Raw genomic sequence first — 41,365 nt, 5'->3', positions numbered from 1 at the left:
CCGGGGGTGCAGCGGCACGGGCTCGGCGAGTCCGTGCCGCTGCGGTTCGCGGGTTGGTCGTACCGGGAGGACGGTGGGTGGCGATGACTCCGTTGAACGTCGACGCGAGCAGCTCGGCACCGGTCACGTGCATCCACTTTGGATTCGATTTCGGTGGCGTATCTGAAAGCTCATACGTGATGACAACGCCGGCGGGCGTTGGCTGGCGGGATGACGTCGGACGGCGGATGGGATCGCGAGGCTGTGCTTCGGGCTGCGGCGTTGATGGCTGGGGCCTGGGTGCCGCGGGGTGAGGCTTACGAGGACGAGCTGGAGTGCGCGCACGAGGGCGTTGATGATCACTTGGAGTGATCTTCACCCTTATGGACTCATTGTGAAACGTTAGGCTGCGGGGCAGACTTCCTGGCCACAAGAGAATTCGCGTGTTGTCGGGGGGCATGCGCGGATGGCCTGGGGGCTCACTTGTCACGCGCAGTAGTCGCGGCGCTTGCCGCTGTTCTGGTGTCCACGGTGTTAACGGTGCCGCCTTCTGGTGCGGCGCCCTATCGGCCTCCGGTGCCGCAGAAGGAACGTGTTGTTGCGGGCCAGAAAGCTGGTCTGGGCAAGAGCGTTGACCTTCGGACCGGGCAAGCTTTCAAGGGCAGTGCGCCGGTGTGGCCCAAGGCGACCGACCCTGCCGTTTCGGTGGCTGGCGGGAGTTCGGCGAAGGTCGACGTGTTCGACCGGGAACGGGCGCGCAAGGCCGGAGTGGACGGGTTGCTCTTCCGGGTTTCCGGTGGGGCGGCGAAGGTCGAGGTGAACTACTCGTCGTTCCGGTTCGCGTACGGCGGGGACTGGGCTTCGCGGTTGCGGCTCGTGCAGCTGCCGGAGTGTGCCCTGACCACGCCGGGGAAGCCGGAGTGCGCGGTCAAGCCGGTGCCGTCGCGCAACGACGTGGCCAAGAGGACGGTGACCGCCACTGAGGCGTCGCCGTCCGGTGGCGCGTTGATGGCGTTGGCTGCGGGGACGTCGAGCGGGTCGGGTAGTTACAAGGCCACGAGCCTTTCACCGTCGGCCACCTGGTCGGCCGGTTCGAACACCGGTGCTTTCACGTGGAACTACCCGTTGCGCGTGCCGCCGTCGCTGGGTGGGCCGGCGCCGTCGTTGGCGTTGTCGTACTCGTCGGCGAGCGTGGACGGGCGGATGGCGGCGTCGAACAACCAGCCGTCGTGGATCGGTGAGGGGTTCGACTTCGGCGCGAACTTCATCGAGCGCAAGTACATCGGCTGTTCCGAGGACATGGCCGATGGTGCGCGCAACACCGTCAAAACCGGCGATTTGTGTTGGCGCAACGAGAACGCGTCGTTGTCGATGGCCGGGCACGCGGGCGAGCTGATCAAGGAGAGCGGGAACCGCTGGCGGTTGCGCAACGACGACGGCACCCGCGTCGAGCTGCACACCGGTATCGACAACGGTGCGCGCAACGGTGAGCACTGGGTCGTCACGACGTCTGGTGGCACGCAGCACTGGTTCGGTCGCAGCAGGCAGTCCGTGCAGAACGTGCCGGTGGCGGGCAACCACGCGGGCGAGCCGTGTGCGGCGACGCTGTTCAAGGACTCGTTCTGCGCGCAGGCGTATCGGTGGACCCTTGAGTACGTCGTGGACTTGCACGGCAACACGATGACGTACAGCTACGACAAGGAAACGAACAAGTACGCGCGCAACAACTCGACGAGTGACTTGGCGGAGTACGACCGCGCGTTGGTGTTGAAGCAGATCGACTACGGCACGCGCACGGACCGCTCTGAGACCGCGCCGATGCAGGTGGTCTTCGAGTCGGCGGACCGTTGTCTGGCTGACTGCGGCACGAAGGACGCCGCGCACTGGCCGGACGTGCCGTGGGACCAGGAGTGCACGACCAGCCCGTGTCTCAACGGTTCCCCGACGTTCTGGGAGACCAAGCGGCTCGCCTCGGTGACCACGAAGGTGGGCGGCAGCGCGGTCGAGAAGTGGACGCTGGGGCACTCGTTCCCCGATCCCGGTGACGGCACGCGGGCGGGCCTGTGGCTGGACAAGATCTCGCACTCCGGGCTCGTCGGTCAGCAGATCAACGTGCCGGACGTCAGGTTCGCCGGCATCCAGCTCAGCAACCGCGTCGACACGCACTCCGACCAGCTCGCCGCGATGAAGTGGTGGCGCCTCAAGACGATCCACACCGACACCGGTGGCCGAATCGACGTCACCTACTCCGACCCCGACTGCGTGGCCGGGTCGCGGATGCCGAACCAGAACGCCTTGCAGGACAACAACCTGCGCTGCTACCCGGTGCGCTGGACCCCGCAGGGCAACATCGAGCCGATCTGGGACTACTTCCACAAGTACGTCGTGAACCACGTGACCGAGACCGACACCACGGGTGGCTCGGTCCGGGTGGTCACGGCGTACGAGTACGTGGGCGATCCGGCCTGGCACTACAGCGACGACGACGGCTTCATCAAGGCCGACAACAAGACCTGGTCGGTGTGGCGCGGCTACGGCGCGGTCAAGGCGCGCAAGGGCGATCCCGGCGAGCAGACGCTGACCGAGACCCGGTTCTTCCGCGGCATGCACGGCGACAAGCTGCCGTCCGGTACGAGAAACGTACAGCTGCCCGCGATCGCGGTCGGCGACGTTCCCGCGGTGAACGACGAGGACGCCTTCGCCGGCATGGTCCGTGAACAGATCACGTACAACGGCGCCGCCGAGGTGTCCGCGTCGGTCACCGTGCCGTGGCAGTCGGAAGCCAAGGCGAGCCGCACGATCAACGGCGTCACGGTCCACGCTCGTTACGCCTCGACCAAGAGCAAGCACTCACGCGTCGCGCTCGACGCCGGACGTGGCTACCGGACGACCAGCTCCGTCAACGAGTTCGACCAGACCTACGGCATGGCCACGCAGTCCGAGGACCGCGGCGACGACGCGGTCACCGGTGACGAGAAGTGCTCGTTGGTCGACTACGCGCGCAACACGTCGGCGTGGCTGATCGGCGCGGTGTCGCGCAAGCGCGACTTCCTGGTCGACTGCGCCAAAGCGAACGCGGGCACCGGTCTGCAGGACGCGGACATCGCCGGTGACAGCAGGACGTACTTCGACGGCCAGGCTCACGGTGTCGCGCCGACCAAGGGCGAGATCACCAAGGCCGAGACCCTCAAGTCGTACGTCAACGGCACCGCGGCTCACCTGACCGACACGGCCACGGAGTACGACAGCTACGGCCGTCTCACGAAGACCACCACTCCCAAGGGAACCTCGACCACCACGTACACCCCGGCGGCGGGCGGACCGGTCACCGAGGTCGCCGTGACCAACGGGCTGGGCTGGGTCACGAAGACCGTTCAGCAGCCCGCGTGGGGCTCGGCGCTGATCATCGTGGACCCCAACGACCGCAAGACCCACCTCACCTACGACGGCCTCGGCCGCACCACCGCGGTGTGGCTCAACAAACTCGACACGACCGGGCCGGCCGACAAGAAGTTCTCCTACCTGGACCGGGACAACGGGCCCGTCGTCGTCACGTCGAGCACGCGGAACTCCAGCGGTGGGTACGTGACCTCGTACGAGCTGTTCGACGGGTTGCTCCGGTCGCGTCAGACTCAGGTGCCGGACGCGGTGGCCGGATCGACGAAGTCGGTTGTCACGGACACCTACTACGACTCGGCAGGTCGCGCCGTCCGCGCGAACAACGCCTACCTCGCCAACGTCACGCCGGGCACCGAGCGGTTCGTGCCGACGGACACCATCCCGTCGGGGGTGGTGACGACCTTCGACGGCGCGGGCCGCGAGACGGTGAGTGCGCTCAAGAAGAACCTGCCGGTCGCCAGCCCCGGTGGCGAGGAGCTGACCCGCACCACCACGTACTACGCGGGTGACCGGACCGACGTGACACCGCCCGCTGGTGGCGTGGTCACTTCGACGCTGGTCGACGTCCAGGGCCGCAAGTCGGAACTGCGGCAGTACCGCTCGGGTTTCGCGGCGGGCAGCGCATCGGGCTTCGACGCGACGAAGTACAGCTACGACCGCAAGGACCAGCTGGCCGAGGTCGCGCACCCGTCCGGGAAGAAGTGGGAGTACTCCTACGACATCCGGGGCCGGAAGGTCCGCGTGGTCGACCCGGACAAGGGCACCACGACCACGGTGTTCGGTGACGCCGACGAGATCCTGTCCACAACGGACGGTCGGGGCCAGGTGCTGGCGTACACCTACGACGCGTTGCAGCGCAAGACGAGCATGCGCGACGACTCGGTCACCGGCGCGGTTCGCGCGGAGTGGTTCTACGACACGCTCGCCAACGGCACCGTGGTACGAGGTCACCTGGTCAAGTCGGTGCGGCACGGCGAGCTCGGCGACTACGTCAAGGAACACACCGGCATCAGGTGGGACTACCAGCCCGACCAGACGGACTTCACGATCCCGGCGGGGGAGACCGGACTCGGCGGTACCTACAGCTACGTCAACACCTACCACGACGACGGATCGCTCTACTCGACCCGCATGCCGGCGGCTGGTGATCTCTTGAAGGAGACGCTCGAGTTCGGCTACGACGCGCTGAACCAGCTGAACACCCAGAAGAGCGGGTACGGCACGAAGGCGCAGACCGATCTCGTTCAGAGCACTGGCTACACGTCGTTCGGCGAACTCGCCACGTATCGGCTGCAGAACGGCACCAGCGGCACGGTCGACGTCACCCGCAACTACGACCAGTTCACCCGGCGGCTGAGCCAGATCTGGACGACGAAGCAGACCGGGCCGACGGACGTGGCCAACGTGTCGTACGACTACGACGCGGCCGGCAACATCACCCGCGTCGCGGACTCTGTCAGCTCGGACACGCAGTGCTTCCAGTCCGACTACCTCCGCCGCGTGACGGAGGCGTGGACGCCCGGTACGGGTGACTGCGCAGCAGAACGGACGGTCGTCGGGCTCGGTGGACCGTCGAAGTACTGGCAGTCCTTCACCTACAACGCCGCCGGCGACCGCACGAAGCTGGTGGAGCAGGCGACCAGTGCGGGCGAGCGGACGACGAACTACGCGCTGACGCCGGGCAAGCACAGCGTGGCGAGCACCTCCGTCACCGACACCGGGGGCACCAGGGCCGGGGCGTACACCTACGACCTGGCGGGCAACATGCTCACCCGGCCAGGGCCGTCCGGTACGCAGACGATGACGTGGGACCGCGAAGGGCGCGTTGCCACGACGGTCGACGGTTCCGGTGACTCGTCGTACGTCTACGACGCCGAGGGCGGCCGGCTGATCCGCCGCGATCCCGGTGGCAAGACGCTTTACCTGCCAGGGCAGGAAATCCGGTACACGACCTCGTCCGGCGCGAAGAACTGCACCCGCTACTACACGCACGCCGGCCAGACCGTCGCGATGCGCACGTCGACCGGCATCACGTGGATGTCGTCCGACCAGAACGGCACGGCGCAGAACACGATCAACGCGCTGAGCCAGACCGTCAGCACTCGCCGCACGTTGCCGTTCGGCGAAGTGCGTGGCGGCACGGGGACGTGGCCTGCCCGGCTGGACAAGGGATTCGTCGGCGGGACGCTCGACAACACCGGGCTGACGCACATCGGTGCTCGCGAGTACGACCCGACCCTGGGCCGGTTCATCTCGGTCGACCCGGTGATGGACCTGGCGGATCCGCGGCAGTGGAACTCCTACGTCTACTCCAACAACAGCCCGATCACGTTCAGCGACCCGACCGGCCTGTTCTGCGACATGTGCGACTACTGGGCCGACAAGGGCGGCTACCACTCGGACGCGGGGAGTTCGGTCGGGTGCCACTACTCGACCAACGGCCTGTGCGGTCCGGACGGTTCCGGTGTCTCCCAAAGGGAGGTGCAGCGGCAACAGCAGCGCGAGTACGAGGTGCGGACCGGCACCGGTGACCCCAACAAGCAACCCGTCATCCACGGCCATCGACTGCCCACGGCAGAGGAGATGAAGAAGGGGCCGATCTTCGGGGCGCCGGTGATGATGGCGCCGTGGGAGACGTACGACCAGGCGGTCGCTAACTGGGCCACGTACCTGTGTCGCAGCAGCAATCCCGGACCTGGTTTCTGCGAGTGGTCCTATCAGGTGGGCAACCGGCCCGCGACAGCGTGGGACGCGCTCTTCACTGTCATCGGCGCGGTCTCGCTCGCTGCCCCGGTCGGCCGTGGAGCCACCGCCGGTGCCAGTTCCGTAGGCCGTGAAGTCGGTTCCATCGCCGTCGGCAAGGAGCTCGCTCTTGCCGCCAAGGGCAGCAGCACGATTGGCCAACCAGCGGCGAAAGCGGCGACCAAGGACATCACGATCCTCGGCCTTGAGGAACCGGTCGCGGCCTTCAGGGGGAAACCCGGATTCAACGTGCTCGACCTTCCGATGAAGGGACCAGGCAAGTATCGCTGGAGCAGGAACGAGCGGTGGCTCGACGAGGCCGTGGCCGCCGGCGGCGAGATCCGGCTCGTCAGCGACCCGTTCAGGACGTATTACGAGGGAGGGAACACATTCGTGAAGGAGGTAGAGTTTTTGCGGAATCGTGGCTTCGGTTTTGAGCAAGGGGTCGCTGACGGGAAGAAGATCTGGGTGGCGGTGAGGTAGTGGGAAGCAAGCGACCGGCGTCCGTCGCTCGGGCGTTCGAAGACGAGGTCAGGCAACGCTTCGGGTTCCTCGTCGACCAAGAAGGCTTCCTGGGGCCGGAGGTGAGGCCTGGTGGCTTCGCGTACCACGCGCCGAACTGCACCGTCAGCGTGCTTCTCGACGAGCGGCATCGGCAGGCGTTGACCTATGTCGGTGGTGAAGTCGACGGTTACACCGCCAGCGCCCGGCTGTCCTGCCTGTACGCGACGGCTGGTCTCGGTCCCGCTCAGCACGTGGTCTGGTCGGCCGGGACGACGCACGCGTTGGTGAAGGCGTTGGATTCACAGGTCGCGGCACTGCGAAAACTGCTGCCAGTGCTGAAGGGTGAGCAGCGAACGAAGTTGCTGGACGAGTGTCACGGTAGCTGAATTCAGGGGTGATGCTCCTTCGGGCCGGGAAAGTCTGTGAAACAACAGGCTTCTCGGCCCGAAGCGTTTTGGTCTGGACCACAGTGGACTCCCTTTCGCGCAGTTGATCAACTCCGAACGGCGGAGTGAGAGCGCGAGGAACCGGGATACGGTCGTCAAACTTTCAACGACCTTGGTGGGAGTGCCTCGTAGTGCGCAAATCCCTGTTGGTGCTCTTGCTGGCGCTCGTCTGCGGCTGTTCGTCGGCCGAGAGCCCGGCTCCTCCTTCGCGTTCGCGGGTGCCGCCGCGGCCGCCAACGCTGATCACGGACGTGCAGGAGAACGTGCCGGTGTTCGTGCGGGCGGTGATCGACGCTCGTACGGTCGAGCTGGACAGTGGGGAACGGGTGCGGATCTCGTTGCTCGCCGCGCCTGCCGACTGCTGGGCTGCGGCCGCGGTTGCGTTCGCGCGCAAGACGTTGCTGATGGGTGCGGTGAGGGTCACGACCGTCATTCCCGGCGAGGTGAATCTGTGGCTCGAGGACGGCACGGACTACGCATTGCTTGCGGTGCGAGAGGGTGTGCTGCGGGCGCAGGGTGCGGCTGGGCGGCTGGCGGAGGCGGAAGCCCTTGCGGCGCGTGAGAACCGCGGGCTGTGGGGGCTGCCGTGCAACGGCATGGATGCCGTGCCGAACCGGGTGACCCCTACGACGACCAAGCGGCTCGTGCCGCCGAAGCCGACCACTACGACCACGCCACCACCACCACCACCACCGACCACGACGGCTCCTCCGACGCCGCCGTGCAAGGTGTCCTATCGGATCAGCGGGCAGTGGCCGGGTGGGTTTCAAGCGAACGTGACGATCAGGAACACAGGCAAGGCGGCGGTCAACGGATGGACGTTGCGGTGGTCCTTTGGCGACGGTCAGACCGTTCGGCAGATGTGGAACGCCTCTTCTTCGCAACGGGGCGCGGCCGTGAGTGCGACCAACGTCCACTACACGGCCACGATCGCGCCCAATGGTGAGGTGTCGATCGGGTTCCTCGGGTCGTACGGGCGGGCGAACTCGGCGCCGGCGGCGTTCACGCTCAACGGTGCGGCCTGTACGACGGGCTGAACTCATGGCAGGATAAATTAGTAATTAACTACTGATTGATCATGTCAGGACGAAACCGTGCAGGTCAACAGGGCTGTGCACGTCGAGGTGGACCATTCTCTCGGCGGGCGTTGGGCCTCGCTGCGCACCGCCGGCCGCGAGTGGCTGTGGCATCGCGCTGATCCGGCTCGTGCGTGCGTGACGCCGGGCGATCCGTTCGTGGATGCGGGCGGGCTGGAGGAGTGCGTACCGACCGTGCGCGGGATGCCGGATCACGGCGACGCGTGGAGCAGGCCGTGGCACAAGACCGGTGTGGACTGTCCTGACTTCGAACTCCGCCGCAGCTTCAGCCAACGTGACGGCGCCGTGGTCGTGGACTACGAGCTGACGGCTGAGGCGGGCTATCGGTTCGTGTGGGCGGCACACGCGTTGCTCGACGTCAGCCCAGCGGCCTGTCTTCAAGCTCCAGCGGGCACACCAGTGTTGATCACGGATCCGGAGCCGGAGCTCCAGGCGTGGCCGGCGGGGCTCGACAGGCTCGGGCCGGACGACGGCACTGCCGTCGGCGCGGTGCTCGAACGCGGCCAGATCCGGGTGGTGGACGGAGATCACTGGCTCGACCTGAGCGTCGAATGCGTCGAACAGCCGGTGTCCATCGCGTTGTGGCGCAACCTCAAGGGTTGGCCGGAGGGCGAGCCGTACCGCAGCGTCGGTGTCGAACCCATGCTCGGCCGCACCTTCGACCGCGACGACACGACGCGTCCGGTCGCCGTTGTGCCCGCGGGAGGAACGGTCCGATGGCGGCTGACGATCGCGGGAGGAACGGCATGACCGACGTGCTGACGCTGGGCGAGACGATGGGGGCGTTCCGCGCGGCCGGCCCGTTCCGGCTCGGGGGCGCGGCGGAGCTCACCGTCGCGGGCGCCGAGTCCAACGTCGCCATCGGCCTGGCGCGGCTCGGGCACGCGGTGCGGTGGGCCGGGGTCACGGGTGTGGACGAGATCGGTGCGCTGATCCGTCGCACGTTGCTCGCCGAACAGGTGGACCTGACGACCCGAGCCGTTGAAGCCGCGACCGGGCTGATCCTCTTCGAGCCTCGCACCGCCGACATCACCCGCGTTCTCTACTACCGCGCCGGGTCCGCCGGATCGCAACTGTCCATTGAGGACGTGCGCAGGGCGTTCGACGCCGGCACGCCCAGGATCGTGCACGTCACCGGCATCACCTGTGCGTTGAGCGAGACCGCGCTCGCCGCCGTCACCGAGGCGATCCACCTGGGCAGGGAGGCGGGCAGCACGGTCAGCTTCGACGTGAACTTCCGCGCCAAGCTGTGGTCGGCGCAGCAGGCGGGCGAAGTCATCCGGCCGTTGCTCAAGCAGGTCGACGTGCTGATCGCGTCCGACGACGAGCTGCCGATCACGGGTGACCACAAGGTGCCCGAAGTCGTCGTCAAGCACGGTGACAAGGGAGCCACGGTGGGCGGGGTTTCCGTGCCGGCGCACGAAGTCACGGCGGTCGACACCACGGGCGCGGGGGACGCGTTCGTCGCGGGCTATCTCTCCGGCCTGCTCGACGGGCTCACCCCGGCCGATCGGTTGCGGCGCGGGAACGCCGTGGCCGCGTTCGCCGTCGCGACGCCCGGTGACTGGCAGGGCCTGCCCACCCGGACCGACCTCGACCTGCTGGACCTGGACTCAGGGAGCACCGTGCGATGACGTTGACGCAGTGGAACTTCGAGCAGCTGGAGCTCGGTGAGGGCGCGCGCTGGATCGACGGCAGGCTGGTCGTGGTCGACCTGCTGGCGGGCCGGGTGCTCGCGACGAGAGGGGACGTTCCCGCGCCGTTCCAGGAGATCGCGAAGCTTCCTGTGCCCGTCGGTGCCGTCGCGCCGATCAAGGACAGCGACGACCTGATGGCCGCGAAGGGAACCGGCGCGGGACTGCTCGACGGCCCTCAGGCCGAGACCTTCGCGGGCGAGGACATGCGCGTGAACGACGCGGTGGCGGACCCGGCCGGGCGGTTCTGGGTCACGACGATGGCCTACAACACCGAGCCCGGCACCGGCGCGTTGCACCGCGTCGGGTCCCCGTCTCCTGTCCTCAAAGGACTGACGATCCCGAACGGCCCGGCGTTCTCCCCGGACGGCAGGCTGATGTACCTCGCGGACAGCGCCCGCGGGATCGTGCACCGGTTCGACGTGCAGGACGGTGAGATCGGTGCGCGCCGGGTGTTCCTGCACACCCCGCACAGCATCCCGGACGGCATGACCACCGACGTCGCGGGCAACGTGTGGATCGCGTTCTGGGGCTCGTCGGTCGTGCGCCGGTACCGCCCGGACGGCCGGCTCGACCAGGAGGTCCGCCTGCCCGCCAGGCAACCGACCAGCGTCTGCCTGGGCGGCCCGGACATGGCCAGGTTGTTCATCACCACCGCCAAGTACGGCCTGCGTCGTCCGACTCTGCACGACGGCGCGTTGTTCGCCACCGACGTCAACATCCCCGGCCGGCCGGCGAACGCGTTCGTGCCTGCTGACAGCTGATCTGCCCACAGCAGAGAAACAAGCGAACGGTGCCACGCAGTCGGCATCGTCAGTGGCATGACCAACAACGAGAAGATGTTCAGCCCTGGGCTGCGCGATCGGTTCTTCGGTCAGCGGGTGCTGATTCTCGACGGCGCGCTCGACGACGACAACGGAACCGTGCTCGCCACCCAGATGCTGTCGCTGGCGAGCGAGGACCCGCGGCAGGACATCGCGCTGTGGATCCACTCACCGGGCGGCTCGGTGCCGTCGATGCTGGCGATCCGCGACGTGATGCGGCTGATCCCGTGCGACGTGGCGACGCTGGCGCTGGGTCTTGCGTGCAGCGCGGGCCAGTTCCTGCTTTCCGCCGGTACCAAGGGAAAGCGGTTCGCCCTGCCGCACGCGCGCATCCTGATGCACCAGGGGAGTGCGGGCATCGGCGGCTCGGCGGTCGAGGTGGAGGTGCAGGCGGACGACCTGCGGCACACCAGGGACACCGTGCTCGGCCTGATCGCCGAGGACACCGGACAGCCGTTCGACCGGATCTTCACCGACTCGCTGCACGACCGGTGGTTCACCACCGAGCAGGCGCGTGAGTACGGGTTCATCGACCACATCGTCAGCGATCTCGGCCAGGTCGTCCCTGTCCGCACACACCAGTTGGGCCTGCACTCGGGAGCCGTCGCATGAGCACCTACACGATCCCCAACGTCATCACCCGCGACGCCCGCGGCGAGCGCGTCATGGACGTCTACTCGCACCTGCTGTCCGAGCGGATCGTCTACCTCGGCACCGGGATCGACTCCGGTGTCGCCAACGCGTTGATCGCGCAGTTGCTGCACCTGGAGGCGGACAACCCGGAGCTGGAGATCAACCTCTACATCAACTGCGAGGGCGGCGACCCGTCCGCGATGCTCGCCCTGTACGACACCATGCGCTACATCAGGGCGCCGGTCGCGACGACGTGCGTGGGCCAGGCGGTCGCGGCCGGTGCGGTGCTGCTGGCGGCCGGGGCGGAGGGACGCAGGGCCTTGCTGCCCCACGCCAGGGTCGTGCTGCACCAGCCCGCGGCGCAGGGGCGCGGCACGATCCCGGACCTGATCCTCGCGGCGGACGAGGTGGTCCGGGTGCGCACCCAGCTGGAGGAGATCCTGGCCAGGCACACCGGCCGGAGCGTGTCGGAACTGCGGCACGACACGGACCGGGACCGCGTGTTCGACGCGTCGGGCGCCGTCGCATACGGCCTCGCTGACATGGTGCTCGAAGAACGCTAAGCAACCATCGACATGACCATGGCCACCGGGCCCGAGGGGCGTCCGGTCGGACGTGACGTGTGGAAGTGGCTCGTCTGGAAGAGACGGACCTGGCCGGCGACACCGATCAAGAGGTCGGCCAGGTCGACACCCAAAGCGCCGGCGACCGCCGCGATCATCTCGCTCGACGGCTCCTTGCGGCCGCGTTCGATCTCGGACAGGTACTGCACCGAGATGCCGGCCCGGTCGGCGACGTCGACCAGCCGGTCGCCGCGCGCCTCTCTGGTCTCGCGCAGCTTCCGGCCCAGGGCCTCACGCCACAACGGTTCGGGAGCGCGCTTGAAGTCCAGGATCTCCGCCATGTCGTCATGGTGACAGCACCGCGACCACCGCAAAGGGCCGTTCTGCTGTCAGCAGAAAGACCGCCCTAAAACCACCCAAAGGTGGCCGAAAGAGCTCTGAGCAGGCTGTTCCCCGCAACGCAACAACCACCAAGGGGAGAAACAGCATGAGGATGCTCATCGGTCTCAGCGCCGCCGCTCTGGCCGCGGTCGCCATGCCCGCCGTCGCGCACGCCGCACCGCACACCACGGTGTACGTGCAGGACAAGGTGCTGATCATCGAGGCCGAGGCGGGCAAGACGAACAACATCGTCGTCGGCATGGAGTCGGCGAGCCACCGGCTCACCGTCACCGACTCCGGCGACCTGCTCGCCGTCGGCGCCGGCTGTTCGCTCAGCGGCGACATCGTGCGCTGCAACTACGAGTCCGGCGCCACGAAGCTGATCACGTCCGTCCGGGTCACCACCGGCGACCTGAACGACCGCGTCAACGTCACGTACGACAACACCAACGCCGACGCGATGCCCGCCAACATCTACGGCGAGGCCGGCAACGACGTGATCGAGACCCGCGCTCGGGGCACGATCAGCGGTGGCGAGGGCAACGACCTGCTGCGCCCCAAGCGCGGTGGCGCGTTCGTGTACGGCGGCGCAGGCGCGGACCGGGTCGACTACAACAGCGGCAGCGCGCTGCACCCGAACTCGGGTGTCTCGGTGACCATCGGCTCCGGCACCGACGACGGCTACGACACGTTGGCGCTCAAGGACTACGTCGCGAGCGACATCGAGAACCTGACCGGCACCAACTACGTCGACCACCTGGTCGGCAGCGCGGCGGTCAACAACATCCTGGCGCTGGGCGCGAACGACTTCATCTGGGGCCTGGCCGGCAACGACACGCTCAACGGCGGCCTCGGCGTGGACACCTGCCTCGACGCCACCGACGGCGACACGCTCGTCAGCTGCCCCTGACCTTAAGGTCGCTTTAAGCGGGCTCGGCATCCTTCGGGCATGAACGCGAAGGTGATGAGCACGGCTCTGTTCGTGCTGAGCTTGACCACTCCGGCCGTGGCGAACGCGGCGCCCGACGAGGTCGCGCAGGTGTCCAACACCAGCGCGGCCTCGTCGGCGGACAAGATCGTCACGGTCAGCTGCCCGAGCGGCACGAAGGTCGTCGGCGCCGGTGGTTCGGTGACCGGTGAGCGGACGACGATCACGCGGGTGCGGCCCAGCGAGGACCTGTCGTCCGTCGAGGTCGCCGCGGTCGAGCACGGTGCGGGGACCGTGCAGCCGTGGACGGTGAAGGTGCGGGCGAACTGCGCGCCCGGCGACTTCACCCTGGTTTCCAAGGGCGGCACCAGGAACGCCGAGGCGAGCTGCTCCGGCACCGAGAAGGTGCTCGGCGTCGGCGGGGAAACCGACGGCGTGCACCTCACGAGGATGTCGCCCAAGAGCAACCTCAAGGGCGGTGTGGTCGAGGCGTCCGGCAACGCGGGCGTCACGGCGTACGCGATCTGCGGAACGCGACCGGGGCTGGTTCTGCGCGGCGGCAGCCCCTCGGTCGTGATGACCAAGACCGCGACGAAGACCGTTGCCTGTCAAGGTGATGAGCAGGTCGTCAGTGCCGGTGGTGCGGTCGCCGGCGCGGCCATCGACGACGTGCTGCCGGTCGGCTCCGGCGCGTCCGTCACCGGTGAGGCGACGGACGCGCAGGGGCAGGCCATCCGCTGGTCGATCACGCCCTACGTCGTGTGCTCGCAGTGAAAGGTCGCGGGTCGACCTCGATCTCGCGCATTCGCGTGACGTAGGTCTGGTAACACCGCCGAGCCTCGCCGTGACTACCTCCGGCGGCGAGGACGCGCACCAGCATCAGGTGCGCCGGCTCGTCGTACGGGTCGCGTTCCAGTACGCGCAGGCAATACCTGCTGGCCAGCGCGAACTCCCCACCGGACTCGGCCCGTGCGGCGAGCACCGCCACCACCTGCAGGTAGATCAACCGGGCTTCTTCACGAAGCCGCGCCGCCCAGTCCTCGTACGGGTCCTCCTCCAGGAAGTCACCGTGGTAGGCCGACTCGGCGGCCGCGAGCAGCGACTGGGCCTCGGAGGAATTCCGTTGTGCCGCAGCGAGTCCGGCTCGTGCGTCGGCGAGGAACGCGACCACGTCGACGGGCAGCACGTCCGGGTCCATCCGGATCGCGTCGCCCTCGGCCACGATTCCCGTGCCCGCTCTGAGCACGCTGCGGGCCGTCGACAACGCCACCGCCAGCCGGTTGGCGACCTTCTCCGGCTCCTCGTCCGGCCACAGCAGGTTTCCCAGCGCCTCACGGGTGATCGGCCGCCCGCGTCGGGCGATGAGGATCTTCACGAGGTCCCTGGCCTTGCGCGACTGCCACGCCGCGGGCGGCAGCGGTTCACCGTCGCGCAGCACCCGGAACCCGCCCAGCGTCTGGATGAACAGCTCCGGCCGGCTCTCCTTCCGGCACGTCTCGGCCACCGCCGCGGCCGCCTCGGCGAGCACCCGCGCGCCGAGACCCGCGGCCTGCTGCCGTGCCTCGACGGCGAGTTGTTCGCCTGCGGCACCACCGATCAGCGATGCCTGGGCGGTCCGCACCCGGACCTCACCGAGCGGGTTGCCGATCTCGCGCCACAACGACAGGGCCTGGTCGAGCAGCACGGGGTCGCGTTCCAGCACTCCGCGCAGTCGCAACGCCCGCGCGAACCCCGCCCGGTCGCCACGCCGGGTCGCGATCTCCGCGGCCTCCTGGCACAGGTCCTTGTCGTGGTCGAGCCACCCCAGCACGAGCAGCGCCGCCACGCTCTCACCCAGGTCCAACGCCTTGCGTGCGTGCTCACGTGCCAGGTCCGGGTCGTCGTCGGAGAACAGCTCGGCCAGTCCGACGTGCGCCAGGATCATGTGCGGCACGGTGTTCTTTGCCGACGCGAGCCGCAACGCCTCGTGCAGCGCGAATCCCGCCAACGCCCGGTCGCCGCGCTTCCGGTGCACCTCGCCCAGGTAGACCAACGGCGCCGCGGCGAGCCAGCTGCCCGCCTGCTCGAAAACCTGCTGTGCGGCGTGGAAATCCGCCGCCGCCTCGTCCAACCGGCCCAGCCCGAACAACGCCTCGCCCCGGTTGTGCAGACCGATCGCCCGGTACGTGGCGAATCCCGTGACGTCCGCGAGCGGCAGCATCTCCTCGATCTCCTGCAACGCCGCCCGGTGCTCGCCCGCCTCGACGTGGTGTGAGGCCCGGTTCGACCGGATGCGGATCACCCCGAGCACGTCGCCGGCCTTCTGCGCGTGGTCGAGCGCGATGTCGTAATGCTCGGTCAGTTCATCGCGCTTTCCTTGTGCCGCAGCAACCATCGCCAGCACCGTGTGCGCAGTGGCGATCGCGCAGGCGCTCGTCGTCTCCAGTGCCTCGGTCGCCTTGGCTGCTGCTTCGTCGATGTCACCCAGCGCCCAATGCGCACTTGCCGCCGTGCTCAACAGCATCGACTCGGCAGTCGGATCGGAACCGTCCGGCACGTAGTCGTCGCAGATCTTCAACGCGTCCTGCGGTCCGCCCCGCAGATGCTGGATCCACGCCATTCGCCAGGCGAGCTCCGCGGTGAGACCAGCAGACGTGGCCTGAGTGAAGCGGTCCGCCGCCTGCCGCCACTCACCCCGCAGCTGGTGCGCCACACCTTCGAGCTGCCACACCTCAGCCGTGCGTTCGTCTTCCGGTACCTTCTGCGTGGCGTTCAGCACGGCATCCGCGCCGCTGGTCCGCAACACGTCCGGCAGCAACGCCGTGATGCCGCTCCAATCCTCCAGCGCGGCAAGGGAATCGACCGCACGGACGTACTCACCGCGCTCCGCGAACCACCGCGCGGCCGCCGCGTGCACGCTCTCGTCCCGTTGCAGGAACTCCCGCGCCAACGGCACCAACGCGAACCAACCCGGTTCCGCTCGGACGTGCTCGACGAACAGCCCGCGCCTGGCCAGGTCCGGCAGGACGGTGCCGGCCTCCGCGTGCCCGAGCTCCACGAGCAGATCGGCCGTGAACCGGTCGAACGCGGCAGCCGACTTGAGCAGCCGGCGGGTCTGTTCCGGTTCTCTGCCAACGACTTCGTCCACCAGGTCGGCGAGCTCCTCGACCGTCCCGGTCTCGGCCACCAGCCGCACCGCGATCGGCCACCCACCCGTGACGTCGTGCACGTCGTGACCCGCGACCACAGCGGTCTCCTCGGCCGTGAACGCCAGCTGGCCCGCGTTGATCTCCGTCAGCTCCCCGTCGACCTTGAAACGCCGCAACTTCACCGGCGCGGGCGTGCGTCCCGACAGGACGAGTCGCGCGGACGCCGGAAGCTGGAGGCAGAGCGCCTCCAGCAGCAGCGCGGCCGGATCTCCTTGTCTCAGCACATGTATGTCGTCCAGCACGATCAGCGCGTCTTCCGGCCACGCGTCCGCCAGCAACCCGGCGATGGCATGAGCCCGCCCGGCTTCGTCCTCACCGGACACCGCCGGCACGCTGGTCCAGTTGGCCGCCAACGCGTTGGCCATCGGCTGCAACAACCGATGGCCTTCCTGGCAGGTGTGCCACACGACCGGACGGTCGATGTGCGCTTGCGTCAACAGAGTTGTTTTGCCGTAACCGGCAGGTGCGACGAGCGTCGTGAGCCTCGTCGTGCAGAGCAGCCCCTCCAACCGGGGCCGCCGGATCACCGTTGTCCTCCCACGCCCCATGATCGTGCTTGGGGAGTCCGCGTTACACCGCCCTGTTCAGCTCAACGCGCCGATCACCGGACACGGTTCCTGCGGGCCATTTGCCGCCAGGTCGAGCAACGCCAGCCGCACGCGTTCGAGATCGCGCACGCGTTCCTCGATCTCGGCGACCTTGTCGGCGATCACCCCGTCCACCTCGCCCACGTCGAGTGGAGCGGCGGACAGCACGAAGATCTGCTCGACCTCGGCGAGCGTGAACCCGAGCAGCTGCGCCCGCCGGATGAACCGCAGCCGTTTCAACGCTTCCTCGTCGTACTCGCGGTAGCCGCCGTACGTCCGGGCGGTCGGCACCACCAGGCCCCGGCGCTCGTAGAACCGGACGGTGCTGATGCCCACTCCGGCGGAGCGGGCCAGTTCGGAGATGCGCACCACGGCAGGTTATCCGCGGTCCACGAGCAGCGCCCGCAGCTGCGCGACGCCCCAGAACAGCTCCAGCACCAGGAACCCCGCCAGCACAGGCGTCGCTCCCTGCCACAACGCCCAGGCGAACCAGACGCTGAACAACGCCCGCCCGACCGTGTCGACCGCGATGAGCAACGGTTCGGGCCGCCGCCAACGGACAACGGACCACATCACCACCACCGTGCCGAACAGCGTCGCCACCATCAGCGACGGCGTGCCCGAGACGGGCGCGCCGATCAGGTTGAACATCCAGGACGCCGTCCAGGGCGTGACGAACGCGATGCTGGCCACCAGGTCGTACATCGCGCCCGCCTTGCCCCAGCGGACCACTGCCGAAGTCGAGATCATGACGGTCACCCTGAACCCTGCACCAAGGTGCAGAGTCAAGTCAGACCGAGACCTTCCTCCGTCGAACCCGCATCACCACGGCCACCGCCAGCACCACGAACAGCACGCTGTACGCGATGGCCGCGAACGGACTGGTGACCAGAGCCGCCAGCGAACCCTCGCTGATCTGCAACGTCCGTCGCACCTGTTCCTCAGCCATGGGCCCGAGAATCAGCCCGACCACCAAAGGCGCGACCGGATAGCCGTGACGCCGCATGAAGAACCCGGCCACACCGATCACCAGCAGCACGATCAGGTCGTCCACCACGAAGTTCACCGCATAGGTGCCCAGCGCCGCGAACAGCAAGATCCCCGCGTACAGATACGGCCGCGGGATCTGCAGCACCTTCACCCAGATCTTGACCAACGGCAGGTTCAGCACCAACAGCATGACGTTGCCGATGTAGAGCGAAGCGATCAACGCCCACACCATCGCCGAGTTGTTGGTGAACAACAACGGCCCGGGCTGAATACCATAGCTCTGGAACGCAGCTACGATCACCGCAGCAGTAGCCGTGGTAGGCAGACCCAACGTCAGCAACGGCACCAGAACACCAGCAGCAGCAGCGTTGTTGGCCGCCTCCGGCCCAGCAACACCCTCGATCGCGCCCTTGCCGAACTCCTCCGGCCGCTTCGAAAGCTTCTTCTCCGCCGCGTAAGACAAGAACGTCGACACGTCCGCACCACCGGCCGGCACGGTCCCGATCGGGAACCCGATGAACGTCCCGCGCAGCCAAGGCTTCCACGACCGCGACCAGAACTCGCGGGTGAACCACTTCCCACCCACCGGCACGACCTCGACCGGCCCGTGCCGCAACCGAGAAGCGACGTACAACGCCTCGCCGACCGCGAACACGCCGACCGCCACCACAACAACGTCGATGCCGTCGGCCAGCGTCGGCACTCCGAGCGTGAACCGCTGCTGCCCGGACAACGTGTCCGTTCCGACCAGCCCGATGAACAACCCGAGTCCCAACGACGCGAGCCCGCGCACAGGTGATGAGCCGAGCAGCGTCGCCACGGTCATGAACGCCACGACCATCAACGCCACGTAGTCGGCCGGACCGAGCGTCACGGCGATGTCCGCGATGGTGGGAGCCAGCAAGGTCAGCAACACCGTCGCGATGGTCCCGGCCACGAACGACCCGATCGCCGCCGTCGCCAACGCCGCCGCGCCCCGCCCGGCGCGGGCCATCCTGTTGCCTTCCAAGGCGGTCACGACCGATGCGGACTCACCCGGTGTGTTCAACAGGATCGAGGTCGTCGACCCGCCGTACATCCCGCCGTAGTAGATGCCCGCGAAGATGATCAGAGCCGCGGTCGGGTCCAGCGAGTAGGTCAGCGGCAGCAGCAACGCCACCGTCATCGCCGGGCCGATGCCCGGCAGCACGCCGACGGCCGTGCCGAGTGTGACGCCCAGCAGTGCGTACAGCAGGTACTCGGGCTGCGCGGCGGTCGCGAAGCCCTCCAGCAGTCCGGTGAGGCTACCCATCGAGGAACGGCACCCCTTCGAACACACCGGCCGGCAGCGACAGCCCCAGCCCGGACGCGAACACGACCTGCACCACCAGCGCCAGCACCACCGCGATCGGCAGCGCGCGCCACCACACCGCGCCCAAAGTCCACGCGGCGCCGAAGAACAGCAGGGCCGCCGCGATCGGCCACCCGGCCACGTCGATCAACGCCAGGTGCGCCACCAGAACGGCCATCAGCTTGCCCACGGTGACCCAGTCGGTGCGGACCTCCGTGTCGACGTCCTCAGCCTCCTCGGCTTTGCCGAGCTTGCCGCGGAACGTCAGAACAATCGCCATCACGCCCGTCACCACGAGCAGAACCCCGACGGCGTAAGGGAAAGCGCGCGGTCCGACCGCGTTGCCGCCGGGAGCGGCGATCGTGGTCGCGTCGATGAGGGTGAAGACCCCGATCGCCGTGACCAGACCGCCGAACCCGTACTCCTCGACCTGACCTGAGACTCTTTCCGGGATCACTTGACCAGCCCGATGTCCTGCAGCGCCGGCTTCACGCGGCCGATCTCCTTGGACAGGAACGTGGAGAACTCGGCGCCGGTGAGGAACGTGTCCGTCCAGCCCTTCTTCGTGAGCTCGTCCTTCCAGCCCTGGCTGGCGTGCATGTCCGTGACCAGCTTGGTCAGCCGTGCCTTGGCCTCCGCCGAGATCGAGCCGGGCGCCACCACGCCGCGCCAGTTGATCAGCTCGACGCCGAGGTCCTTGAACGTCGGCGCGTTCAGGTCCGCGTGCGGGTTGGGCCCGGACGTGCCGAGTGCGCGCAGCTTGCCGGCCTTGATCTGCTCCTTGTACTCGCCGACGCCCGAGATGCCCGCGTCGACCTTCTTGCCCAGCAACGCCGCCAGTGACTCACCGCCACCGGAGTACGGCACGTAGTTGAGCTTCGACGGGTCGATGTTCTTCGCCTTGAGCAGCAGCCCGGCGAGGATGTGGTCGGTGCCGCCGGCGGAACCGCCCGTGATCGAGACGCCCTTGCCCTTCTCGGCCACGGCGTTCAGCAGGTCCTCGATCGTCTTGTGCGGGGAGTCCGCCGGGACCACGACGACCTCGTCCTCCGCGGTCAGCCGCGCGATCGGCGTGGTGTCCTCAAGCCGCGTCTTGGCCGCGTTGGTCTCCACCGCGCCGACCATGACCAGGCCGGTGACCATCAGGTACGACTCGGAACGCTCGGTGCTGAGCTTCTGCAGCCCGACCGTGCCACCCGCGCCGCCCACGTTGCTGACCTGCACGGATGACGCCAGCTTCGCCCCGGACACCGCGGTCTGCATCGCCCTGGCCGTCTGGTCCCAGCCGCCGCCGGGGTCGGCCGGGGCCATGATCTCCAGCTTCCCGATGGAGTCACCGCCCGCGCTCTTGGTTCCTTGACCGCATCCCGCGAGCACCAGTCCGACCGCGGCCACGGCCACCGCGCGTCTCCAGCCTGCACTCATGAGCACTCCTCGCCTCATTGCGAACGTTGGGCGGGGACGCTAGGTACGAGTTGGTAACGAACCGGTGCAACGGTCGTAAAAGACGTATTGGTCGTTTTGTTCGTGACCTGGTTCACACGGAATAGGTGAGAATGCCTCCCATGTTCCGCCGGTCCGTCTCGCTGGGCGTCTCGCTCCTGGTGTTGCAGGTGGTCATCGTGCTGATGACGACCTGTGCCGCCGGGCTGCTCGCGGCCAAGCTGCAGAGCGACCGCATCCGGGAGGCGTACAAGGACCGGATGCTGTCCGTCGCGGAGAGCGTGGCCAGGTTGCCGACGGTGGTCCAGGCGTTCGACTCGCCGGACCCGTCCGCGACCATCCAGCCGCTGGCGGAGCTGCTGCGCAAGGCGTCGCAGGTGACGTACGTCGTGGTCACCGACCGCAACGGCGTCCGCTACGCCCACCCCGACCCTCGCCGCATCGGCGAGCGAGTGTCGACCGACCCGACCGCCGCGTTGTCCGGCGAGGTGTTCGTCGGCACCGAGACCGGCACGCTCGGCACGTCGTTGCGGGCCAAGGTGCCGGTGCGGGCGGCCGACGGGCGGATCATCGGCATGGCGTCGGTCGGCATCCTGGAGTCGCAGCTGTCCGCCGACCTGGCGGAGGACCTGCCCGAGTTGATCGGCTGGCTGGCCGCCGCCGCGCTGGTCGGGGTGCTCGGCGCCGCACTGATCACGCAACTGGTGCGCCGCCGCACGTTCCGGCTCGAACCGGCCGAGATCGCGCAGCTGCTGGAGACGCGCGACGCGATGCTGCACGGCATCCGTGAGGGCGTTGTGGCCGTTGACGATCGGCAACGGCTGGTGTTGGTCAACGACGAGGCTCTCAGGTTGCTCGGGCTGGCGGAGAACCCAACCGGACAACCCGCGGCGGACGTGCTCGACGAGGGACTGCTGGACCTGGCGCGTGCCGTGGACGACGTCGCGGACCGGCTCGTGCTTGCGGGAGAACGGGTTCTGGTCGCGAACCGGATGACAGCCAAGACCCACGACCGGGCTGTCGGCGTCGTGCTGACGTTGCGCGACCGCACCGAGCTGCACGACGCGTTGCGCGAGCTGGACGGCCAACGCACGGTCACCGAGGTGTTGCGCGCGCAGGCCCACGAGTTCTCCAACCACCTGCACGTCATCGGCGGCCTGCTCGAACTGGACCGGCGCACCGACGCCGTCGCCTACATCGAACGGGTCGGCGGCGCGGGTTCGATCACCGCGGACATCATCGACGGTGCCAACGCGGATCCGGCGCTGGCGGCGTTGTTGCTGGCCAAGTCCTCGACCGCGCACGAACGAGGCGTCGCGCTGCGGCTGGACCCGGAGAGCGCGGTGGACATCCGCGCGGGCGACGACGCGTTGACCGTGCTGGGCAATCTCGTCGACAACGCGGTCGATGCCGTGGACACCGGTGGCACCGTGCGCGTGCTGGTTCGTTCGTCCGCGCAAGGGGTGCGGATGGTCGTGGACGACGACGGACCGGGAGTTGTTGAGTCACAACGCGGCCGGATCTTCGATCTGGGCGTGAGCACGAAGGACGCCGACCGGGGGATCGGACTCGCACTGGTGTCGAGGGTGGTCACGCGGCGCAGCGGCCGGGTGGCGATCACCGACTCGGAACTGGGCGGCGCGTCGTTCGACGTGTGGCTGCCGGAAACGGGAAACCGATGAGCATCAGGACGCTCGTGGTCGACGACGACTTCGCCGTGGCCGCGATCCACCGGGGCTTTCTCGACGCGATGCCCGAGTTCGAGGTCGTCGGCGAGGCGCACCGCGGCGGCGAGGCGTTGCGGGCCGTGGAGGCGCTGCGGCCGGACCTGGTGCTGCTGGACATCCACCTGCCCGACATGTCCGGGCTGGAGGTGCTGGCCAGGCTGCGTGCGCGTACCGGTCCGCCGGTCGACGTCATCGCGGTCACGGCCGCGCGTGAACGGGAGACCGTGCGGCAGGCGATGTCCCGCGGCGTGGACAACTACCTGGTGAAACCGTTCACGCGCACGGCATTCATCGATCGGATGCGGCAGTACCTGGCGCAGCGCACCGAGGTGCAGCGGCTCGGGCAGGTGCTGGACCAGGACGAGGTCGACCAGCTGATGCACCACCGGCCGCGGGCGTTGCTGCCCAAGGGACTCTCGGCGGTGACGCTGCGGCTGGTGACCGATGCGTTGAAGGACAGCGAAAGCGACCTCTCGGCGCAGGAAGTCGGGGAACGGGCGGGCATGTCCAGGGTCAGCGCACGGCGTTATCTGGAGCACCTGGTGACCATCGGGAAGGCAGAGGTGCAGCCGCGGTACGGCATGGCGAACCGGCCGGCGCACGGGTACCGCCTGACCTGATTGGTCTATACCTCCTATTGACCGGGATCTTTCCCGGTTCCAGACTTGGTCGCACAGGCCGCCTCCCTGCAAGGAGGTTCGGCATGCGCAGATTCTCCGGAAAGATCCTCCCCCTCCTGGCGGCACTGGTGACGGTCACCGGTCTGGCCGTCGTCGCGCTGGTCAACCCGGCACCCTCACAGGCCGCCGGTCACGAGGACTGCCGCCCGGACGGCCTCTACCGGACGCCCGGCGTCGACACCCCGTACTGCACGGTCTACGACACCGCCGGCCGTGAACTGATGGGCTCGCACTCCCGGCGCGTGATCGGGTACTTCACCAGCTGGCGCACCGGGAAGAACGGCGCGCCCGCGTACCTCGCGAGCAACATCCCGTGGAACAAGGTCACCCATCTCAACTACGCGTTCGCGCACATCGGCACGGACAACCGGATCTCGGTCGGGCCCGCGGGTGCCAACAACGCGTCGACCGGCATGGAGTGGCCGGGCGTTCCCGGTGCGGAGATGGATCCCTCGTTGTCCTACAAGGGCCACTTCAACCTGCTGACCAAGTACAAGAAGCAGAACCCGAACGTGAAGACGCTGATCTCGGTCGGTGGCTGGGCGGAGTCGGGCGGCATCCTCAACCCCGATGGCTCGCGCAACGCCACCGGTGGCTTCTACCGGCTCGCGCAGTCGCAGGCGTCGATCAACACGTTCGCCGACTCGGTCGTGGCGTTCTTGCGGCAGTACGGGTTCAACGGCGCGGACATCGACTACGAGTACGCGACGTCGAACAACTACGCCGGAAACCCGGACGACTTCTGGATCTCCAACGCCAACCGCGGCACGTTGTGGGCGGGCTACGAGAACCTGATGCGCACGTTGCGCGACAAGCTCGACCGCGCGGGTGCGGCCGACGGCAAGCACTACCTGCTGACCGCCGCGGTGCCGGCCTCCGGTTGGTTGTTGCGCGGCCAGGAGGTCTACGGCGTCACGCGGTACCTCGACTACGTCAACATCATGAGCTACGACCTGCACGGCGCGTGGAACCACTTCGTGGGCCCGAACGCCGCCTTGTACGACAACGGTCAGGACGCCGAGCTGGCGCACTGGCAGGTCTACACGACGCCGCAGTACGACGGGCAGGGTTATCTCAACACCGACTGGGCGTACCACTACTTCCGCGGCGCGATGCAGGCCGGCCGGATCAACATCGGCGTCGGCTTCTACACGCGCGGCTGGCGAGGCGTGACCGGTGGCACGAACGGGTTGTGGGGCCGTGCCGCCCTGCCCGACCAGGCGCAGTGCCCGCCCGGCACCGGTGGAACCGTGGGGTCGACCGTCCCCTGCGGCAACGGTGCCATCGGGATCGACAACCTGTGGCACGACGAGCTCAACGGCAGGGAGGTGCCGTCCGGCGTGAACCCCATGTGGCACGCCATGAACCTGCAGAACGGCATCACTCCGGACTACCTCACCAAGTACGGTCTCGACCCGGTCAACGACCCCGACGACCGGCTCACCGGCACCTACGCCCGCAACTACAACAGCACGATGGTGACTCCGTGGCTGTGGAACAGCTCCAAGGGCGTCTTCCTGTCCACTGAGGACGACGTGTCGATCGCGGCGAAGGCCAGTTACGTGTCGAGCAAGGGGCTTGGCGGCATCATGATCTGGGAGCTGGCCGGCGACTACGCGTACGACAGCGCCAAGTCGCAGTACCACATCGGTGACACGTTGCTCACGAAGATCAACGAGGGCCTGCGCGGCGCGGCTCCTTACGGTGCCTCAAAAGCTGGTCGCACGATGCCGGCGAACGTGCTGAACGTCAACGTGGGTGTGTCCGGCTTCGCGTTGGGCGACAACAACTACCCGATCAACCCGACGATGCGGATCACGAACAGCTCCACCACGACGATCCCCGGTGGCACCCGGATCGAGTTCGACTACGGGACCAGCGCGCCGGGCAGCATGACCGACCAGTCCGGGTTCGGGCTCTCCGTGGCCACTCGCGGGCACAGCGGCCCGAACGTCGGTGGGTTGCGTGGCGACTTCCAGCACGTCGTCGTGACGCTGCCGTCGTGGCAGACCATCGCCCCTGGAGCGTCGGTGGACATCCGGCTGAACTACTACATGCCGATCGCGTCGCCGTCGAACTTCACGTTCACCTTTGGTGGCAACAGTTACGTCATCTCGGGCGATCTGCCGCGTGGCAGTGGCAACCCGCCGACGTCGACCACGACCTCCACCACCACGTCGACCACGACCACTACTACGACCACGACTACTACTAACCCAGGCGGGGGTTCGTGGGCTCCCAACACCTACTACGCCACCGGCGCACAGGTGACCTACGGCGGTGCGACTTACCGCTGCCGTCAGGCGCACACGTCGCTCACCGGCTGGGAACCGCCGAACGTTCCGGCGCTGTGGGAACGAGTCTGACGCCTTGAGGACACGACCGTGTTTGCGGCGTTGTCGCAAACACGGTCGTGTGCGGCGGTTTCCGAGCGCTTGCTGCGATGCCACGGTCGGTTGTGTGAATTCCAAGCGTCGCGCACTGATACCGGTACTGGTCCTCTTCCTGCCGTTCCTCACGGCCGGGCAGGGCCAAGCCGCAGCGCAGATCCGTTCCTCGTCCCCACCAGCAGCCGCGGACTCGGTCGTCACGCTGATCACCGGTGACAAGGTGACCGTGTCCGAGCACAACGGCAAGACCACCACGTTCATCAAGCCCGCACAGGGAAGAGAGCACATCAGGTTCTCGACCCGGACCATCGGCGGGCACGTCCACGTCCAGCCGTCGGACGCCACCGTGCTGATCAACGCGGGCCGGCTCGACGACCGGCTCTTCGACGTCACGCAGCTCGTCGAGTGGGAGTACGACGACGCGAAGCGCACCACCCTCCCGTTGATCGTGACCGGCGGCGGCGCGATCAACGGGGCTCAGGTGACGCGTTCCCTGCCGAGCGTTGGAGGGTACGCGGTCGCCGCGGCCAAGGACGACACGTTCTGGAAGTCGTTGACCACGGCCAGAAGCGTCGGCAAGGTCTGGCTGAGCGGCAAGGCGAAGGTGCACGACGCCGAGTCGAACGCGCAGATCGGGGTGCCGAAAGCGCGTGCGGCCGGGTTCGACGGCAAGGGTGTCACGGTCGGTCTGCTCGACACCGGTGTGGACAGGGCGCATCCGGACCTCAAGCACGTCGTGACCGAGTACCAGGACTTCACCGGTACCGGACTGACGGACGGCGTCGGGCACGGCACGCACGTCGCGTCGATCATCGCGGGAACCGGCGTGGTGAACGCCGCTTATGGTGGTGTGGCACCGAAAGCGTCGATTGTCGCGGGCAAGGTGTGCGGCGGGCTCACCTGTGAGGACGACGCGATCCTCGCCGGCGTGGAGTGGATCGCGGGCAAGGCGGACGTCGTCAACATGAGTCTTGGCAGCGACTACGGCACGAACGACGACCTGCTGTCGCAGGCTGTGAACAACCTGACCGCGTCCACCGGCACGCTGTTCGTCGTGTCCGCCGGCAACTCGGCCAACCCGTACACGGTGGCGTCGCCGTCGACGGCCGACGCGGCTCTCTCGGTCGCGAGCGTGAGCCGCTCGGACGAGGTCAGCGGCTTCTCCAGCGAGGGGCCGCGAACCGGCGACCACGCGGTGAAGCCGGACATCACCGCACCGGGTGAGGCGATCGTCGCGGCCCGTGCGGCGGGTACGACGATGGGCACGCCGGTCGGCGATTCCTATGTCACCGCAAGCGGAACGTCGATGTCCTCGCCGCACGTGGCCGGGGTGGCGGCGTTGCTCGCGCAGGCGCGTCCGGACTGGACCGCTGCCGAGCTCAAGGGTGCGTTGATGTCGTCGAGCACGGGCAGCCTGCCGGTGTTCGCGGCGGGCGCAGGCCGGGTGGACGCGGCCCGTGCTGTGGCACAGGGCGTTTTCGCTGACGGCAGCGTGAGTTTCGGGCAGTTCCCGTGGCCGCGGCCCACCGAGCCGGTCACGAAGTCGTTGACCTATCGGAACAAGGGCGCCGCTGATGTCACGTTGGCGCTGTCGGTGACCGACGAGGCGTTCGCTCTCGGCGGATCCACTCTGGTTGTGCCTGCGGGCGGCAAAGCGAGCGTGGAAGTGTCGGTGCACCCCGGTAAGCTTCCCTCCAACGGCGGCAGTGTGGGTGCTCGTGTGGTGGCGACCGCGGGTGATGTGGTGGTGCAGTCGGCTGTCGGTGCGGTGGCGGAGCCCGAGTCGTTCGACGTCGAGGTGAAGCTGCTCGACCGGACCGGTGCGCTTGCGAGCAACGACGTGGGGCAGCAGGTGATCGTGCTGCACCACACGTACGACGGTGAGTGGGACTTCCGTCCGGCGGTCGTGGACGGTGTGGCGAAGGCGCGCGTGCCGGCAGGCGACGTGACGATCTACGCCTCCACCGGCACGCCCGCGGCTGAAGGTCGTCCCGAGAGCGTGACCTCGCAGCTCATCACGAAGTTCGCGCTGCAGAAGGACAGCGGGTTCGTGTTCGACGCCCGCAAGGGCAACAAGGTCACGTACACCGTCGCGGACCGGCCGACTGCCAAGCCGCACATCACGTCCGTCGACACGCTGACCACGTTCGGGCAGCGCGGGCTCGCTGGTGGCGAGTTCGTGAAGGGTGAGCAGGAGGCGTACGTGGTTCCGGCCAAGGCGGAGCCGGGAACGACGTTGCAGTTCGGGGTGTCGATGATCCTAGGGACGCCGGACTCGCGGTACTTCCTGACCGGGCTCGGTGTGGAGAACGAGATCCCGGCGAGACCCGCGTTCCGCACGCACACCAGGGAACTGGCGCGGCGTGACGTGAGGTTCGCGGTCCAGGGTGCGCCGGCGGACGCGGAGCTGGGCAGGGCGCCGTTCTACTTCCCGGGGATGCCGTACGCGTTCGGCGCCTACGAGACGGTGACGATGCCGCGCCACCGGACCGACTACCTGAGCACGGCACCCGACTGGTCGTCGGCGCTGTCGTTCCAGCGTCCGGTGGGCACGCCCATGACGGCGCCGTGGGGCCACATCACCGACCTCACCGGCACCGTGACGGCGGGCAGGCCGGTGCCGGAGCACTGGAACGCGCCGGTGATCGGACCGTCGCTCGCCCTCGCGCCGAACTACAACACCCAGGTCTACCGCTACGAGGACGGCTTCGGGGCGTTCATCGGAATGTTCTCGCCCGCGGCGGGAATCCAGGGCAACAGCCCGAGCTTCCAGCCTTTCACCGCGACGGGTGACACGACACTCGAGCTGGTCGGCTCCGAACCGGTGCCGAGCGGTTATCCCGGCGTGGGTTCCTGGGCAGGACTGCCGGACGAGGAGGCGCGCTACAAACTGACCGCGAAGGCCACCAGGGCGGACCGGGTGCCGTTCGCCGAGCACTCGATGACGACCGAGGCGACCTGGACGTTCTCCTCCGCCAAGACCGACGGCTACACCGCGCTGCCGTTGATGTTCTTCCGCACGAACGGCGCGTTCGACGCCCTGGGCAAGGCCAAGCCGGGCCTCTTCCCGCTGTCCGTCGAGGTGCTGCGGCAGCCGAGGTCCGAACCGGGCACCGCTCGGGTGACGAGCGTGACCGTCGAGTACTCCACCGACGACGGCGCCACGTGGCAGCGGGCACCGTCCGCGGGGCAGGGAAACCGGTGGTTCGCGCTGGTGCGGAACCCGAGCGCGGGCTCCGTCTCACTGCGCACGACCGCCACCGATTCGGCGGGTGACACGCACACCAGTTCCGTTCATCGGGCCTACACCGTGAAGTGACCCGTCGCAGGGAGCGCCCCCTTGCTAGCTTGGCCTGGCAAGGGGGCGTCTATGCGCGAGTTCATCGAGGCAGCGGCCGAGTTGAGGCCGGTTCTGGAGCGGAACCAGGCGGCCGGCGACCGTGATCGCCGGCTGACCGACGAGGCGATGGCCGCGATGCGGGACGCCGGTGTGTTCCGCATGTTCGTGCCGCGCGACCTGGGCGGCCTCGACCTGGACGTGCACACCGCCGTGCTCGCGACCGCCGAGCTGGCCAAGGGCGACCCGTCGGCCGCCTGGGTCGTGATGATCCTCGGCGCGGGCGATCTGCTGGCCGGCCGGTTCTCTGAGGACGTCCAACACGAGATCTACGCCGAGGGCCCGGACACGCACGTCTGCACCGTGCTGACGCCACGCGCGACGGCCGAGCGCGTCGACGGCGGCTGGAGGCTCAACGGCGAGTGGTTTCCGTCGTCCGGCTGCCTGCACGCCGCGTGGGCCCTGGTCGGCTTTCCGGTCGGCGAGAACGACCTGCGGGTGGCGCTCATCCCGGTCAGCGAGCTGCAGATCAAGGACACCTGGTTCACCACCGGCATGCGGGCCACCGGCAGCAACCTCATGGTCGGTGAGAACGTGTTCGTGCCCGACGAGCGCGTTCTCGACACGGTCGGCGAACTCGTAGGCGGCACGCCGTTGCTGCCGTCCGTGCTGACCTACATGATCGGCCCGTACCTCGGCACGGCGCAGGCGGCCCTGGACCACGTCGTGGCGCAGGCGGACAAGCGCCCCGTCTCGTTCACGACCTACCTGCGCCAGAGCGACTCCCCGGCGTTCCAGCTCGCGGTCGCCGAGGCGGCGGCGAAGATCGACGTGGCGGGCCTGCTCGCCCGCTCGTGCGCCGAGATGGTCTCCGCGCCGCTGGACCTCCGCACTCGTGCCCGGATCCGGCTGCACGCCTCGCACGCCGTGCGGCAGTGCGGTGATGCAGTCGACGCGCTGGTCTCCGCGCACGGTGCGGCAGCCGTCGCGGAATCCAGTCCGCTCAACGTGTACATGCGGGACATGCAGACGGCGTTGCGGCACGCGATGATCAGCCCGACGATGAGCCTGGAGGCGTTCGGTCGCGTGCTGCTGGGCGTGGAACCGAACATCACGCCGTTGATCTAGGCCATTCCCAGTTGATGCCGATCACACCGGACGTCATGCCGGTCGTTGTCACGTGCACCGAGTTGTGGACGTTCAACGGCAGCTCGGTGAGCACATGTCGGTCGACGAACAGATCGGCGCGGAAGTACTCGAACACGCGCTCCGGCACCGCGTCCGGGTGGAACCGCACCTCCAGCAGGTAGGTGCCCTCCGGCCTGCGGAACGCGTGCGCGCAGTCCGTGCGCGCGGCCGCCGGATCTTGCACCTCGGCTTCCCACACCCACGTCTCGCCGGCCTGAAGTGGTTGCCCGAAAAGGAGTTCCGCGGCGAGCACCCGTCCGTCGCGGTGCCGCAGCAGCTTGCCGAGCGTGCAGTTGCGTCCCGGCACGATCCGCACGCGGTCGATGTCGCAGCCGGGCGCACCGTAGTAGCGCACCACCGTCCGGTCGACGCCGTCCATGCGCGCGCGAGCGACCGAACGGCCCGCGAGCCGCGACGGGCTGCGGTCCGGCCCGACCGTCACGACCTGTTCGGACGCCATCACCTCCAGCCGCCACGCCCGCGCGCCGGGCAGCTGGTCGAGCAGTTCGGCCATGGGCCCGCTGTACTCGTCCACGCCCTGTCTCGGCCGGAACGGTGGCGGCTGGTGCGTGCAGAGCAGGCCGGTGAGCGTCTGCTCGGGCAGGTCGAGGATCTCCTCCAGCGCTTCGATGGCCAGCAACGACTTCGGCCGCCGCGGCCACGCCCGTCCGTGCTGCCAGTCGCTCAGACTCGCGAGACCGACGTCGATCCCGCGCTCGGCCAGGCGAACCCGCAGACGCTCCAACGGCAGCCCGCGCTCACGGATGGCGTCGCGCAACACGAGGTGGAACGGTCCGGTCATCACCGATCCGAAATTACGGCAATAGCGGGCGGTCGGAGTTGCTCCGAACACTCGAAGGTCCCTGCATCTCGTGAGGAGATCTTCAATGCGCAACACGATCTACGCCGTCCTGCTGGCACTCGTGTTCCTCGCTCCCCCCGCGAACGCCGATCCCGTGGCGCCGTTCGTCATCGGTGGCCAGCCCGCGAGCGAGCCCTACTCGTTCGCGGCTTCACTGCAGTCGCGCGGCGGTGGACACTTCTGCGGCGGAATCCTGATCCGCCCGCAGTGGGTGCTCACCGCCGCGCACTGCCTGGAAGGCAAGAACCCGTCGTCGGTCCAGGTCCGGGTCGGCTCGAACAACAGGACGAGCGGCGGCACCGTGGTGCCGGCCAGCAGGCTGATCCGCCACAACCGCGACGACCAGGGCCTGATCCAGCTCAGCACGCCGGTGACCCACCAGCCGGCCCCGATCGCCGCGTCCGCACCGGCCGGCCTGCCGATCCGCCTGCTCGGCTGGGGCGCCACCAAGGACCCCGGCAACGCTCCGGCACCGACCGTGCTGCAGGAGCTGGACTCCCGCGTGCTCGCCGACAACGCACCCGGCTGCCACACCAACGCGGCCACGCTGTGCACGCACAACCCCGACGGCTGGCGCGGCGTCTGCTACGGCGACTCCGGCGGCCCGGCCGTCACCAGGACCGCCGGCGGCTGGGCGGCCGTGGGCACTGTGATCGGGCAGATCGGCGGACGCTGGTGCGCGGACGCTCCGCAGGTCTTCTCCGACGTGCCCGCCCACCGCGGCTGGATCGAGTCCTACACGGGTTAGGACCGGGTGGCGGCCTCGTACGCGGCCTTGAACGCGGCCGCCCCACCCAGTGACTCGAACGGCCAGCTCACCAGACTCACCGGAGCGCGGTCGCCCAGCCGTTCCTGCACGGCGGCGGCCGCGGTCAGGTCCGCGCCACCGCACACCTCGATGACGTCCGCACCTTCGTCGACCAACTGCTCGGCCACATCGGCGATCTGCTCGGTCGTCGCACCCACGACAACGGTCCACCCGTCACCGTGATGCCGCATCACCCGTCGCGTCGGATCCGCGTCAACGGCGTGGTAAATCGTTGCGCTGCGCCGAATCCGGCTCTTGGGGGTGCCGCGGTCGAAGCTCGCCCTCGCGACCGGCGCGCGGGGCACGACACGTTCGATCACACGTGCCGCGCCCCGCAGGTCGAACCCCCGGTACAACTCGACCAGCCGCACCCCGTTGTCGTCCAACGCGCTCGCCGCCACCGCGGCGGCCGTCTCCGCGTCCGGTACCCACACCAGCAACGTGCGGCTGTCCACGCTGTGCTCGATCACCTGACGGTCCACCGCCGGGTCCGCTCCCGGCTCCAGGAACACGAACAGCTCGTCGTACTTGGCTTCCTCGCTCATGATTGACTCCCCAGTCTCAAGTATGGTCGAGGTTTTTCCGCTGTCGTCGGGTGCAACGGCGCGGATCGTCCGGTTCATTCCCGCCGAAGTTCTGGCATGATCGGAGCCATGAGAGCTGGGGGCAGTATTCTCGCTGTGTTCGCCGTGCTCGCGGGCTTGGTCGCGAGTGGTTCCGGGTCGGTCGCGGCACCGGTCTCGCCGAACACGCCGGCCGACTCGTGTGAGACCGGGCTGAGGTTCAGCGAAGGTGACGGGGACGCCGCGATGGGCTTGCGGGTCGTGTCCATCAAGGTCTTCAACTGCGGCACGCAACCGGTCGAGTTCAACGGATATCCGCAGATCAAGCTGTTCGACGAGGAGAAGCAGCCGCTGACTGTCGAGATCCTCGACGGCTCGGGCGGCATCTCGCAGGTCGACGGTTTCGACGACCCGCCGGTGCCGTTCACGCTGCAGCCCGGCGAGACCGCGAAGAGCGCGTTCATGTGGAAGAACCGCAACACGTCGGGGGAGCCGTCGCAGAACGCCCGCTACCTCGACATCGCGGCGGCACCGGGTGGCACGTGGCAGGCGTTGGAGCCGTTCCCGCCGGACACGCGCGTCTTCATCGACCTGGGCGACACCGGCCGCCTGGGTGTGAAGGCCTGGCACAAGTGACCGTGCTGCGGCGCGCAACCGTCGACGACGCACCGGCCGTGGCCAGGATCTGGTACCCCGGCTGGTGTGACGCGCACCTCGGCAACGTGCCGCAGCAACTGATCGACGCGCGGCCGCAGGAGTCGTTCGAGCCGCGCGCGTTGGAACACGTCGAGCACACCACGGTCGCCGTGGTGGACGGTGAGGTCGCCGGGTTCGTGATGGTCATCGGGGACGAGGTCGAACAGGTCTACGTCTCCGCCGGCCATCGCGGATCCGGTGTCGCCACAGCACTTCTGGCCGCCGCCGAACAAGAGGTGGCGTCCAAGGGGCACGCCGTCGCCTGGCTCGCGGTCGTCGCCGGCAACGCGCGGGCACGCCGGTTCTACGAACGGCAGGGCTGGACCGACGGGGGGCTTTTCGACCACCAGGCACCCCACGCCGACGGCCCCATCCCGGTGCCGGCGCACCGCTACACGAAGCCGGTCGACCGGTGACGGCGATGTTAATTCTTGTGGCAGCACCGCCTTTCCGTGTTCTCATGACCCCATGTCGACCACCGCGCTCCTGAGCTTCACACTCGTCGCGCTGCTGACCGTCATCACACCGGGCCTGGAAACCCTTCTGGTGCTGCGAACCGCACTCCTGGTCGGCCGCCGTGCCGCGCTGGGCGTCGTGGTCGGCAGCACCCTGGGCTGCCTGGTGTGGGCGACGGCCGGCCTGGTCGGCCTGACCGCACTGCTGCAAGCGTCCGAACTGGCCTACAACATCGTGCGCTGGCTGGGCGCCGCCTACCTGATCTACTTGGGCGTGAAGGCGTTGTGGAACTCCCGCCGCCCGGTCGAGCTCGACGAACCCGCACCCGTGCCGTCCACGCGAGCCGCCGTCCGAGTAGGACTCCTGACCAACCTGCTGAACCCGAAGCCGGGCGTCTTCTACATCTCGCTGCTGCCGCAGTTCCTGCCCGTGGGTGAACCGGTCTGGGGTGCCGTGCTGGTCGCGATCCACCTCGGCATCGGCCTGCTGTGGTTCCCGATCCTCATCACCGCCGCCGGTCGCGCCCGCGCTTTCCTGCTGCGCCAACGCCTTCTGCTGGACCGCCTCTCCGCCTCCGCCCTCATCGCGTTCGGCGTCAAGACGGCCGCGGACGCCCGCTGACTGTCAGACCCCCTTGCTAATGTTGATTTTGGGGGAACCCAGCAAAAGCCGTGTGTGTGGTGCATCGCCGTGTGATGAGATGGCGCCATGTCGACCGCAGCCCTGCTGAGCTTCACGTTGGTGGCACTGCTGACCGTCCTCACGCCGGGCCTCGACACCGTGATGGTGCTGCGAACCGCACTGCTGAGCGGCAAGCGCGCGGCCATGGGTGTCGTCGTCGGCATCACCCTCGGCTGCCTGGTCTGGGCGGTCGCGAGCCTCGCCGGCCTCACCGCGCTCCTCCAGGCCTCCGCCCTCGCGTACGACATCGTCCGCTGGCTCGGCGCCGCGTACCTGATCTACCTGGGCGCCAAGGCGCTCTGGACCTCCCGCAAAGCGGTCGAGCTCGAAGACGACCGCCCGGTGCCGAGCGCGAAGGCCTCGCTGCGGATGGGCCTGCTGACGAACCTGCTCAACCCCAAGGTCGGCGTGTTCTACCTGTCGCTGCTCCCGCAGTTCATGCCCGCCGGCGAACCCGCGTGGGGCTCGCTGCTCGTCGCCATCCACCTCGGCCTCGGGCTGGTGTGGCTGCCGCTCCTGATCGTGGTGGCCGGCCGCGCCCGTGCTTTCCTGCTGCGCCAACGGGTGTTGCTCGACCGCCTGACCGCATCCGTGTTCGTCGCACTGGGGCTCAAGCTGGCGTTCGAGGCGCGCTGACTGCTCCGGCCGGGTGAACATCGCCTAGACCGAACAGAATGCGCAATTTTGCCGATGCGCCTACTCCGGCACCAGAGTGAGATTGATGGTCCGGCGTCGAGCTCAGCGTCGGACGGGCACCGCAGGTGGGCTGAGACGGCCACGGTGATGACCGTGATCATCCGGGGGGAATTGATCGCGGGGCGTCGGCTCAGCACCACCCGGTGCCCGTGTCAGTTCCCCGTCGCCGACCGGTGCCAGGCCGCGAGCGCCACCCGGTTCGGCAGGCCCAGCTTCGCGCGGATGTTGACCACGTGCCGGTCCGCCGTCCGCGGCGAGATGAACAGCCGCGCCCCGATCTGCTTCGACGTGAGCCCCTCCGCGACCAGGCCCGCGATGGTGAACTCCTGCCTGGTCAGGCCGCCGGGCAGGGTCGGCTTGGCCGGTCGGCGCTCGGACTCCGGGATCGGCTCCAGCGCGAACTCCATCGCCTGGTCGTGCCGCAGGTCGGCGCCCAGCGTCATGATCACCTGGTAGTCGTCGCCGAGTGCGCGGCGCACCGTGCGGTCGGCGCGTTCCAGCATCTTGTGGAACGGGCTCATGCCGGCGAACGAGATCCGCGAGATCCGTTCCTGCGAACGCAACGCACCGAGCAGCCGGGCCGCGCGGTCGTGTGCTCCCAGCTCGGCGCACGTGCAGGCGAGCAGCCACAGGCTGTACGCGGGGCCCCAGGTGTCACCGAGAGCCAGCTGCAGGCGCAACGACTCCACGGCCAGCGGATGCACCTGCGCCGGGTCACCGTGCCGCAGCTCGTAAAGCCCCTGATGCCACAGCCCCCACGAGTGCGACCAGTCCACGCCGTTGCTCTCCGCCAGCATGATGAGCCCGGTTGTGGCCTTGTCCGCGGCCTCGGCGTCCAGCAGGAAACACGCCGCCATCGCGTGCATCAGCTCGCAGATGTACGTGTCACCCGGCGACGCGAACTGACGGCACAGTTCGACGACGTGCGCGTACAGCGGCACACAGTCCGGAGAGCCCTCCACGAAGAAGAGGTGCGTGGCCTCGACGAACACCAGGTGCACGTCGGTCATGGGTTGCCGGGGCAACGAGCGGGCCTCGTTCATCAACGGGATCGCCGCCGACATGTCGCCCTGCGCCTGCGCGAGCCACGCGCAGTGCGCCAGCAACGACGTGCGCAGCGGTGGCTCGGTGATCACCTTGCGCGCCACCGCGAGCAGGTCCCGCGCCTGACCGAGCATGCCCGCGAACGCCGTGAAACGGGTCCGTTGCACGTTCATCGCCATGACCGTGCCGGTCTCGGCGAGGTCCGGCACCGCCAGCGCGTGCCCGATCGCGGCACGGACGTTCGGCCACTCCTCGCGCAACCGGCCCATCCACAGCGCCTCGTCCGGCGAGAACCACGAACGCGTCGCCTCGTTCACGAACTCGTTGTAGTGCAACACATGCAGGCGCAACGGCTCGTCCGCGCTCTTGAGCAGACGGGCGCCGAACTGCGACACGGTGTCCAACATCCGATAACGCGTCCGCCGCGTGACCGGACTCGTCGTCGCCACCACGATCGACTTCCGCACCAACGCCGACAACGGCGCCAGCACGTCCCCACCCGCCACCGCCTCGGCCGCGGCGCGGTCGAAGTCCGCCGGGAACACCGACAGCGTCCCCCACAGCTGCCGCTCCTCGTCCGTGCAGTGGTGCGCCGACCACTCGAACGCGCGCTCCAGCGTGACGTGGTGTGCCGGCCCGTGCGAGTCGCCGACCAGGAGGTCGAACCGCCTGCCCAACTGCGACAGCACGTCGGTCAGCGACATCTCCGCCAGCCGCGCGGCCGCGAGTTCGATGGCCAGCGGCAACCCGTCCAACGCCCGGCAGAGCGCCACGACCTCCGTCAGGTCCTCCTCGAGGAGGGTCGCCCCAGCAGCCTCGGCCCGTTCCAGGAACAGCTCCGCGGCGTCCTCGTCCAACGGCGGCACCCGCAGCAGGTACTCGCCGTAAACGCCGAGCTGCTCCCGCGAGGTCGTGAGGATCGTCAGCCCCTCGCAGTTCCGCAACAGGTGGTGCACCAGGTGCCGGACCGCCTCCAGCAGGTGCTCGCAGTTGTCCAGCACGAGCAGCAAGTGCTTGTCGTACAACGACTCGATCAACCGCCCGAGCCCCGCGTCCGGCGAGTTGTCGACGATCCGCAGCTCGGCCGCGACCGTCCGCGCGAGCAACGCCGGGTCCTTCAGATCCGCGAGCGACACCACCCAGACTCCGTGCCGGAACACCTCCGCGCGCGCCATCGTCCGCCCGGTCTCCACGGCGATCCGGGTCTTGCCCACACCGCCGGCACCCACGAGCGAGATGAGCCGGGCCTTGCTCAGGAGCGACTCGGCCTCGGCGAGCACCGCCCGGCGTCCGATGAACGTCGTGGTCTGGGCAGGCAGATTGCCCCGCACGGTCATCGGCGCATCTTCGCTCAGCGACGTCCGGCAGTGACGACGAGGATCGCCTTCCCACCCTTTCGGACTAGTCAGTTCGACCGTGCGTGGTCAGCAGGACACCTCGCGGTACTGCCCCCGGTGCCCCGTGCATCCAGGACGACGGCGCGGGCGGTGCAGCGATGCGCCCGGCCAACCGTGATTCGCCCGTCAGCATCCGAGCCACTAGTCAGTTCGACCGTGCGTGGTCACGCGCTCACGGCTGCGGATGATCATCTTCGACGCGAGGCGGACTCCCTGGCGCGCGTTGAGGTGCGGAAGGTACGCGCGGCTCACCGCGTTCGCGATGCGGGGCAGCGCCGCCGAGTCCGGGTAGGCCATGAACATCGGCCGGTAGGTCGGCTGGAACTTCGCCTTGAACGCGAACAGCGACCGGAACCCGTACACCGGCTCCAGCACCTGCCCGGTGAAGTCCAGCACCCGCTGCAGCGCCTTGGGCCGCTCGCCGCGGTCCAACCGCGCCAGCGGTGCCCCGGACAAGCTGAGATACCGCGCGCCCTCGTCCTTCAGCTGCAGCGCCGCCGAAGCGATCAGGAACTCCATCGAGCCGCGGAACCCGTGCGTGCGGCGGCGCATGAAGTCGAGCGTCCACCCGATGACCTCGCCGTCGGCGTACACCGGCAGCCAGCTCGTGATGCCGTGCACCGTGCGGTCGGCGTCGACCGCCAGCAGGCACCGCACGCCGTCACCGGTGAGCTCCTCGAGCCCGCCCAGCGTGAAGCCCATCTCGGGCAGACCCTTGTCCGCCACCCACTCCGCCGAGATCGACCGGATCTGGTCGGTGATCGCGTACGGCGCGTCGGCATAGGTGCACCACTCGGCGACGATGCCGGCCTTGGCGGCCTTGTTCAGCGCCGTGCGGACGTCCTGCCACTTCTTGCCGGTGAACGCGAGCTTGTCCAGCTCGATCACGGTGTCCTCGGCGACCTGCACCGCGGACCACCCGAGCCGCGCGACCGCGTCACGGGTCTCCGTGCCGACGCTGTAGAGGCACGGCGTCCACCCGTTGTGCGCGCAGAACTCCGCGAAGCCGCGCACGGCGTCCACGCGGTTCGGCCCGATCGGGTCGCCGACGGTCAGCGCGATCGTCGCCACCACCCGGTACGCGATCGCGGTCTCGCCGTCCGGCGTGAACCAGTACTGGTTGCCACGCCACGTCGTCATGTAAGACAACGACGAACCGCCGTACCGGCGCATCAACTCACGTGCCTGTGCAGCCTCCTTTTCACACGACGACGGCCACGCGCGCCACGAAGCCATCAGCAGACCCGCCATCACGATCAGCCAGAACACGACGCCCGTGTACTCGAACAGCAGCGTGCCGACGAACCCCTCGGCGGAGAACTGCAACGGCACCAGCCCGAGCAGGTAGCCCGGCGGCAGGAACCGCGTCGGCAGGTCCGCGAGCAGCTCGGTGAACCCCGGCGACGGCGAGAACTGGTCGCGGACCAGGTACCCGCCGAAGACGTACAGCACCGACAACAGTCCGATGCTGCCCGCGGTGAACCGCCAGAACTTCCGGACGGCATGCCGGGGCAGACGCACACCGAAGTGCTTGCGCGTCAACAACAGCACCACCGCGATCGCGAGCGGTGCCAGCATCGGCACGCTGTAGGAGAACACGACCTCCAGCGGACCGATGTCCGGAATCCGCGCGGCCTCCACGACGTACCACCCGATGAAGGCGGCGTACCCGACGTTGAGCACCAGCGCCGACCACCACGCGAACCGCCGGCCGCGCCGCAGCCCTTCCGCCAGCACGAGCAGCAACAACGCCGGCAGCAACGACATCACCAGCGCCGGGACACGCCCGTAGGACAGCTGGACCAGCATGGTGCGACACAGCTCCACCGAGTCAGGGTCGCCGCACACCACGTCCACGTCGTCCTGCGACGGCTGCACGACCGCCACCACGTCCGCGAACCACCACAGCGGACCGTTGGGGAACGGCGACAACATCGCCACCACCGGTCCGAGCGCGGAGGCTGCGAGCAGCAACGCCACCAGCGTCCGCGTCTCCTGGAACGTGCGCGCCTCGTGCACCGCGCCGCGCTTCAGGAACAGCGCTCCGATCAGCAGTCCGGCCACGCCACCGGACAGTCGGAGCAGGTCTTCGAGCCAACCCGAGTACAGCGTAAGCACCAGGACCGACAAGATCAGCAACAGCCGGACGCGGCGCCTCCACAGCGGCGGCATCCGGAACGTCAGCGCGAGCGCCAGCCCCACCCCGCCGATCGACGGCCCCGCCGCGACCTCGCCCACCAGCGACTCGAGCCACGACCAGTGCACGTCCGCGCCGACCAGCACCAGCGCCAGGCCGGAGAACGCCCCGGCCACGTGCGACGCCAGGAAGATCGCGACGGTCCGCAACGCCCCGAGCTCGCGTTCCGCCAGCGGCCCGACCACGATCAGCAGCGCCGTGGTCCCGACGTAACCCACCAGGTCCATCGACCACAGCGCCGAGCTGAAGATCGTCCACAGCGGACTCCCGGTCCCGAACCCGATGCGGGTGAGCAGCTCCTCGTTCGGGTTCCTGATCGCCCGCGTCAACGCCCCGACGGTCCAGAACGCGATCAGGAAGACCGACGTCAGGGGAGCCGCGCGGAACAGCCGGCTGATCATCTGCTGAGCCCGGTTCGCGCCGCGAGCCACGGCAGCGAGCCGAACAAACCTTCTCGCGCCATGTTCCAGTCGTGGCCGTTCGGCAGTTCCTTCCACAGCACGTCCATTCCGGCCTTGCGACAGGCCTCGAACACCTCGCCGTCCGCCTGGCGGTACACGTGGTCGTCGCGACCGGCGACGATCACCCCTGCCGTTTGCGGAAACCGTTGGCGGGCAAGAATTTCCATCGGGTTGACGCGAGCGAACGCGGCCTCGTCGCCACCGAACACGGCCTTGACCGTCTCCGGTCGCGTGCCGAGCGACGGCTCACGTTGAGGTGCGAGAGCGATGAAGTTGCCGTACACGTCCGGCGCGCGCACTGCGAGCTGCACGGAACAAGTGGCGCCTTGAGAGAAGCCTGCGATGGTCCACGCCTCGCGGCGTTCGTCCACCGTCAACCGTTGCTTGATCCACGCCGGCACGTCGCGCGCCAGGTACGTCTCGGACTGCCCCAGCTTCGAGTCGAGGCACAGCGGGTTCGCGGTCGTCGAGCCGAGCTGGTCGGCCACCACGACGATCGGCGCCAGACCGTCGTGCTCGCGCGCGAACGCGTCGAGGTTGTCGAGGATCCGGCCGCCGTCGAACCAGTCGCGCGGGCTGCCGGGCTGTCCCGCGAGCAGCACGATGACCGGCAGCTTCGGGCGCGGCGTCGCGGCGTACGCGGGCGGCAGGTAGATCCACGCCGGACGCGCCTTCATGGCGCCGGGGATCTCCGCCTCGGAGACCGTGCCCTTCTCCGGCAGGTTCGCGGGCTTCTGCCAGACCTCTGCGAGCTTCTTGCCCGCAGGCACGTCGACGATGTTGGACGGAGGTGGTGCCGCCTCGTCGAGATCGATGCGATTGTTCCTGAAGACGTCGAGCACCGCGCGCATGTTCGGGTACTGACCGAAGTGTGCGTTCGCCGCCACCAACGACGACGCCACAACACCTAGCGCAAGCAGCACGTTCAGCACACGGCCGTACCACCGCCCACTACGCAGCCGTGCCGCTGCCAACGCCACCGCTGTGAGTGCCGCGCCCAGCCACACCGTCAGGATCACCGGCAACGGTTCGGGCCACGGCTTCCACACGTGGTCAACGATGTACGTCAGCCCGAAGACGACCACCACACACGCAGGCACCAGGATCGGAAGGACCCGAGTCCACCACGTCCGGTTCTTCCGGATCGCCAGATACGTCAGGGCGACGGCGGCAGCAACGGTCGCGGCGGTGGGGATCGGCCCGTTTACCAGGGACAGATCCAGGGGGCTGAGCATGAACCCAAGTTCATCAGCAGATCTTCAGGTTCGCATCGGAGGTTCGTCTCTATTCAGAGGTGTGAACATCAGCCTTAAGAATGACAACCCATCAGTCCGCCGGCGCGTCCCGCCAAGCGTTCGTCAGCACCCGCAGTGCGTCCGGGTGCTCGGCGATCTCCGCGGCACTGGACAAATCGGACTCCGCCATGCCCAGCTCCCGCAACGAGGTCGCGGCAC

Annotated in this window: 33 protein-coding genes (1 of these 33 running past the window's edge); 20 read left to right on the top strand and 13 right to left on the bottom strand. The window is 68.4% G+C overall.

The features are described from left to right. Positions 1-462 precede the first annotated feature (462 nt). The 8 genes from LFM09_RS15850 (at position 463) to LFM09_RS15815 (ending at position 11,881) form a co-directional block, all read left to right on the top strand. The gene (locus tag LFM09_RS15850) at positions 463-6,603 is read left to right on the top strand and encodes an RHS repeat-associated core domain-containing protein (protein WP_414097198.1); all 6,141 of its coding nucleotides are present in this window, start codon (positions 463-465) and stop codon (positions 6,601-6,603) included. Further along, the gene (locus LFM09_RS15845; protein ID WP_414097197.1) at positions 6,603-7,010 is read left to right on the top strand and encodes a hypothetical protein; all 408 of its coding nucleotides are present in this window, start codon (positions 6,603-6,605) and stop codon (positions 7,008-7,010) included. The genes LFM09_RS15850 and LFM09_RS15845 overlap by 1 nt, the downstream gene beginning before the upstream one ends. Positions 7,011-7,201: 191 nt before the next feature. Continuing rightward, positions 7,202-8,107, top strand: coding sequence for a cellulose-binding domain-containing protein (locus LFM09_RS15840; protein ID WP_414097196.1), 906 nt, complete (start codon positions 7,202-7,204; stop codon positions 8,105-8,107). 57 nt (positions 8,108-8,164) lie between these two features. Then, the gene (locus LFM09_RS15835) at positions 8,165-8,917 is read left to right on the top strand and encodes a hypothetical protein (protein ID WP_414097195.1); all 753 of its coding nucleotides are present in this window, start codon (positions 8,165-8,167) and stop codon (positions 8,915-8,917) included. Next, positions 8,914-9,801, top strand: coding sequence for a sugar kinase (locus LFM09_RS15830; RefSeq protein ID WP_414097194.1), 888 nt, complete (start codon positions 8,914-8,916; stop codon positions 9,799-9,801). Before LFM09_RS15835 ends, LFM09_RS15830 begins: the two co-directional genes overlap by 4 nt. Next, positions 9,798-10,625 carry an SMP-30/gluconolactonase/LRE family protein gene (locus tag LFM09_RS15825; RefSeq protein WP_414097193.1) on the top strand — a complete coding sequence of 276 codons (828 nt, stop codon included), beginning with the start codon at positions 9,798-9,800 and terminating at the stop codon, positions 10,623-10,625. Before LFM09_RS15830 ends, LFM09_RS15825 begins: the two co-directional genes overlap by 4 nt. A 57-nt stretch (positions 10,626-10,682) precedes the next feature. After that, entirely contained in the window at positions 10,683-11,297 is a 615-nt protein-coding gene (locus tag LFM09_RS15820) for a ClpP family protease (protein ID WP_414097192.1), read from the top strand. Then, entirely contained in the window at positions 11,294-11,881 is a 588-nt protein-coding gene (locus tag LFM09_RS15815; RefSeq protein ID WP_414097191.1) for a ClpP family protease, read from the top strand. The genes LFM09_RS15820 and LFM09_RS15815 overlap by 4 nt, the downstream gene beginning before the upstream one ends. Here LFM09_RS15815 and LFM09_RS15810 read toward each other — a convergent pair. Then, positions 11,878-12,222, bottom strand: a complete 345-nt coding sequence (locus LFM09_RS15810; protein ID WP_414097190.1) for a helix-turn-helix domain-containing protein — start codon at positions 12,220-12,222, stop codon at positions 11,878-11,880. The genes LFM09_RS15815 and LFM09_RS15810 overlap by 4 nt on opposite strands. Positions 12,223-12,368: 146 nt before the next feature. Here LFM09_RS15810 and LFM09_RS15805 point away from each other — a divergent pair, with 146 nt between their 5' ends. Together LFM09_RS15805 and LFM09_RS15800 are read left to right on the top strand one after the other, a co-directional pair. After that, positions 12,369-13,172 carry a calcium-binding protein gene (locus LFM09_RS15805; protein WP_414097189.1) on the top strand — a complete coding sequence of 268 codons (804 nt, stop codon included), beginning with the start codon at positions 12,369-12,371 and terminating at the stop codon, positions 13,170-13,172. A 39-nt stretch (positions 13,173-13,211) separates the two neighbouring features. Next, positions 13,212-13,964, top strand: a complete 753-nt coding sequence (locus LFM09_RS15800) for a hypothetical protein (RefSeq protein WP_414097188.1) — start codon at positions 13,212-13,214, stop codon at positions 13,962-13,964. On the opposite strand, the gene LFM09_RS15795 is transcribed toward LFM09_RS15800, so the two are convergent. From LFM09_RS15795 to LFM09_RS15770, 6 genes are read right to left on the bottom strand one after another with little or no spacing between them, the layout of a single operon-like run. Then, entirely contained in the window at positions 13,936-16,905 is a 2,970-nt protein-coding gene (locus LFM09_RS15795; RefSeq protein WP_414097187.1) for a BTAD domain-containing putative transcriptional regulator, read from the bottom strand. The two genes, LFM09_RS15800 and LFM09_RS15795, sit on opposite strands and share 29 nt — an antisense overlap. A 57-nt stretch (positions 16,906-16,962) precedes the next feature. After that, complete coding sequence (locus LFM09_RS15790) at positions 16,963-17,334, bottom strand: MerR family transcriptional regulator (RefSeq protein ID WP_414097186.1); 372 nt, start codon at positions 17,332-17,334, stop codon at positions 16,963-16,965. Between the two features lie 9 nt (positions 17,335-17,343). Then, positions 17,344-17,715, bottom strand: a complete 372-nt coding sequence (locus LFM09_RS15785) for a hypothetical protein (RefSeq protein ID WP_414097185.1) — start codon at positions 17,713-17,715, stop codon at positions 17,344-17,346. A 40-nt stretch (positions 17,716-17,755) separates the two neighbouring features. Further along, positions 17,756-19,246, bottom strand: a complete 1,491-nt coding sequence (locus tag LFM09_RS15780; protein ID WP_414097184.1) for a tripartite tricarboxylate transporter permease — start codon at positions 19,244-19,246, stop codon at positions 17,756-17,758. Then, on the bottom strand, positions 19,239-19,742 hold the full coding sequence (locus LFM09_RS15775; RefSeq protein WP_414097183.1) for a tripartite tricarboxylate transporter TctB family protein: 504 nt from the start codon (positions 19,740-19,742) through the stop codon (positions 19,239-19,241). The genes LFM09_RS15780 and LFM09_RS15775 overlap by 8 nt, the downstream gene beginning before the upstream one ends. After that, the gene (locus LFM09_RS15770; RefSeq protein ID WP_414097182.1) at positions 19,739-20,710 is read right to left on the bottom strand and encodes a Bug family tripartite tricarboxylate transporter substrate binding protein; all 972 of its coding nucleotides are present in this window, start codon (positions 20,708-20,710) and stop codon (positions 19,739-19,741) included. Before LFM09_RS15770 ends, LFM09_RS15775 begins: the two co-directional genes overlap by 4 nt. A gap of 140 nt (positions 20,711-20,850) precedes the next feature. Here LFM09_RS15770 and LFM09_RS15765 point away from each other — a divergent pair, with 140 nt between their 5' ends. The 5 genes from LFM09_RS15765 (at position 20,851) to LFM09_RS15745 (ending at position 29,990) form a co-directional block, all read left to right on the top strand. Further along, a complete protein-coding gene (locus tag LFM09_RS15765; protein WP_414097181.1) occupies positions 20,851-22,410 on the top strand; it encodes an ATP-binding protein in 1,560 nt (519 codons plus the stop codon). Then, positions 22,407-23,075 (top strand): response regulator, encoded by a 669-nt coding sequence (locus LFM09_RS15760; protein WP_414097180.1) that lies wholly within the window; start codon positions 22,407-22,409, stop codon positions 23,073-23,075. The genes LFM09_RS15765 and LFM09_RS15760 overlap by 4 nt, the downstream gene beginning before the upstream one ends. 83 nt (positions 23,076-23,158) lie before the next feature. After that, positions 23,159-25,501, top strand: coding sequence for a chitinase C-terminal domain-containing protein (locus tag LFM09_RS15755; RefSeq protein WP_414097179.1), 2,343 nt, complete (start codon positions 23,159-23,161; stop codon positions 25,499-25,501). Between the two features lie 94 nt (positions 25,502-25,595). Continuing rightward, positions 25,596-28,844 carry a S8 family serine peptidase gene (locus LFM09_RS15750; RefSeq protein ID WP_414097178.1) on the top strand — a complete coding sequence of 1,083 codons (3,249 nt, stop codon included), beginning with the start codon at positions 25,596-25,598 and terminating at the stop codon, positions 28,842-28,844. 51 nt (positions 28,845-28,895) lie between these two features. Continuing rightward, positions 28,896-29,990: an acyl-CoA dehydrogenase family protein gene (locus LFM09_RS15745; protein ID WP_414097177.1), complete on the top strand. Its 1,095-nt coding sequence runs from the start codon at positions 28,896-28,898 to the stop codon at positions 29,988-29,990. Here LFM09_RS15745 and LFM09_RS15740 read toward each other — a convergent pair. Further along, positions 29,974-30,855, bottom strand: coding sequence for a hypothetical protein (locus LFM09_RS15740; protein WP_414097176.1), 882 nt, complete (start codon positions 30,853-30,855; stop codon positions 29,974-29,976). The genes LFM09_RS15745 and LFM09_RS15740 overlap by 17 nt on opposite strands. Positions 30,856-30,937: 82 nt before the next feature. Between LFM09_RS15740 and LFM09_RS15735 the strand changes: the two genes are divergently transcribed. Next, on the top strand, positions 30,938-31,660 hold the full coding sequence (locus LFM09_RS15735) for a S1 family peptidase (protein WP_414097175.1): 723 nt from the start codon (positions 30,938-30,940) through the stop codon (positions 31,658-31,660). Here LFM09_RS15735 and LFM09_RS15730 read toward each other — a convergent pair. Then, the gene (locus LFM09_RS15730; protein ID WP_414097174.1) at positions 31,657-32,265 is read right to left on the bottom strand and encodes a DUF6506 family protein; all 609 of its coding nucleotides are present in this window, start codon (positions 32,263-32,265) and stop codon (positions 31,657-31,659) included. The two genes, LFM09_RS15735 and LFM09_RS15730, sit on opposite strands and share 4 nt — an antisense overlap. Positions 32,266-32,373: 108 nt before the next feature. Between LFM09_RS15730 and LFM09_RS15725 the strand changes: the two genes are divergently transcribed. From LFM09_RS15725 to LFM09_RS15710, 4 genes are all read left to right on the top strand, one after another. Next, positions 32,374-32,919: a DUF4232 domain-containing protein gene (locus LFM09_RS15725; RefSeq protein WP_414097173.1), complete on the top strand. Its 546-nt coding sequence runs from the start codon at positions 32,374-32,376 to the stop codon at positions 32,917-32,919. After that, complete coding sequence (locus LFM09_RS15720; protein ID WP_414097172.1) at positions 32,916-33,395, top strand: N-acetyltransferase family protein; 480 nt, start codon at positions 32,916-32,918, stop codon at positions 33,393-33,395. The genes LFM09_RS15725 and LFM09_RS15720 overlap by 4 nt, the downstream gene beginning before the upstream one ends. A 52-nt stretch (positions 33,396-33,447) precedes the next feature. Then, positions 33,448-34,056 (top strand): LysE family translocator, encoded by a 609-nt coding sequence (locus tag LFM09_RS15715; protein WP_414097171.1) that lies wholly within the window; start codon positions 33,448-33,450, stop codon positions 34,054-34,056. An 87-nt stretch (positions 34,057-34,143) separates the two neighbouring features. Further along, positions 34,144-34,752: a LysE family translocator gene (locus tag LFM09_RS15710; RefSeq protein ID WP_414097170.1), complete on the top strand. Its 609-nt coding sequence runs from the start codon at positions 34,144-34,146 to the stop codon at positions 34,750-34,752. Positions 34,753-34,964: 212 nt separating this feature from the next. Here LFM09_RS15710 and LFM09_RS15705 read toward each other — a convergent pair whose 3' ends face one another. The 4 genes from LFM09_RS15705 to LFM09_RS15690 form a co-directional block, all read right to left on the bottom strand. Next, positions 34,965-37,193: an ATP-binding protein gene (locus tag LFM09_RS15705; protein ID WP_414097169.1), complete on the bottom strand. Its 2,229-nt coding sequence runs from the start codon at positions 37,191-37,193 to the stop codon at positions 34,965-34,967. A 201-nt stretch (positions 37,194-37,394) separates the two neighbouring features. After that, positions 37,395-39,881 carry a bifunctional lysylphosphatidylglycerol flippase/synthetase MprF gene (locus tag LFM09_RS15700; protein WP_414097168.1) on the bottom strand — a complete coding sequence of 829 codons (2,487 nt, stop codon included), beginning with the start codon at positions 39,879-39,881 and terminating at the stop codon, positions 37,395-37,397. Then, positions 39,848-41,146, bottom strand: coding sequence for an alpha/beta hydrolase (locus LFM09_RS15695; RefSeq protein ID WP_414097167.1), 1,299 nt, complete (start codon positions 41,144-41,146; stop codon positions 39,848-39,850). Before LFM09_RS15695 ends, LFM09_RS15700 begins: the two co-directional genes overlap by 34 nt. A gap of 91 nt (positions 41,147-41,237) precedes the next feature. Further along, positions 41,238-41,365, bottom strand: the 3' end of a protein-coding gene (locus tag LFM09_RS15690; RefSeq protein ID WP_414097166.1) for a maleylacetate reductase. 811 nt of this gene lie beyond the right edge of the window; the window shows 128 of its 939 coding nt (coding positions 812-939); the start codon falls outside the window, past its right edge — the gene reads right to left on this strand; it ends in the stop codon at positions 41,238-41,240.

The sequence above is a fragment of the Lentzea alba genome (assembly GCF_047445655.1).
GTDB classification, from domain to species: domain Bacteria; phylum Actinomycetota; class Actinomycetes; order Mycobacteriales; family Pseudonocardiaceae; genus Lentzea; species Lentzea alba_A.
Note: the sequence above shows the minus strand (reverse complement) of the source record. Positions and strands in the feature narration are given on the sequence as shown.

Excerpts from the sequence above, each read along its gene's own strand:
- LFM09_RS15830 (WP_414097194.1), top strand. The coding sequence starts at position 8,914 with ATGACCGACGTGCTGACGCTGGGCGAGACGATGGGGGCGTTCCGCGCG.
- LFM09_RS15825 (WP_414097193.1), top strand. The coding sequence starts at position 9,798 with ATGACGTTGACGCAGTGGAACTTCGAGCAGCTGGAGCTCGGTGAGGGC.
- LFM09_RS15820 (WP_414097192.1), top strand. The coding sequence starts at position 10,683 with ATGACCAACAACGAGAAGATGTTCAGCCCTGGGCTGCGCGATCGGTTC.
- LFM09_RS15815 (WP_414097191.1), top strand. The coding sequence starts at position 11,294 with ATGAGCACCTACACGATCCCCAACGTCATCACCCGCGACGCCCGCGGC.
- LFM09_RS15810 (WP_414097190.1), bottom strand. The coding sequence starts at position 12,222 with ATGGCGGAGATCCTGGACTTCAAGCGCGCTCCCGAACCGTTGTGGCGT.
- LFM09_RS15805 (WP_414097189.1), top strand. The coding sequence starts at position 12,369 with ATGAGGATGCTCATCGGTCTCAGCGCCGCCGCTCTGGCCGCGGTCGCC.
- LFM09_RS15800 (WP_414097188.1), top strand. The coding sequence starts at position 13,212 with ATGAACGCGAAGGTGATGAGCACGGCTCTGTTCGTGCTGAGCTTGACC.
- LFM09_RS15785 (WP_414097185.1), bottom strand. The coding sequence starts at position 17,715 with ATGATCTCGACTTCGGCAGTGGTCCGCTGGGGCAAGGCGGGCGCGATG.
- LFM09_RS15780 (WP_414097184.1), bottom strand. The coding sequence starts at position 19,246 with ATGGGTAGCCTCACCGGACTGCTGGAGGGCTTCGCGACCGCCGCGCAG.
- LFM09_RS15770 (WP_414097182.1), bottom strand. The coding sequence starts at position 20,710 with ATGAGTGCAGGCTGGAGACGCGCGGTGGCCGTGGCCGCGGTCGGACTG.
- LFM09_RS15765 (WP_414097181.1), top strand. The coding sequence starts at position 20,851 with ATGTTCCGCCGGTCCGTCTCGCTGGGCGTCTCGCTCCTGGTGTTGCAG.
- LFM09_RS15760 (WP_414097180.1), top strand. The coding sequence starts at position 22,407 with ATGAGCATCAGGACGCTCGTGGTCGACGACGACTTCGCCGTGGCCGCG.
- LFM09_RS15755 (WP_414097179.1), top strand. The coding sequence starts at position 23,159 with ATGCGCAGATTCTCCGGAAAGATCCTCCCCCTCCTGGCGGCACTGGTG.
- LFM09_RS15745 (WP_414097177.1), top strand. The coding sequence starts at position 28,896 with ATGCGCGAGTTCATCGAGGCAGCGGCCGAGTTGAGGCCGGTTCTGGAG.
- LFM09_RS15735 (WP_414097175.1), top strand. The coding sequence starts at position 30,938 with ATGCGCAACACGATCTACGCCGTCCTGCTGGCACTCGTGTTCCTCGCT.
- LFM09_RS15730 (WP_414097174.1), bottom strand. The coding sequence starts at position 32,265 with ATGAGCGAGGAAGCCAAGTACGACGAGCTGTTCGTGTTCCTGGAGCCG.
- LFM09_RS15725 (WP_414097173.1), top strand. The coding sequence starts at position 32,374 with ATGAGAGCTGGGGGCAGTATTCTCGCTGTGTTCGCCGTGCTCGCGGGC.
- LFM09_RS15715 (WP_414097171.1), top strand. The coding sequence starts at position 33,448 with ATGTCGACCACCGCGCTCCTGAGCTTCACACTCGTCGCGCTGCTGACC.
- LFM09_RS15710 (WP_414097170.1), top strand. The coding sequence starts at position 34,144 with ATGTCGACCGCAGCCCTGCTGAGCTTCACGTTGGTGGCACTGCTGACC.
- LFM09_RS15705 (WP_414097169.1), bottom strand. The coding sequence starts at position 37,193 with ATGACCGTGCGGGGCAATCTGCCTGCCCAGACCACGACGTTCATCGGA.
- LFM09_RS15695 (WP_414097167.1), bottom strand. The coding sequence starts at position 41,146 with ATGCTCAGCCCCCTGGATCTGTCCCTGGTAAACGGGCCGATCCCCACC.